At 38.6% G+C, this 57,671-nt stretch carries 41 protein-coding genes and 2 tRNA genes (1 of these 43 running past the window's edge); 4 read left to right on the top strand and 39 right to left on the bottom strand.

Annotated elements, in window-relative coordinates; all coding sequences use genetic code 11:
• Positions 1–455: 455 nt before the first annotated feature.
• The 6 genes from cooS to IJ535_RS07480 form a co-directional block, all read right to left on the bottom strand.
• Complete coding sequence (gene cooS, locus IJ535_RS07455; RefSeq protein WP_294300803.1) at positions 456–2,537, bottom strand: anaerobic carbon-monoxide dehydrogenase catalytic subunit; 2,082 nt, start codon at positions 2,535–2,537, stop codon at positions 456–458.
• A gap of 18 nt (positions 2,538–2,555) precedes the next feature.
• Complete coding sequence (locus IJ535_RS07460) at positions 2,556–3,329, bottom strand: ABC transporter ATP-binding protein (protein WP_294300806.1); 774 nt, start codon at positions 3,327–3,329, stop codon at positions 2,556–2,558.
• A 1-nt stretch (position 3,330) separates the two neighbouring features.
• Entirely contained in the window at positions 3,331–4,089 is a 759-nt protein-coding gene (locus tag IJ535_RS07465; RefSeq protein ID WP_294295798.1) for an ABC transporter permease, read from the bottom strand.
• Between the two features lie 12 nt (positions 4,090–4,101).
• The gene (locus IJ535_RS07470; RefSeq protein WP_294300809.1) at positions 4,102–5,034 is read right to left on the bottom strand and encodes an ABC transporter substrate-binding protein; all 933 of its coding nucleotides are present in this window, start codon (positions 5,032–5,034) and stop codon (positions 4,102–4,104) included.
• A 137-nt stretch (positions 5,035–5,171) separates the two neighbouring features.
• On the bottom strand, positions 5,172–6,308 hold the full coding sequence (locus IJ535_RS07475) for a YibE/F family protein (protein ID WP_294300812.1): 1,137 nt from the start codon (positions 6,306–6,308) through the stop codon (positions 5,172–5,174).
• A 3-nt stretch (positions 6,309–6,311) separates the two neighbouring features.
• Positions 6,312–13,106 carry a CehA/McbA family metallohydrolase gene (locus tag IJ535_RS07480; protein WP_294300815.1) on the bottom strand — a complete coding sequence of 2,265 codons (6,795 nt, stop codon included), beginning with the start codon at positions 13,104–13,106 and terminating at the stop codon, positions 6,312–6,314.
• Positions 13,107–13,399: 293 nt separating this feature from the next.
• On the opposite strand from IJ535_RS07480, the gene IJ535_RS07485 reads away from it, so the two are divergent.
• The gene (locus IJ535_RS07485; protein ID WP_294300818.1) at positions 13,400–14,032 is read left to right on the top strand and encodes an endonuclease III domain-containing protein; all 633 of its coding nucleotides are present in this window, start codon (positions 13,400–13,402) and stop codon (positions 14,030–14,032) included.
• On the opposite strand, the gene pulA (IJ535_RS07490) is transcribed toward IJ535_RS07485, so the two are convergent.
• The 15 genes from pulA (IJ535_RS07490) to IJ535_RS07560 form a co-directional block, all read right to left on the bottom strand.
• Positions 14,004–16,712 (bottom strand): type I pullulanase, encoded by a 2,709-nt coding sequence (pulA, locus tag IJ535_RS07490; RefSeq protein ID WP_294300820.1) that lies wholly within the window; start codon positions 16,710–16,712, stop codon positions 14,004–14,006. The genes IJ535_RS07485 and pulA (IJ535_RS07490) overlap by 29 nt on opposite strands.
• Positions 16,713–16,791: 79 nt before the next feature.
• Positions 16,792–17,958: an ABC transporter substrate-binding protein gene (locus IJ535_RS07495; RefSeq protein WP_294300821.1), complete on the bottom strand. Its 1,167-nt coding sequence runs from the start codon at positions 17,956–17,958 to the stop codon at positions 16,792–16,794.
• Positions 17,948–19,681: a sensor histidine kinase gene (locus IJ535_RS07500; RefSeq protein ID WP_294300824.1), complete on the bottom strand. Its 1,734-nt coding sequence runs from the start codon at positions 19,679–19,681 to the stop codon at positions 17,948–17,950. Before IJ535_RS07500 ends, IJ535_RS07495 begins: the two co-directional genes overlap by 11 nt.
• 2 nt (positions 19,682–19,683) lie before the next feature.
• Entirely contained in the window at positions 19,684–21,261 is a 1,578-nt protein-coding gene (locus IJ535_RS07505; RefSeq protein WP_294300826.1) for a response regulator transcription factor, read from the bottom strand.
• A 7-nt stretch (positions 21,262–21,268) separates the two neighbouring features.
• Positions 21,269–23,125, bottom strand: coding sequence for a type I pullulanase (pulA, locus tag IJ535_RS07510; RefSeq protein WP_294300828.1), 1,857 nt, complete (start codon positions 23,123–23,125; stop codon positions 21,269–21,271).
• Positions 23,126–23,127: 2 nt separating this feature from the next.
• On the bottom strand, positions 23,128–23,970 hold the full coding sequence (locus IJ535_RS07515) for a sugar ABC transporter permease (protein ID WP_294300830.1): 843 nt from the start codon (positions 23,968–23,970) through the stop codon (positions 23,128–23,130).
• Positions 23,970–25,301: a carbohydrate ABC transporter permease gene (locus tag IJ535_RS07520; RefSeq protein WP_294300835.1), complete on the bottom strand. Its 1,332-nt coding sequence runs from the start codon at positions 25,299–25,301 to the stop codon at positions 23,970–23,972. The genes IJ535_RS07515 and IJ535_RS07520 overlap by 1 nt, the downstream gene beginning before the upstream one ends.
• A 72-nt stretch (positions 25,302–25,373) precedes the next feature.
• Positions 25,374–26,642, bottom strand: a complete 1,269-nt coding sequence (locus IJ535_RS07525) for an extracellular solute-binding protein (protein ID WP_294300839.1) — start codon at positions 26,640–26,642, stop codon at positions 25,374–25,376.
• Positions 26,643–26,742: 100 nt separating this feature from the next.
• Positions 26,743–30,546 (bottom strand): lipocalin-like domain-containing protein, encoded by a 3,804-nt coding sequence (locus tag IJ535_RS07530; RefSeq protein WP_294300844.1) that lies wholly within the window; start codon positions 30,544–30,546, stop codon positions 26,743–26,745.
• Between the two features lie 266 nt (positions 30,547–30,812).
• Positions 30,813–32,102, bottom strand: coding sequence for an ABC transporter permease (locus IJ535_RS07535; protein ID WP_294300845.1), 1,290 nt, complete (start codon positions 32,100–32,102; stop codon positions 30,813–30,815).
• A complete protein-coding gene (locus IJ535_RS07540; protein WP_330619537.1) occupies positions 32,103–32,828 on the bottom strand; it encodes an ABC transporter ATP-binding protein in 726 nt (241 codons plus the stop codon).
• A 14-nt stretch (positions 32,829–32,842) separates the two neighbouring features.
• Positions 32,843–34,240, bottom strand: coding sequence for an efflux RND transporter periplasmic adaptor subunit (locus tag IJ535_RS07545; protein ID WP_294300849.1), 1,398 nt, complete (start codon positions 34,238–34,240; stop codon positions 32,843–32,845).
• A 121-nt stretch (positions 34,241–34,361) separates the two neighbouring features.
• On the bottom strand, positions 34,362–35,123 hold the full coding sequence (locus IJ535_RS07550; RefSeq protein WP_294300853.1) for a hypothetical protein: 762 nt from the start codon (positions 35,121–35,123) through the stop codon (positions 34,362–34,364).
• Entirely contained in the window at positions 35,123–35,833 is a 711-nt protein-coding gene (locus IJ535_RS07555) for an ABC transporter ATP-binding protein (protein ID WP_294300856.1), read from the bottom strand. Before IJ535_RS07555 ends, IJ535_RS07550 begins: the two co-directional genes overlap by 1 nt.
• A 2-nt stretch (positions 35,834–35,835) precedes the next feature.
• Entirely contained in the window at positions 35,836–36,189 is a 354-nt protein-coding gene (locus IJ535_RS07560; RefSeq protein WP_294300859.1) for a GntR family transcriptional regulator, read from the bottom strand.
• A gap of 362 nt (positions 36,190–36,551) precedes the next feature.
• Here IJ535_RS07560 and IJ535_RS07565 point away from each other — a divergent pair, with 362 nt between their 5' ends.
• Complete coding sequence (locus IJ535_RS07565; protein WP_294300860.1) at positions 36,552–37,499, top strand: P1 family peptidase; 948 nt, start codon at positions 36,552–36,554, stop codon at positions 37,497–37,499.
• 129 nt (positions 37,500–37,628) lie between these two features.
• On the opposite strand, the gene IJ535_RS07570 is transcribed toward IJ535_RS07565, so the two are convergent.
• Positions 37,629–37,847: a helix-turn-helix domain-containing protein gene (locus IJ535_RS07570; protein ID WP_330619538.1), complete on the bottom strand. Its 219-nt coding sequence runs from the start codon at positions 37,845–37,847 to the stop codon at positions 37,629–37,631.
• 92 nt (positions 37,848–37,939) lie between these two features.
• Here IJ535_RS07570 and IJ535_RS07575 point away from each other — a divergent pair, with 92 nt between their 5' ends.
• Positions 37,940–38,542, top strand: coding sequence for an OB-fold protein (locus IJ535_RS07575; protein WP_294300863.1), 603 nt, complete (start codon positions 37,940–37,942; stop codon positions 38,540–38,542).
• Positions 38,543–38,674: 132 nt separating this feature from the next.
• Here IJ535_RS07575 and IJ535_RS07580 read toward each other — a convergent pair whose 3' ends face one another.
• The 16 genes from IJ535_RS07580 to IJ535_RS07655 all read right to left on the bottom strand — a co-directional run bounded on the left by IJ535_RS07580 (position 38,675) and on the right by IJ535_RS07655 (position 56,203).
• Positions 38,675–39,286: a class I SAM-dependent methyltransferase gene (locus IJ535_RS07580; RefSeq protein WP_294300865.1), complete on the bottom strand. Its 612-nt coding sequence runs from the start codon at positions 39,284–39,286 to the stop codon at positions 38,675–38,677.
• Between the two features lie 120 nt (positions 39,287–39,406).
• Positions 39,407–40,225, bottom strand: coding sequence for a hypothetical protein (locus IJ535_RS07585; RefSeq protein ID WP_294300867.1), 819 nt, complete (start codon positions 40,223–40,225; stop codon positions 39,407–39,409).
• Positions 40,226–41,021: 796 nt separating this feature from the next.
• Positions 41,022–41,101, bottom strand: a tRNA-Leu gene (locus tag IJ535_RS07590).
• A 133-nt stretch (positions 41,102–41,234) separates the two neighbouring features.
• Positions 41,235–41,651 (bottom strand): ATP synthase F1 subunit epsilon, encoded by a 417-nt coding sequence (gene atpC / locus IJ535_RS07595; RefSeq protein ID WP_294300870.1) that lies wholly within the window; start codon positions 41,649–41,651, stop codon positions 41,235–41,237.
• A 3-nt stretch (positions 41,652–41,654) separates the two neighbouring features.
• Entirely contained in the window at positions 41,655–43,055 is a 1,401-nt protein-coding gene (gene atpD, locus IJ535_RS07600) for a F0F1 ATP synthase subunit beta (protein ID WP_294300874.1), read from the bottom strand.
• A gap of 44 nt (positions 43,056–43,099) precedes the next feature.
• Entirely contained in the window at positions 43,100–44,125 is a 1,026-nt protein-coding gene (gene atpG, locus IJ535_RS07605) for an ATP synthase F1 subunit gamma (RefSeq protein ID WP_294300876.1), read from the bottom strand.
• Between the two features lie 3 nt (positions 44,126–44,128).
• Entirely contained in the window at positions 44,129–46,144 is a 2,016-nt protein-coding gene (gene atpA, locus IJ535_RS07610) for a F0F1 ATP synthase subunit alpha (RefSeq protein ID WP_294300878.1), read from the bottom strand.
• A 2-nt stretch (positions 46,145–46,146) separates the two neighbouring features.
• Positions 46,147–46,629 carry an ATP synthase F0 subunit B gene (locus IJ535_RS07615; RefSeq protein ID WP_294295147.1) on the bottom strand — a complete coding sequence of 161 codons (483 nt, stop codon included), beginning with the start codon at positions 46,627–46,629 and terminating at the stop codon, positions 46,147–46,149.
• Between the two features lie 169 nt (positions 46,630–46,798).
• On the bottom strand, positions 46,799–47,023 hold the full coding sequence (gene atpE / locus IJ535_RS07620; protein WP_028248524.1) for an ATP synthase F0 subunit C: 225 nt from the start codon (positions 47,021–47,023) through the stop codon (positions 46,799–46,801).
• 17 nt (positions 47,024–47,040) lie between these two features.
• Entirely contained in the window at positions 47,041–47,769 is a 729-nt protein-coding gene (locus tag IJ535_RS07625) for a F0F1 ATP synthase subunit A (protein ID WP_294300886.1), read from the bottom strand.
• A 164-nt stretch (positions 47,770–47,933) separates the two neighbouring features.
• Complete coding sequence (locus IJ535_RS07630) at positions 47,934–50,003, bottom strand: methyl-accepting chemotaxis protein (protein WP_294300889.1); 2,070 nt, start codon at positions 50,001–50,003, stop codon at positions 47,934–47,936.
• A 226-nt stretch (positions 50,004–50,229) separates the two neighbouring features.
• Positions 50,230–51,522: an amidohydrolase family protein gene (locus tag IJ535_RS07635; RefSeq protein WP_294300891.1), complete on the bottom strand. Its 1,293-nt coding sequence runs from the start codon at positions 51,520–51,522 to the stop codon at positions 50,230–50,232.
• Between the two features lie 123 nt (positions 51,523–51,645).
• On the bottom strand, positions 51,646–51,912 hold the full coding sequence (locus tag IJ535_RS07640) for a kinase to dihydroxyacetone kinase (RefSeq protein ID WP_294292950.1): 267 nt from the start codon (positions 51,910–51,912) through the stop codon (positions 51,646–51,648).
• A 120-nt stretch (positions 51,913–52,032) separates the two neighbouring features.
• Positions 52,033–53,757, bottom strand: a complete 1,725-nt coding sequence (locus tag IJ535_RS07645; protein ID WP_294300894.1) for a methyl-accepting chemotaxis protein — start codon at positions 53,755–53,757, stop codon at positions 52,033–52,035.
• A 186-nt stretch (positions 53,758–53,943) separates the two neighbouring features.
• Positions 53,944–55,062, bottom strand: coding sequence for a glucose-1-phosphate adenylyltransferase subunit GlgD (gene glgD, locus IJ535_RS07650; RefSeq protein WP_294290318.1), 1,119 nt, complete (start codon positions 55,060–55,062; stop codon positions 53,944–53,946).
• A gap of 1 nt (position 55,063) precedes the next feature.
• Positions 55,064–56,203 carry a glucose-1-phosphate adenylyltransferase gene (locus IJ535_RS07655; RefSeq protein ID WP_294290321.1) on the bottom strand — a complete coding sequence of 380 codons (1,140 nt, stop codon included), beginning with the start codon at positions 56,201–56,203 and terminating at the stop codon, positions 55,064–55,066.
• Positions 56,204–56,399: 196 nt separating this feature from the next.
• On the opposite strand from IJ535_RS07655, the gene IJ535_RS07660 reads away from it, so the two are divergent.
• Positions 56,400–56,471: transfer RNA gene (locus IJ535_RS07660), tRNA-Glu, on the top strand.
• 389 nt (positions 56,472–56,860) lie between these two features.
• On the opposite strand, the gene aspS is transcribed toward IJ535_RS07660, so the two are convergent.
• Positions 56,861–57,671: the 3' portion of an aspartate--tRNA ligase gene (aspS, locus tag IJ535_RS07665; protein ID WP_294300897.1), read on the bottom strand. 959 nt of this gene lie beyond the right edge of the window; 811 of the gene's 1,770 nt are visible here — the last part of the coding sequence; its start codon lies beyond the right edge, outside the window; the stop codon is at positions 56,861–56,863.

The raw sequence follows: 57,671 nt of genomic DNA on the forward strand, positions 1-57,671 counted from the left end.
AATGAGCCTAGTAGAATCTTAAAGCAGTTTTTGAATGTTTTCATATGGGCTGCCACGGACGGCAGCCCAAGGCTGATAGCGAAATGGACTGAGCTTGAAGCCGGTAGGAAAACATCCAAAAACTGCTTTTAATTCTACTTGGCGAATGTAATATGAATGCAATTAATACTAATATTGCCGCCACTGCTATTAAGTAACATAACAAGTGTCTGCGAGATACATACAGTCCCTTCGAATAGTCAAAGCCGTGAAAGGACACGTGACCTATGCTCGTTTGTGGCATTAAGAAAATCAGCAATTCTTCTCCAATGCTGCAATAGGCCAAGGCTACGGATTTATGCTTCCAGCGGGCACCTTCGATTAATTCAAGAACAAGTCCCTAGAGTTCACTACGCTATCTCTTTGCCAAATCCATATTCTGTAAAAAAATGCCCATGAATAGTAACATACTTATTCTACTCCCAGCCCAGGTTCTTTCGCTTTTCCTTCATGTCGGCTACGATTTGCTTGGCAAGTGCAACAGGGTCTGTGTTCACATTCATGGTAGAACCTAGGATTTCCTTGGTGCCATACTTTAGGAATTCGATGACATTTTTAGAGCCGTATATAGGCGCCTCCACACAGTGATAAGAGCTGATTCCATTTAGTCTAAAGCCAAGGGCTGCATCTATTCCCTTTTCATTGCCCCACTCTGGTGAGCTAAATGCAAAAGGTAGCTCATAGAGATTCTTACCAAGCTCTCCTGCTATACCTGCAAAGATTCCTGTGGACCTGGTGTTATCAATACACTCTCCCACATGCCAAACTGGTGGCAGGTCAGGCTCTAAGAACTGACGCAAGCTTTCTCCCGCCTTTTCCTTGCCAGAAATAGCACAATATCCAAGCTTCATCAGTGGGAAGGATGCACAGCCATTAGTGATAATAAGCACATTGTTCTTAAGAAGCTCGTCTGCCACATCCACAATGCACTTCTCATAAAGAACCTTAGGGTTGTTGCAGCCTACCATATTTACTACGCCAAGAATCTGTCCTGATTTAATAGCCTCTGCCAGTGGCTTCATGCTGCCAAATCTTCTGTGGATGTATTCTACAGAAAATCCTACCTCAGCTTCCACCTCGTATGGTGGGATGTATACAGGAATTCCCTTTCTATCCTCAAAGCTTTCAATAGCACGCCTTACAATCTTTTCTGCCAATGCCTTAGTTTCAGATATGTTGCTGTGATGATGGTCATACTCATATCTTTCAGCCCCAGGCAATCTCGCGGATTCACTGGTGGTTACCACTGTAGTCTTAAAGCATTTAGCCACATCCATAATGGCAGGGAAAACATCCTGCACATCTGCCACCCACAAATCAAGTGCTCCTGTACCAAGAACAAGTTCTGCGGAAACTGCATTCGAAAGAGGGATGACGCCGCTTTGTCTGTACATTGCAGAAAGTCCTGAACAGCAGATACCGTAAAAACGAATTCCCTTTGCCCCCTTAGATTTGGCTAGCTCCACTAAATCCTCTCTTTTTCCTGCCTCTACAATCTGGCTTACAAGAAGTGGAAGATGGCCGTGTACTGCAATATTTACATAACCCTTTTTTAGGGCTCCAATATTTACCTTAGATGTAACTCTATCACCTACTCCAAACAATGAATCTGTTGCGATTGATGCGCCTACTACACCTGAAAATGTAAATGCCAGACCACAACGCAAGAACTGCTGCATGATGCTCTTCCAATCCCCATCTGTAGCGCAGCCTGATTTGTGATATGCCTCAAACACTTCGTGGTAGGCGCTGATTGGCAGGATATCAAGGTCTTCCCACACCTTTTGTCTTTCAGGAAGGGCGCAGGCTGAGATGGTCTTGTATTCATCAGGAACTGTACGGGACAAATCCTCCAAGAGAGCATCTGCCAAATCCTTAGCCACATGCTTAAGCTGTCGATTCTTGGTTCTGATTCCAAAGGCCGCTGCTGTACTTCTTATTTTCTGCTCACCTAGAATTGGTATATCCAGCTCTCCCTCTGCTGCCTTCTTAAGTGCAAGCATTACCTCTCTTGCATGCATACCATGCTGAGCCGCACCAGCTGCTGCTGAGCGAAGCAAGTTTCTTGCTACAATCAAATCTGCATCTGCACCGCACACTCCCTTTGGAGCCTTAGGTGTAATGCGACATGGTCCCATATTACAAATCTTACAACAAGTGCCACAAAGACCAAAATTGCACTGAGGCTTTTGTGCATCAAACCTATCAAACGTGGTATCAATCCCAAGCTGCTCCATTCTAAGAAGCATTTCCCTTACTGCTGGATCTGGCGTGTTATCTATTACATCCTGCTTTGATGGGAATGTCTTTCGGTATTCTGCAACCGCATTCATGTAGTCCTTTGTGAAATCTCCATCGTCCTCATCCCCATGATGACTAGCCTCCAGAGTCACCGTAGGAATTCCGTGCTCATCAAAGCCTATAAGATTTCTGTGGGAATGAATGTGCTCTATGCCTTTCTTGCCAGTATGTGTTTCATGCTCATGTGTATGACTCATTATCTGCTCCTTTTACTATTAGATGTTGTACTCAATTGCATCTTCGTTTTTCATATTTAACAAATCAAAAATCTTATCTCTTACTAATAAGAAATCTCCGCTGGTTCTATCTCTAAAATGATGTAGTGGCACCTTTATAACTCCCTTTACCTTGCCAGGATTAGGTGTCATAACAACAATTCTATCAGCCAGATAAACTGCCTCTTCAATATCATGGGTGACAAAGATGATTGTCTTCTTTTCCCTTTTACAGATATCTAAAATGTCATCCTGAAGCTTCATTCTTGTGATTGCATCCAAAGCTCCAAGGGGCTCATCCATAAATAGGATATCAGGCTCCACTGCAAGCGCCCTTGCGATTGCAACTCTTTGCTTCATTCCACCAGAAAGCTGTCTAGGGTAGCTTTTGGCGAAATTCTCAAGCTTCACCATCTCAAGGTATGTCCTTACAATCTTAGCCCTCTCATCCTTACTTATCTTTTTGTTTTCAAGACCAAGTGCAACATTTTTCTCCACTGTGCGCCATGGAAGAAGTCCATAGTTTTGAAAAATAGTAACATTCTTTGTGCTAGGACCAGTTACCTCTTTTCCATCTATGGTAATACTTCCCTCGTTGACCAAATCAAAGCCTGCAATAGCATTTAATAGTGTACTTTTGCCACAGCCAGATGGACCAAGCAAGCAGATGAATTCTCCCTTTTCTATATCCAGATTAACATCTGTTAAAGCTCTAAATTCCTGACCGTTTTCAACAAATGTTTTCCCTGCATTTTCTATATGAATATAAGACATTTTATTCACCTCCCCATGCTCTTAATACCTTCTTTTCCACAATGCCAAGGAGAAAATCAAGAAGCAATCCGATGATACCTATTACAAATATTGTAGCAAGAAGCAAATCTGCCCGCACGTTGTTTCTCGCATCAATAATCTGATAGCCAAGGCCCGACTGGGCACCAACCATCTCACCTGCCACAAGAAATATCCATGCACTTCCCAAAGCTAAATGAATGGCATTTGCAATCTGTGGAAATGCCGCCGGAAGAATCACCTTCCACAAAAGGGCAGGCTGTCTTATTCCAAAATTCTCAGATACCCTAAAATAGATATCATCTATCTTCATAATTGCCGAAACCGTTGACAGCAGTACTGGGAAAAAAGCAGCGATAAATATAATCACAATAGCCGGCAAATCTCCTATTCCAAACAACAGCACCACAAAAGGCATCCAGGCTGTTGGAGATATTGGCCTAAGTAGCTGGAGGGCTGGGTTAACATAATTGAACACCTTTGGAAGGCTACCTAGAATTAGCCCTAAGATAACTGCAACAATTACAGATAGGCCATAGCCTATAGCAAATCTTCCCATGCTGGTAATGAATGATTCTAATAGCTGCCCTGATGTAAGAAGCTCAATCAATGCATTAAATGCCATTAGAGGTGATGGGAACAGAGCCTCGCTGTAATCACTAAATATAAATGCCACCTGCCAAAGTGCTATTAAGATAGCAATAGAAACAATTACATATTTTATAGAATTTAGTTTTTTCATAATCTTCATCCCTTAAAAATCGTTCTTAACAAATTCGTTGTAGCTTGGTGGATTATCTAATAAGCCGTAATCCACTACCTTTTCAGATAGCTGCTCGTACATAGCCTCTGTTATCTCCAGGTCATCAAAGGAAATCCATTTTAAGGAAATATCAAGGACATCATCCTTCTGATTTAGATATTCCTTTGCCACCTTCTTTGCCTCTTCTAAGGTAAGTGCGCTGCCTGCCTTTTTGTAGCCTTCCACATAAGCCTTTGCCACCTTTGGACGGCTTTCTATAAAGCTATCTGTAAGCACCAGACCACAGCATACGCTATCTTCCCAAAGCTCATTTGATTCGTACAGAACCTTACCTGCTCCAATAGATACTCCCATTGCCCCAAATGGCTCTGCCACGCAATATCCATCTATTGTTCCTGCTGCAAGAGCTGAAGGCATTTCTGTAGGCGCCAGCTCCACCACATTTATGTCATCTATAGTCAGACCATTCTTAGTAAGAGCATCGTTTACAAGGATGTTATGGGATGACTGTCTATGAGGGATGGCAATTGTTCTTCCCTTTAAATCTGCCCCGTCCTTAACATCATTTGAAACAACAATCACATTGCCATCTCTATGTCCTAATGCTACTGCCTTTATACCAATACCTTCTGCCTTAGACTTCATAGCAAGCTCAATGAGAACTGAAGCGCCATCCACCTGACCTGAATTAAGAGCATCCAAAAGCTCTGGCCATGAGCCATACTTTACAAGCTCCACCTGAATGTTTTCATTTTTCTCAAGCTCCTTTGCTTCCTTAAGCACTGCCAAAGAATGTGTAATTGGCAGATAAGCAATTTTTACTGTTTCTACAGATTCACTGGCTTTGCTTTTGCCGGCTCCGCCACATGCCACCAAAGAAAGTGCAAGGCATCCTAATAAGATAATCGATATAAGTTTTTTCATAGCATTTCTCCTTCATTTTTAGTATGAAGATACTATAAATATTATTACCCAGTAGGTCAATAGGTTTTAGGGCTAATAAAAAACTATAGCGAGTTATCAATATTTTTTATAACCCGCTATAGTTAAAATTGAAAACACTATTTTTCCATGGAATAAAGCTTAGCTGCAATAGCCGAAACACAAGGCACTGTGCCAATGATTCCAATAGAGCCTGCGATAGCTCTAATCATTTCGATTGCAACAAAATCTGTATTTACTAATTGGATGAAGGAAACCCCATAGGAATAAATAAGCACCATCATGTTAAGTGAGCCACCAACATAAGCTAGCACCAAGGTGTTTGCCATGGTTCCCATTGCATCCCTTCCGATATTCATACCTGCTGCAAAAAGCTCTTTAAAACCTAGCTTAGCATTTGCCTCATGGACCTCTCCTATTGCAGATGATATGGACATTGCAATATCCATTACAGCACCAATAGCCGCTATAAGGATGCTACTTATAAAAAGTCCTCTAAGCTGAACTGGATAGCTGGATTTAACTAAAAGCAAGGCCTCCGCCTCATCCATCTGAAATGTGGTAACACCACCTATATGTGCTACCATAGCTCCAAGAAGGGCTGCTATAAGAACTCCTGCAAGGCTGCCTAAAGCTGCTGCAACAGTTTTCTTTTGAATGCCGCCTATCAACAAATAGCATATTGCCGAAGTAATAAACACTATAGCGATAGTAAGTGGTATAGGTGCCACTCCCTTAAGAGTAAGAGGAAGCAGCACAAACACAATAACAAGCACTGTATATACAAGCCCAAGGAATGCCTTAAGCCCCTGCTTACCACCAAGAGCAATAAGAACTATCGCAAATACGATAACAAGCCCGATGATAAGTGGAACCCTGTCATAGTTGTAGATACTAACAGAATATTCATGCTCCCCTGTAGTATCGATTCTCACACTTACCCTATCTCCCTTTGACACATCCACATTATAAAGAGCGCTGTAATAGTTAGTCACCTTGCAGACATCGCCCTTGTAGCGACCTGTCAAAAGCTCCAGCTCAAGTGTGGTATCTCCTTTTTTTACATTTTCAATTTCTTCATCAACTGCCGTATTATCCTCTAAAACAGAGAGGACTCTAGCGGTTTCATATTCCACGCCAGAGTCCTCTGTAATAGTGTATGTAGGCCTGTCGGCATTAGCGTAAGCGATTACGCCAATGCTCAAACCTACAAATAATACGACTGATACAATTTTAATAATCAGTTCGTTTTTCATTTCTTACTTTCCAAGTAACTTTGCTAGTAGTCCAAACTTTCCTGCAAGTGTTACTCCAACTCCTGCAATAATTATAACAGATGCTGCAGCAACTGGCACTACTGGAAATTCCTTTTCTTCAGGAGCTGCTTCTGGAACCTGCTCATCAGCAATAGTCTCAGATGGCTGTGGATCCTGTGAAACTGTCTCTTCTTCAGTAGTCTCTTCTGTTACATCCTCAGTTGTATCATCTGCCATTTCTTCGTTGTCATTGCCAAGGATTGCATCTCTTACAGCTCTAAATCTGTTGACTACATTTCTTACTGCACGACCAACTGGTGTATCAGCAATAGGAGCGATAATAGCATCTACAGCCTTATCAACAGCTGTATTGATATTTCTGATTACTGCTGCGATTGGATTGCTGCTTGAACCACTATTTCCACTGTTGCCACCGTTACCACCTGGTGTTACCGAAGGTGCTGAACCAACAAGCTTAATATCATCACAGTTTCTTACTCTAAATACTGGCACTGAAACATCTGAATCTCCCTCAGGATGCTTGTAAAGAACACCTACTGCAGAAACTGTAGCGCCAACCTTTACAAAATCAGCAAGCTCATTCTTGCCTGTTGTAGCTGATTTGATGTAACCATCGATGAAGATAGCTGCTTCAACGCCTGTGTCATCCATGAGCCAGAACTCTTCGATAGCACCGTCTGCACCAATAGCTACTCTTGTAACCTTACCTTCTGTTTCAAGCAATGAACCACCAAGTGCTTCGTAGTCCATAGCAGTCTTTGTATCTACCTTCTTAGGAGCATAGATATATGGCTCATCCTTAAGAATCTTGTATGAGATAACCTTAAGCTCCTTATCGCCCTGATACTGTGATACATATCCTACGATACGCATCTTTGTACCGATTGCAAGACCTGGTGTTGCGTAAGGGAAGATATCAATACCGGCTGTCTCATCCTGAAGATAGATTGTATCGAAGAATGTAGTATTTTCGTTGTCTGTACCAGATGTTACATATCCTTCTACAGCAAATACTTCATTCATGGCACCTTTTCTTGCCTCAGCAATTGTTGAAACTGGAAGCTCAACCTGTGAACCATCTAAAATATTGTTTACAATTGTGTGGTTTACATAAGGAAGAGAATCGTTGTTATCCATCTCTGCCTTTACTTCGAAGTCTGAAAGGAATACACCACCGGCAACAATAATCTGTCCGCCTGCCTTAGTCTTCTGACGAGCAAGGAATGTTACATTACCTTCGTTGTCATTCTTCTTACCCTTAACTCCGTTTTCAAGAACACCTTCAACGGCCTTACCGTTTTCATCCTTGCAGTCTACAGAGTATGTTGTATCGTAACCCTTTACAAGCCACTCTGCTGCATCAACAAAATCGTTAGCCTTTGCATTTGAAATATCAACTGAACATCCTGAATACTGGCTGTATTTCTGTCCTTCCTTGAAGCCTGCAAGAAGCTCAGAATCAAGATTTACATTTGTAGGATACATTCTGTAAACCTGACCGCCGTTGTTCTTATCATCGCAAACTTCATCAGAACCCATGCGAATTGTAGCACCAATAGCTGAAAGAAGCTTGTTCTGCTCTGTTGCTGTCTGGCAATCTGTTGAATCAGAGTAATCTGCCAAACCACAAACTGCTACGGAACCACCATTTGCCACGTAATCCTTTACAAGTGCGATAAACTCATCGCTGTAGTGACTAACCTTGTAGTCACCTGCATTTGCTGTTCCAGATTTCTTAGCTGGAGCAGCAACTACAAGAAGCTTGCAGTTCTTTAATGTGTCAGCTGTTATTTCATCCTTAACAACTGTAGCGCGAATATTCTTTGCTGCGCAAAGCTTAATAAATGCATTTACATTTCCACCATAGTAGCCTGTTACATAATCATTGTAATGAGTACCATCAATAACAATATCTGCAATCATAGATGGAAGTGCATAGTTTACAGTGAGCTTATCTGTGTATACCTTTGGCACACCATTAAGCGTTGCTCTAACTGTAATCTCATAGGTTACCTGACCAGCTTCATTATATACATAATCTGTCTTAAATGTAGCTGTGCCCTTAGCTTCTACTGAAGGAACTCCTGCTTCTTCTCCAGTAAGTGCAGCCACTTCTGTTTCCTTGCCATCAACATCCTTAAGTACAACATCAACGAAATCAATCTTAAGGTCAGATGATTCATTGTTGTACAAGTCAACATTAACATCAAGGCTTTCTCCCTTAACAGGAAGTACTGTGTTTGTGTATGTCTTGTTAATACCACAAGCTTCTACCTCACCTACCCATACAGGAGCTGTAACAGCAATATCACCGTCATCCTCTGTAATCTTTAGATAGTAATATGAATAGCTTGAAGGTACATTGAATGTAACAGTAGTATCATTTGTTGATACATTCTCCATAGCGATTGACTGGCCACCATTTACGATAACTTCAACTCGGCCAATCTTTGAATCTGTAGGATCCTTGATGTCTGCCTTGATTTCTACTGTGTCATCTACAGCATCCTTCTCAAGGATTGTACCCATGATATAGCTGTTAAGTGTGTAGTAAATTGAAAGATCGTTATCCTCTGTTGCATAGATACGATAGTTTCTCATTGCATCATAGATAGCGTTCTCATCGTTAACATCAGCAAGCATTACTGTACGAGCTGTGTTAGCATCGCCCCACTTACCCTTGTGGTTATCCTGGTTGTTTGTAGGAGCTACGTGCCATCCCTTATCAAGTGCACGTGTGTAGTACTCATAAGATGGGAAGTAACCTGAAGAACCGATTGTTCCTTCACCGTTACCAACCTCAATCATAGTAATAAGGTTATCGTTCTCTTCTGAATAGTATGCAAAATCACTGAAATCACCGAAGGTTGTACCTGGGTGGTTGAACTGGCTGATAGAATCAGGAACAGTTCTAAGTGCTGCATAGTAGTTCTGAAGAGCTGTTGAGTATGTTGAAAACTCTGTCTGTGTACGGCTCTGGAAACCTGGTGTGTTGTATGTGTTCATATGACCAAGTCCATTTGACCATGTCATTTCATAACCGTAAGCACATGTGAATTTGTCTGTTGAATACTGCTTTACAAGATTGTGAGCGTATGTCCACTCATCTGTAGCAGCCTTATCAACGTTCTCAGTAATCTTTGATTCCTTTTCGTTATCAATTGAGTTACTGTGGTCTGTGATTACAATGTAATCTAAGTTATCTACATTTGTTGCATGCTTAAGAGCATCCTCTAAAGAACCTGCTCCATCTGAAATATTTGTATGAGCATGAATCTGTCCAAAGTAGATGTTGTATTTGTCATTAAGTCTCTTTGTAAACTTAACTGTTGCTACTGCGCTATCCTTGTAGCCTTCCTTTGTAGCCTTAACCTGAATCTGGCATGGAAGAGATTTAAGCTCAAATGAACCTGTGTATGTAATCCAGTCATCATGCTCATTAACTGTCTCCTCTTTAGTTTCAGACTCAGCATTCTCCTGGCTTGTCTTTTCTTCTGCTGCAATCTCTTCATCAGTCATGTATCTGTAAAGGATTGTTGCATCTTCTGTCTTAGACTTAAGTGTTACCTTTTGGTTCTCAATAACAGCACCACCGTTTGGTGTAGCCTTAACTGCTGCAACCTGAGCCTGAGTGTACATGTAGCTTACTGTAATACTCTTTTCTAAGCCTTCTTTAACAGCATAGGCCTGAACTGTAGCTGGAAGCTCATTAAGTGTAACCTTTTCATCAGGATTATACTTAGCAAATTCTGAACCGTTTACTGAATAGTAAACATCAGCGCCTTCTGTAAGAGATGTAAGTGCAATCTTCTCTCCTACTGCAACTTCCCCGCTTGTAGGATTTGCAACAACAAATCTTGTTCTTGTATTATCAACAACAGGGTTACCCTTTACAACAACGCCATCCATACGGATAACGCCACCCTTTGAAGGAGCCTTATCACCCTTAGCTGAAAGCTCTCCTGGAACTAATCTGATATATACCTTCTCAGCATTAGCTGCTGCATTTGGAATATCAAATGTGAAGTTTACATAATATGTAGGAGCCAAAGATGTCTTTGCAATACCATCTGTGATATCGCCAGAACCATTTACCTCAAATGGCTCCATAATAGCCTTGCCATCATCCCCTGTCTTACCAGAGTTCTTGTAAGCTGTGTACTTGTAAGAATATGTACCAGTCTTAAAGTTCTTAAAGTTCTCTCCATCTGTAGAGTACTGTAACTGGAAAGATCCTGCTGCTGTGTTTGAAGCTCTCATTCTAAACTCAAGGCCTAAGTTACCATAGCCTAAAGTAGAAAGCTCAAACTGCATGTAATCACTTGCTGCATTTGCTACACCAGTAGAACCCATGTAATAGCTTGTAGAACCAGTTGTTGTACTTGTAGCAGATGTCCATGGCTTTGATGCAGCACCGTCTACAACTGCTGTGTACTTTGCTGTCTTATCAAGCATATCGTTTGTAGCGTATTTATCACCATAGATTGTTGTAGCACACTCTTCGTACTCATTGTAATGAGCATTACCTGCCCACTGACCAACTGTAAGTCTTTCATCTTCGTACTCAAGCTTTACGGTCTTCTCGCCTTCTGCAAGAGCATAGAAGTTAAATGCATAAATAGCATCTTCCTTAAATCCGTATGCAGAAAATCCGCTGTAGTACTCTAATGCCTGCTGGCTTGAGCCAACCTTTGCAAAAGCATTCTTAAGATAATACTTACCTGAGTTATTATCATCAGCTGCAACCTCTGTCCAAAGGCCATTGTCTGTTAATGTATCTTTGAATGTAAGGTTTGCGTATGTCTTTGTCTTACCATTTGATTCCTTTTCTACTAAATCAATAGTAAGGTACTTATCATCTGCTGTCTTGAATGAATAGTTTCCATTGTCATCAAGAGCTACTTTAAGTACGACAGCACCTGTTCCCTTTGTCTCAAGTGTGCCATCCTCAGAAATAGTAGCATCAGCTTCCTTAAGCTTGCCGTTATTCTCTTCGGCTGTCATTACCTTTGATGAACCTGGAAAGTAAACTACTACCTCATCGCCATCATAAAGCTCTCTTGTAAGAAGCTTGCCTACTGTGTTTGTTGTTGGCTCCTCAGCCTTAGCTGTAACCTCAGGAACTGTGTAAGCTGAAAACTTGTAAGCATCAATCTTGCTCTTTCCAGCTGTGTAGCTGTAAGTTGTAAATAAATTATCTCTGCTATAGAATTCCATGTACTGAGGAGAATTCTTATAAGCAGCCTTTGCGTTCTTAATAAGGTAAGTTCCATCTTCCTGTGCTTCAAAAGACCATGCGCTGCAATCAGTCTTTTCTGTAACAAATGAAAGATTGTTACCTGTAGAACCTGTTGTAAGATAATGCTTCGTATATACGTTATCGATTGGAAGCATTGTAGTGATGTAGTACTCGCCCTCTACCTCAGCCTTCTCTAATGAAAGCTTTGCAATAGGAGCCTCAGCCTCTTCATAAGTAAGAAGCTTATCATCATTAAGCTTTGCAGCAACTGGCTCAAGCTTAGAGCTCTTTGCTGTTGTTGACATAATGCTTGCATCATTGAATGCAAGAACGAATTCCTGCTCTTCATCAAGCTTTGTTATGTCTGTAATCTTGCTACCCTTCTTTAGTGTGTAGCTGAATGAAACTATCTCACTCTTCTCGTCACCGTTTGTAGCATAAGCATAGATTGTAGTGTCCTTTGTGATAACAATTGCTTCCTTATATGGAGAATAGTTATCCTCGCTACCATTTACATTGTAGTAAATCTTTGCATCTTCGCTTGCAGTTTCAAGTGTTACTGCAGTACCAAAATCAACTGCCTCACCGCTTTCGATAGAAGCTGTTGGTGCTGCCACCTTAGCATCACCTGCGCTCTTTTCTGTAAGCTTGTAGAAACCAACGCTTTGATTTTTGATGTTGTTTGTAGTTGGGGATGTGTAAGCTCTAAAATCCTTCTTGTTATAAACTCCTAAATAACGAGCTACCCCCTTAGAATCCTTAGCTGAAAGATATCCGCAGTCAGCAAGCTCCCATCTAGCACCAACTTCATCACCTGGCATACTACTAACTCTAATACCATTGTTAGAAGCTGTAGTGTAAAGATAATTAGAACCAGAAGCAAATGTGTAATATGTCTTAGTTACAGTCTCTTCCTTCTTTTCATCTTCCTTCTCATCTTGCACTTCCTCTTCTATAGAAGTTTTCTCTTCTGTAGCTTCAGATAAAGATAAGTCTGCTTCACCCTCAGCGCTTACCTTATTAACCTCTTCCTTAGAAGAATCGGTGGCTTCCTCACCAACTGTTTCTGCTGTTGCAGATTCCTCTTCCTTACTAGAAGAATTATCCTCAGCCACGGTCTTTACTTCTGTATTTACATCAGTAAGACTCTTTTCTTCCAAAGATTCTTCCTTTGCTTCAGAGTTGTTCTCACTATCTGCAACAACAGTCTCCTCCACAGTTTTAGTTGAAACAGTCCAAGCGTAGTCGCTGTCCTTACCATCTAAAACAGTAAGTTCATTTCCATTAACTGTTGCAGGCACTGCACCAGGGCCTGTCTTAGTGGCAGCTGCGCTTGGCATAACATAGGTTTCGCCATCAGATGTTGTAATTGCGATGGCAATAGAGTCACTAGAAGTGATCTCGCCTAGGCTTACCTTAGTCCATACATGATTTGTTTCTTCTGCACGAGATACAAAGGACATATCAGAATATGCAGTCGTTGCAATCATCAAAAAAGCCAGAACTAAAGAAAGCCCTCTTCGAGCCAATTTTTTCATTCCTATACTCTCCTCCTTTATTAATATCTGACAAAACGCGTCAAAAAAAGCGACCCACACCAATCATCCGCTATTAACCTCAATGATTCGGTATGTAAATCGCCTTTCCTAAATCGTTATGTCGTGTAATGCTAGAGTATCATTTATTAAATCCCTTTTCAATAAAAAATTCACACTCTAATCACATTTTCATCACATTGTACAAAAATTTTAAATCTTCTGTGCTTTTTACTAATTGGTACTATTATTCAAAAGTTATCCCCTTGGTATGTTTTCTGTGTTATTATTATCCCATGAGAAAAAAAGAATTAGCACTTATAGTGATTGAAAGATTAAAAAAAGAATATCCTTACAGTGATTGCACCTTGGATTATGATGATGCCTGGAAGCTGCTGGTATCTGTCAGGCTTGCTGCCCAGTGCACAGATGCCAGAGTTAATGAAATCGTTCCACATCTCTATGAAAAATTTCCTACCATCAGCGCTATTGCCGATGCCGATGTAAGTGATGTGGAAGCAATCGTGCGCCCATGTGGCCTTGGCAAATCCAAAGCCAAAGACATCGTTGCCTGTATGAAGATGCTTAGGGATGTTTATGATTGCAAGGTTCCTGATACTATGGAAGAATTATTGGCACTTCCTGGTGTAGGCCGCAAATCTGCCAACCTGATTTTAGGTGACGTTTTTGGCAAGCCTGCCATCGTGACAGACACCCATGCCATCCGCCTTTCTAATAGAATTGGACTTGTAGATAACATAAAAGAGCCAACCAAGGTAGAGATGGCTCTTAGAAAAATTATCCCTTCTGAAGAGGGCAACAACCTTTGCCACAGGCTGGTGGATCACGGACGTGCTATCTGCACCGCCCGCACCGCACCTTACTGTGACAGATGTTGTCTTAATGATGTTTGTAAGAAAAATATATAATTGTTGAACCAAATACCAGAACGCCAATGACAATAATCCCAATAATAATACTTCTTGCATTAGTTGCCTCTTTCACGTCAGGTTCTGAAAGTGCTGTTTTATCATCAATGATTGTTGTTTGCGTTTTTATTTCCTTTTTTGATTTATCATCTACTACTTTTTCTTGTTGTTCCTCTTCGGTAGAACTTGCATCTTCAACTGGGTGGGTAGTTACTTTGGAACCTACATCACTTATTGACTTTGCAGCTTCTGCAGTCTTAGGAACATCAATAGCTGGAATAGTTAATGATTCTGTTGTATTTGTAATTTGTTTCTTATCACCTGTTACTACATTAATTTTTCCACTTGCATTTGTATCATTGCCTATACTTGAATCTGTGTCAGATTGTAATACCAATCTATATGAAGAAACAGGGTCTAATTTTAATTTTCCAGAAACTATATTATTACCATAAATCTTCCATCTACCTGCTGGAAGATTTATTTCTTCTACATTCTTATTAGGATTATATACAATAAGTACTGGCTCTTCTGTTGGTATCGTATATGCGATAACATTTCTTGGAACATCTTCAATGAACGAAATATTTGTTAAAGCATTCCTATCCCTTAAATAATCTTTTCTAAATTTAATTAGTTCCTTATAATATTCAACATTTTTCTTAATCTTATCATCATGTAAGTTATTCCATTTTATGCTATTTACATAGTCTGATACGTTATAACTATTAGTAATTATTTTGCCATTTTCATCTACTTTTGTGCGTAGCATTTCCTCACCAGCTTGCATGAACACAGCACCTGGTGCGGAATAGATGATTGCTGCCGCAAGATTATTTTCACTAATCTTAACTTTCTCATCCCCATCATTAACGAAGCCTATTTTATCCCATAGGGTTGCATCATCATGGCAGCTTACATAATTAATAATCTGATTTGGATTAGTTGTCCACCCAGCATCTCCTACCAGGCTTTCTTTAACTTCCTCTACATTTCCCTTCCCTGTAATATAACCTAGGCTAGTATCATTGCTTCCACCTTTTACTCTGTTTCTGATTGAGTCATCAAAATATCCAACCTGTGGTGTCACATTACTGTTTCTTTGAGTTGAAAATAAAGTACCTTCTTTTGTAGAAATGGTAGGCATGATCCATCCTTCACCATAGATTAATATAGATGGATTTATAGCATGCACTTCTGCTACTATTTCATTCATTGTATCCACATCTATCAATCCAGCAAGATCAAATCTAAAGCCGTCTATGTGGTATTCCTTTACCCAATATAATACGGAGTCAACAATATACTTTTTAACCATTGATCTTTCTGTAGCTGTATCATTTCCACAATAAGAACCATTAGAGTACATACCATCCTCATCTACTCTGGTAAAGTATTGTGGAACAATATTGTTAAAGCAAAAATCATTTGCTGAGAAAACATGATTGTATACAACATCAAGCACCACTCCCATATCTTCTTCATGAATAGCCTTAATCATTTCCTTTGTTTCTTTTACTCTAACATGTCCATCGTATGGATTACTTGAGTATGAACCTTCTGGAGCAAAAAAGTTTTTTGTACCATAACCCCAATTGTATTCAGAAATAGTTTTTTCGTCTAAATATGAATAATCCTGAATTGGCATCAATTGAACATAGTTCACCCCTAAATTCTTTATGTAATCTATACCTGTTATATCTCCATATTCATTTGTTGTATTTTTTTCTGTAAATGCAAGATATTTGCCCCGATTTTCCTCAGAAACGCCTGAGCTTGAATCTGAGGAAAAATCTCTTACACTTATCTCATAAATTATTGACGAGGCCAAATCTGCTATTTCATTAGTATTACAATCCGATTCCCAACCCTTAGGATTTGTGGAATCCAGGTCAATAACCATAGCTCTATCACCATTAATTCCTACGGCCTTAGCATATGGGTCACAAGCCTCGTACACATTGTCTTCTACCTTTACCTTGTATGTGTAATATATACCTTCAAGGTCACCGTCTACCTTAAGACTCCATACGCCCTTCTCTTCCAATTGCAATTCAAGCTCATCTCTAATATCAGAATCCGCGACATCTCCTGAGTCATACAAACAAAGCTTAACCCATTCAGCTGTAGGTGCCCATACCTTGAATATTGTAGAATCTTTAGTATAATTAGCTCCTAAATCATCCTGTAAATAAGTGTACTCGCTTTCAAACGAATCAGATGAGTATTTCTCTGATAAAGATTCCTTATCTTCAAATTTACTTCCAAATACTACATCATCACCATACTCAATCTTTACTTCAGATTCATCATGCTCAATGAAAACATCAATAGTACCGCTAATGATTTCCTTAAGATTTATAAATCTGTCTTCAGCTACATCCTTTTCCCATTCCTGTGTTCTTACTATGAATCCAACTCTTCTAGTATCTGGATATGCTGTCAGTTCAAAATAAACCTCTTCATCCCCCTCTGTAAATTGATTATCTACACCATTTCTGGAATCCTCCCAAGTCCAAAGACTCCATTTCTCATATTCACCATCTGGTCTGTGGTAGTGAAATCTAATTACAGTGTCCTCTTCATTAGCTTGTACTGGCAGCAAAAATGCAGAAAATGATAACAAAATTAGCATCATTGCCAACGCCAGATTCCATGTTTTGAAAAATTTCTTTTTCATTATTATTCTTCTCCTTTTTGTTTTTTATTATTTTAGGAAAAGAACAAAATCTACTATATAAAAAATACTACTTCAACTATCAATTATTTGTCATTGATAACATATCAATAAAATCTTCTACCGAAATATCATTTTTTATTAGAGAAGGCATTAAACTATCAAAGTCCTCTTTAATAATCTTATTCTGCCACTGCAATTGGTAGTTTGGAAATTCACCAGTATGTGAATCATATTCTGCTTGAAATTGTTTTGCTATTGAACTATGTGATTTTGGTTCTTCAGCAGTATTATCCCGTCTATATTCCATAAATAGCTGTGCCCCCTGCAGCACAGCTTCGTCCCCATTATTTACTATAGCCCATGCTGACATTCTATTATCAACCAGCATTACTCCTTGACAAAATGTGGAAAAGCCAGTGTTAAACATAGCCCCCTCTATCTGAGGAACCATCCAGTATCCACCTGGTATCATTGCTGCCTCGCCCGCTATGAACCTGGCTAAAGACTGATCATGACTAATATTTAATGCGTCACTATAGGTATAATCATAAAGTCTGTCCACACATGCCAACATATCCTTGAATGGGTCATTATCAAAGCTTTCAGGTAATATCTCCTTTAAGAATTCTGCTCCCTCTTCATTTCTTGTCATGTACGCTGTGGCAATAAGCACAGCTGACCAATAATCACCGCCACCATGTAGAGCTAACGGAGTATATCCTTCAGCTTTAATAATCTCACAATCCTGAAAGAACTCATCCCAAGTACTTGGATATGATGAAATACCACATTTTCTAAAAATATCATTGTTATAGTACATACCAGCAGATGAATACAAACCATCACTTAATGGATATAAACCATAATACCTATCGTTTTCCTCCATCAACGATAAAAAATCCGAACCAAAAGCTGCATCTGTGATAATGGTAGGCAATTCATCAATTGCATTTAATTCTTTAAGCCTAGTTCTATATCCTTCTTCTGTCTCGCTAATAAGTGTAACATCTAATTGATACTGTCCGGCATATTCCTTATTGAAGCCATCTATCAAATCAGAGTACGTGCTATCTCCACTATCTGGCTCACTTCGAAGTAATATAGGAATAGTTACAACATCAGATTCTCTTGTAGCTGTATTTTTTACTCTATCAATTTCAGTATCACCACATGCTACATTGTTTAAACCCAGTATTATAGTGACAGTTATGCATATTAGCTTTTTAATTACATTCTTAACATTCATCCATATAATCCCCGTCCATTACTAACTCAATGAAACACCTTGTACCATTCTCATAGCTATACACCATATCTACCTTTTGGCACATAATTTTTAAACGTCTTGCTACATTAAGAACACCATATCCACCTTCTTTTGAAACAGGCTTCGTGATATCGGCATTTTGGATACTCTCATTAAGAGTTCTAAGCTTTATAGCATCCATTCCACTTCCATTGTCTGAAACCAAGAATATAATAGAATTACCTTGCCCCTGCTTAACTTCTATGCTAATTTTGCCTCCCTCTTCCATATTAGCGAATCCATGCTTAATGGAATTTTCCACTATTGGCTGCAAAATCAGCTTAGGAACTTTATGTTTACAAAGATTATCCTGACATGTTATTTCATAATCAAACATATTGTTATTTCTAAATTGCTGGATATCCAAATATGATTTAACATGAGTCAGTTCTTCCTCTATTTCTATCACATTATTTCCGTTGGATAGTGTAATTCTAAGAAGCTTTGATAACGAATCTACCATTATCATAATCTTTTCCTGCTTATTAATTCTTGCAAGCATGTATATATTTTCCAAAGTGTTGTATAAAAAATGAGGATGAATCTGATACATCAATGACTCCATTTCAAGTCTACGTGCTTCTTTTTCTTTTGTTTGCACCTGCGTCATCAAATATTTTATTCTATGAAGCATTGTATTATAGGATTTCCCTATTTCATCCAACTCTGTATTTGTGTCTATATGCATTTCTTTAGACAATGATGTCTCTGAAAAATCTTGCATTTCTTTGGAAATCATCTGTACTGGTTCTGAAAAACGTTTTGCAGCACTAAAACTAAACCCTATGGCAAAAATAATTGCCATCCCCATAAAAATAAACATCCAACCTAATGCATTTTCAACAGATTTATATACCTCTTTATCGCTGATATAAGATACCAAATACATGTCCCCATCTACATGATATCTACTGAATACATAACCCTCATCTATCTTTACCATGCCCTCATTCAATATAGACTCCTCGATTTTAGATAAAGTCTCATTGTTTATCTCTTGTTGGCATTTTTTAGCGTATATTTTTCTATCAGGACCTATTAAATAAAAGCTAAACCTATTATCTGTGCAGGCATTCAAGACCTCATCAACCAGGTTAGATTTTATTTCGATAAGAATTCTGTCTGATTCAAATAGAGTATCTATACTTCTAACATTTCTTATAGCAAACAGCTCTACACTATCATCCTTTTTAGTGCTATAGACATTAGCTAAGGGTTGCCAAAATATATGAAGCTTGGCATAATCCAAACTCAAAAGTCTGTCAAACTCTTCATTTTTCAAATTAACGCTATCACCAGAATAAGAGTACACTTGACCACTATTTTTTATATAATATGTACTGCTTTGAACATCATCTGTGTACATTAAAAGATTGTGAAGAAGGTTTTCCTTCTCCTTAACATTCAGCTCATCTTTAAAAATACATTTTTGAACAAATGAATCGATTATGATGGAATCTGTATCCTCTTTAATATCCTGAAAAAGGCTGTCCATTGAATCAGACATTTTGCTAACATTATTCATACCAATGTCTATTATAGCTTCTCGTTCCTCATTAACGAAACTAAGCATTACAAGCAAAAATGAGAATGACAGTCCAAAGATGAGAACTAATGCCAATAATAATATTTTATTTCTTATTCCATATACTTTTTTATTCATACTTATAATTTAGAATCAATTCTGTAATCACTAGGTATTTTTCCAGTTGCTTCTCTAAATATCTTTGTAAAATAGGACGAATTAGCAATTCCAACCCTTCTTCCTATTTCAGAAATGCTTAAATCCGTTGTAACTAATAGTCTTTTTGCAACATCTAACTTTTGGTTCAAAACATATTGCTTAAAGGAACAATTTGTAACCGCTTTAAATATTCTTCCAAAATATACTGGATTAAGATGAACCTGCTCAGCAACTAATCCTATTGTTAAGTCTTCTTCAAGATGTGCTTCTATATATTTACATGCACTGTTCACATATTCATTAGTTCTATGCTTTTCATCCCCTATCGCCATTTGTTTTCTTTTTGAAATAGCATATACTCCCAAGTCATAATACATTCTTACCAACTTGTGAGTAGGATGATTAAACAAAGCTTCATACATTCCCCTAAAACGCTTATATAAATCCTTATCCATTCCATAGCTTTCTCTAAGGAACATTTCTGTATTCAACACCAAATGATGGACGAAAGTACAATCAATTGATTCTTCTGCCACAAACGAATCTAAAAATACTATAAGCTTTGACTTGAATTCTTCCTCATCATTCTTCCTTAGTGCCTGTATTATTCCTGCCTCAACATCATATGGATACCCGGATAAATTATCCTCCATCTCACAATCTTCCATATCAGCGTCCACTTCACAGGCGAAATCATATAACTTCTTAGCAGCTGTAACAGAAGCAATAATCCCTTCTATACCATAATAACCATCAGTAACAGCTGAAATAATATCAAACCCTAAATCTATCTTGGCATTGCTAATGATAAGCTTACATTTGTATGGTTTGTTATTGTTCCCCAAATCTACAATAAAAATTCCACTACCATCAATATTCTTTTTTGTCCAAAGCTTATATTCTTTGGATAATCCGTTTTCAAGATAAGAAAACAGCGTAAATCGTTTTCTATCAAAATCCTCATACTCGCTTATCTTATAAATCACATCCACATCGGCAATTATCGTAGCATAATAATGCTCCTGGGCTCCATCTGAAAGAAAATCTTTACAACCAGTAATAAACTGTTCTTTTGTTAGACTTCCCTCAATCAGTCTACTAATCATATATGTTGGAAAGCTACTTTGATTTTCCTTAAAAATATTTTCCCAAGCCTCAACTGCAACATCCTTTTCCTTATCCTTTGTTACAATTCTATAGACCTTTTCCATGGTCAGTAGCATATCATCATTTATAGGTTTAACAATATAAGCCAAAGCCCCCTTATCACAGGCAGCTTTGGCGTACTCAAAATCTTTATAGGCACTCAACACCACAAATCGTATTTCTGGATTGGTTAAGGCTGCTTTTTCCATCAGCTCTATTCCGTCCATATTTTTCATGCAGATGTCCGTAAGCACAACATCCACTTTTTCGTTTTCAATAATAGATAATGCTTCCTTACCAGACATTGCTGTCCCCACAACCGAAAACCCTACTGATTCCCAATCAAAAGTCTTACTTAGACCTTCGAGAATAATCGGTTCATCATCTACTATTACAAGATTTAATAAATTCATAGTTTCTTTATTTATTCTTTAATACCAAAAATGTTATCGGTGGAATAACTACACAATTCTTATAATCATTCCTAATCCTATTATCGGAAGAAATAAGTTTTTCATACTCTCCTTCAGGAAGATTATAGCTTACTTCTCTATCCTCAGGATTAATAAGAATTAATATCCTTTCATTCTCACAGCTTCCTATTACCATTATGCTTTCATCATCAATGCCCTCTTTGAAACTCTCAAAAACAATATTAGCATAGGTTCTTTTAAATGATATAAGTGACTTATAGTAGTCTATCATATCCTGCTTCTCAGGATCTTTTAATACATTCCAATCTATACTATTTACAAAATCACTAGATTTATAGGAATTAGAAATAAGGTTACCTGCCTCATCTACTTTGGTTCTTCCAAACTCTTCTCCATTAAGTAATAACGTAGTACCTTTTGATACAAAACAAATACCAGCTGCAAGCATACACTGCTTATACAAAATATCATCAGGTAAATGTGAATCTGCCACCTTAAATTTATCAAACAATGTATAATCATCATGACAGCTAACATAATTAATCAGTTGAGTGGAATTTGAAGTGTAATACCTGTTTCCCAACAGACAACTTTTTAGCAGGCTCTTCATCCCACTTGCTCCGTTGCAATATCCCTTTTCTTTTGGATGGAAATTGTCGCCCCTTAAAAGGTTTCTGATAACATCATCAAAATATGCAAACTCCGGTGTCTTAGCTGCATTCATCTGAGTGGCAAGCCTTTTCTTTTCAGTCATTACTGTAGGAAGCTCCCAGCCTTCTCCGTGAAATATAACATCTGGTCTAATGGCATGTACTTTGGCAACTAATTCATTGATAGTATCCACATCAATAAGACCAACCAAATCAAATCTAAAGCCATCTATGTGGTACTCCTTAGTCCAATATAGAATATTATCAACTATAAATTTGCTGACCATATATCGTTCTGAGGCTGTATCATTGCCACAAAACGAGCCGTTGCTATATGTTCCCTCATTGCTTATTCTAGAAAAATACCCAGGTACAATTTTGTTAAAACAAAAATCCTTAGCATCAAATACATGGTTTAAAACAACATCCATTACAACACTAAGTCCCTTATTATGGCAAGCCATAATCATTTCCTTTAACTCTATTATTCTTGCCTTAGGGTTATATGGGTCTGTTGAATATGAGCCCTCCACCGAAAAATAATTTTTGGGATCATAACCCCAGTTAAAGCTCGGATTTTTTTCATCAACACTACCGAAATCATATATTGGAAGAAACTGAATATGTGTTACTCCCAAATCTGCAATGTAATTAAGTCCTACCTTACTACCCTCATTAGCAGTCTCAGTTACACCCTTGAACAATCCTTTGTGCTTCACATTAGAAGAATCAGATATAGTCAAATCTCGTACATGAGCTTCATAGATAACTCGCTCATTTGCTTGAAGAGATGCATTTGGATTTTTATCACTGTTCCACCCCTTAGGATTTGTTGTTTCTAAATCCACAATAGCTGCCCTATCTCCATTTATGCCAACAGCAATTGCATATGGATCACAGGCCTCTGTCAAATCATTATTCCTTTTTATTAGATATGTATAGTAGCAATTTAAAAAACATTTCCCTGCATTCGCAACAAATACACCTTTTCCTTCATTTGTCATTGGGATTTTAGTCTTACTTACTCTATCAAGAATATCTCCTGATTCATAAATGACAACCCAAACACTATCTGCCTCTGGTGCCCACAAACGAAATTCAATACCTTCCTTTGTCACCTTAAGACCTAATGGACCATCATAATTGAAATTGTTATTAAATTCTTCTGATATTTTTCCTTTGTATAAATTCATTTCTACCCCTTCGATGCGCCACTAGTTATTCCTTCTACATAATATCTCTGTAGCGCCATAAACAATATTGATATTGGAATTGAAACCAGTACACAACCAGCAGCAAACTGAGTGTAATACTCGGATATAAATTCTCTTTCCAGCATCTTAGCTAATCCAATAGCAACTGTATATTTATCATAATTATCTCCCATTATTACTGAGGCAAAGATATAATCAACCCACGGCCCCATAAACGATGTAAGAATTGTGGTCACGGCTATAGGTTTAGATAATGGCAAAATAATCTTAGTAAATATTTGAAGCCTTGTAGCTCCCTCAAGGCTAGCTGCCTCCTCCATAGACTTAGATATTGTATCAAAAAATCCTTTTGCCACAAAGAATCCTGCTCCTGATGCTCCTGAGTATACCATAACTAAGGCCAATAATGATTGTGTTATTCCAAGGCCTTTTAAAATATAGTATACGGCTATCATCGACATAAATCCTGGAAACATCCCAAGAATCATGGCCATATTCATAAAAGGTTTTCTCATTCTGAATCTTAGTCTACTCATGCAAAATGATACTGACAACACAAAAATAGTAGATATTAGGCAGCTGAATATTGCAACTAGCAATGTGTTACCAAACCATTTTGCAAAATGAAACTGCTCTGTTTCAAATAACAGCCTTCTATAATTATCTAAAGTATAAGCCTTTGGAAAAAAGTAGGATGTGTAAGATCCTTTTTCCTTTCTAAATGATGCAATTATAACCCAGAAAATAGGAAATAGCCAAACAACAGAAAGTAACACTAAGCCTATATGGGATACAACTGATTTTATTCTTGCTTTAGCTCTCATTATTGGAATCCCTCCTCATTTTTGTAAGCAGAAGTCCTATGATAGGTTAATAATGAAACTACTGCTGAAATAATAAATACCAAAATACCAATTGTAGAAGCATAACAATAATCTTTACTTCCTACCGTAAGCTTATATAACCAAGTTACCAGCAAATCAGTCTTTCCTGCCTGGTAATAATCAATTGTACTTGGACCTCCTGCAGTTAAAAGATAGATAACGTTAAAGTTATTAACATTGCCTATAAACTGAGTAATCAGATAGGGAGTCATAACAAAAATTATGTATGGCAATGTAATCTTTCTAAAAATAGTAAGTGTATTGGCGCCATCTATTTTAGCTGCCTCATATAACTCGCCTGGAATATTCATAAGAATTCCTGTAACAATCATCATGGTATAAGGCGCACCAATCCACAAATTCACTAATATAACAGTGACCCTGGCCCAAGTGGCATTTGTCCAAAATGGCAATGGATTATCAATTAGTCCTATTTCTTTTAATAGCACATTAATTGCACCCTCAGACTGAAGCATCGTTCTGATGATCAATAATGAAACAAATTGTGGTACAGCCACACTGGTGGCTAAAACTGAACGCCATAATTTTTTTATCTTTACATAAGGAGAATTAATCCACATTGCAAGTACTAACCCGAATAAGAAGCATGTAATTGTAGCAACTATAGCCCACACTACAGTCCATCCTAAAATAGGCCAGAAGCTTTTTCCTAAAGGAGAATTTTTGCTTAAAATTACAAAAAAATTATCAAGTCCTACCCAGTCAAATAATTTTCCTGGTGGTTGATGATCGTGATTATAATTTGTAAAAGCTACTAATATCATGTATAAAAGCGGCAAAACAGAAAACGCCAAAATTCCTATGATTGGTAAAGCAAGAAGTGTAATATGCACCTTTGAATCTAAAAAAAGGCCTATATCCTCCTTAATAGTTAACGGTCTTTTTCCCTTCTCTATAGCTTCCTGTGCCAAATATGCTGATTCCACACTTAGTCTTGCAACAATTATCAAGCTAACAATAATCATCAAACACAAGGTGCCAAACAATAGAAGGAGCATAGAATTATCTCCGTCCACCAGGATTTCTATGCCCTTTCTTTCATCCATCACCCAGCCCTGCTCTTGGGTTCCCAATGTAAAAAGACCCTTTAATGCATCGAGTCCATAAAAAACAAAATAAAGCACATAGGTAATTTCCACACAAAGAAATATTAACCCCTTTACTATTTGACCTCTCATAATATTACCAAAACCAAATATCAACAAAGATAGTTTGGTAATGCTATCGCCTTTTTTTAATGTTTTAAACATTACTACATTCCTTTCTAAAAAATAGACTCCCTAAAGTAACTTCAGAGAGTCTAAAGTAAGCTTTCTATCTAATTATTCTCCAAGTTTTGCAAGAATGCTTTCCACTAATATATCAAGTGATTGCTGCATATTTTCATGTGTAATATTTCCAGCAATGCAATCCTGACCAAAAGCTTCCATAGGTGACCAGAAATTAGAAATCTGTGGATTTGATGTCTGAACTGTTGATGCAAGTTCAACCTGCTCTGCCAAAGCACTTACAGCAGGATTTGAAGCTAACAATTCTTTATCTTCTACTAATGTATTGCAGACTGGTGTAGACGAACGTTGCTCAAAACGTAACTTCTGAACCTTTTCAGATGTAATATAATTTGCTAGTGCCATTGCCTCTAATGGATACTTTGTCTGAGCATTTACACCATAAATATTAAAATTAACAATTGGACTAGGCTGAATTTCCTTATCCTCTGTTATATTTACAGTTGGAAAAGTAGTAACTCCAAAATCATCACCTAAAGATTCCTTGATTGCTACTGCATTCCAGGTTCCTGTTATGGCAGCTCCAAGTGTTCTATCTGCAAATCCTGATAACAATAAAGTATCATCATAATTTCCTACTTTTTTATTATGTGTTAAATCGAGGATGTAATTTCCTACTTCTAAACCATTTTCATTATTAAATGAACATTCTGTAGCATCCTGACCATCGGTTCCAAACAATGTACAGCCGTTTCCAAAAAAGAAGCTGGCCATGTACCAACCATTATCCAAATCCATTGCAAAATTTATATCACTGCCTAAATCCTTTTCAAGCATTGTATCCAGGTTTTTAACCTCATCTTCTGTATATTTTGATTTATCGTAATACATGATGTAAGAATTCGATGTGGAAGGGTAACCATAAAGATTACCATCAAGTACCGCTGCATCAACTGCTGTTTTTGTTGTTCTTTGCTCTATTTCTTCTCTGTCAGATGTAATCTTATAAAGAGTTCCCGCTGTAACAAGACCATATAGTTGGTCTGATGCAAATTCAAATACATCAGCTGCTGCTTCAGTATCTTTTAAGACCTCGTCCTTGGCATCTGCTGAGCTTACAACCGCAAGCTCTATATCCCAGCCAGCTGCCTCTGGAAAATCCTTCTTGAAGTCATCGATTGCTTCCTGCAAATATGCCTGATCATCCTGGGATCCCCATAGCTTTAGCTTGGCATCACTAGCATATAAGCTTTCATCATCTGTTAATTCTTTGCTACTTCCTACATTCTCAGTTGTGCCGCAACCTACTAGCCCCAATACAATAGAACCGCTTAATACTAAACTTAATAATCTTTTTTTCATAAAAAAACCTATCCCTTTCTTTTAAGATAGGGATAGGTTATCAAAAATAAAAATATCCAAATATAAATTTTTAAATCTTGTATATCAAAAAATAAACTTACTATGCTCTTTTTCTAAAGATTACAATTCCTGCTCCAGCTGCTGCAATTACTAGTATAATCACAACTACAGCTACTGGATTAACTCCCTTAGATTCAACTGCAGCTTCATCTACAGCCTCTGGAGTTTCTTCATCTGCAATTGTTGTTTCAGTTGTTGTATCATCAGCATCTTCCGATGTATCTGAAACTACTTCCTCTGTTGTTTCATCTTCTACCTCAGCATCTTCTTCTGTAGCTTCTTCCTCTACTGATTCAGCCTTAGCTGTTTTTGTAGAAGATTTTGTGCTCTTCTTAGTAGAGGCATCAGTTGTCTTTGTTACATTTCCAGCTGCTGGAACTGTTGCATCAGCAATTGTTGTTGTGCTTGCTACAGGTGTTGTAACAGTAGTGCTTGACTGGGAGCTTGAGCTACTTGTAGAAGCTGAGCTGCTTGATGAACCAGCGCTACTTGAAGAACCTGAGCTGCTTGATGAACCTGAGCCACCTGATGTACTTGGAGTGCTTGGAGTACTTGGTGTGCTTGGCTCAGATGGTGTCTCTGGCTCTTTTTCTGTATCTTCCTGCTTTAGCTCATCAGCTGAAGGTCTTGTTGCTGTAAACAATGCTGTTGCAATCTTATCAACACTGTCGCCATCATTTACTCTAACTACAATGCCTTCATTGAATATGTCATGTTCTGCTGCACTTACTTGAAGTGGTGCAAATGCTGACTTAATAGCATTAAGGAATGATGTAACAACATTCTCTTCTTCTACTGGCTCAGTAGCATCATCTTCATTCTGAACATCACTATCTGTACTTGTCTTGCTATTAGACTCATTAATATCTTCATTTACTATCTCTTCCTTTGATTCCTCAGTTTGCTTATCACTATTTTCTAAAGAATCTTCAGCAGTCTCATCATTAACAGCCTCATCATTAGAAGCTTCTTCATCTAACTCTTCTTTATCTGCTTCCTCTGACTTCTCTTCACTGTAAAGCATGTCATTTGGAACATTTACTGAATACCAGCCGTTACCAATGTGAGCCATCTTCTTACCAGGATATGCTCCAAGTAAATCCTGCTGCTTTTCATCTATCGCATATACGAATGTATCCTTAGGGAATTCTTTATTATCAAGCTTTACATAAACCTTTGTCTGGCCTTCAACCTCTGACTCTTCCTCGTCGATAGCCTTGTTAATTTCCTCAGGAGTTTCAGGAGTATCTGGCTCATCCTTCTCTTCCTTTAATGTGCTTTCGTAAATGTTCTTTATCTCGCTACCTGTAAGGGCTGTATCGTATATACGAACATCATCAAACATTGCATTTCTAACATCTTCATCTGTCCAAATATCTCCGGCGCCTACCATTACATGGTTAGCATTTTGGATTGCTGCACCTTGTCCCGAGAAGCAATTTGAAATATCTTTTTTATCGTATACTATCTCATTTCCATTCAGATATACCTTAATTCCATTTGGAGCTACTGTGTAGGTTACAAGCTGCCATTTGTTTGTAAGGTCACTGTAAGATAAGCCTGGAACTGCATCTGAATAATCATTTGCATTAATTCTTCCAATTAGGTTTGCTCCAATTCTAGTCATTGGATATGTTCCTGTAGATGCTCCATCTGCCAGCCAATCTGCTTCAAACAATGCACTGTGCTCCCATGTAGATGAATCAATATTTACCCACATACTTACAGTGTATCCAGCTTTATCCACATTGGAAAATACATCGCTTGGTAGTGATAAATAGTTTACCTGCTTGTTGCCAGCTTCATTTTCAAGCTTAAGCACCTGACCTCTTTCTTCATCAGTAACCACCTTAGCATCACCCTTAAGTGTTGCAGCGCTATCTTTTGTAGATGCTGATGTAGCACTAACAGCATCTCCATCAACACTATCAAAATCGTAGCCTACGATTACCTTTGGAGCATCATATACAAGCACCTTAAATGTAGCATCAGTGCTGTAACTATTAACTGTAACTTTGCCTGTAAGAGTAACCTCTGTATCTGATGAAGGGGTGCCTACCTTACCATCAGCTGAAAGTACAGCCTGATTATCTGATAACCATTCAATCTTGGCCTTGCCAAGCTCAGTAGGAAGCTGAATATTCTCACGTGTAGATTCAGGAATAATATCCTTAAGCTGCTCAATCACCTTGCCTACAGCTATTTCATCTGTTTCCTCGTATTTGCTTCCCCAGATTGCCAGGTTGTTATTTCCATTTGCAGTAAATGTCATGGTCTTCTCACCATTGTCATTTGTCTGCTCAAAGAACACACCCTTGTAGGTTGCGTTATCTGCGTTGATTGTTACGTAAGTATAATCACGGTCTGTAGCATCTGCCATTGTCCATGTACCTGTTACATCTCCTGTAACTGTGCCGTCTGCATTAAGGGCAACTGACTGAGTAGAAATCATGCTACCGTCCTTTTCCCCATTGCCATGATTTACATATTCGTATGTACCAACCACATCATCCATTGTGTACTTTTGAATCTGCTCATTTCTGTTTTCGTAAACAGCTGTTACAAGCCAGTCATCCTCATTTAAGAACTGCTGATGTACTCTTACCTCATGTCCCTCTCCTCTTGAAGAATCAAGGAATCTCTGGTGATAGATGAGATAATATTTTCCATCATCTGTAATGAGTGCTGAGTTGTGACCTGCTGCACGATAACCAGGCTGGCCATAGAACTGATAGTTACCAATAAGCTTTGTACCATACTGATAGCAGTTCTTACCACTGCCAGCTGCATTCTTTCCTGATGCATCCTCGTATGGTCCCATTGGATTCTTAGAACGGAATAATCTCATGTTATATCCGCCTGTTGTTGTAAGACCACCGTATGTTTCATACATGTAATAGTAGCCAGTATTCTTATCGTACTCGATGTAAGGGCCTTCGCCTGACTGATGATTTCCACCAGCGATGTGTACACCAAAGTATCTATCAACAGTATTTCCACTTGTTGCATCTACCCCATCCTTACCTGGATAGATTGCCTCACCTGTTGCCTGATCAATTTCTAGAATGAAAAGACCACCTGACCAAGAGCCATATACCATGTAAAGGTGTTCCCCTGTTGCATCATAAAAAAGGGTTGGGTCAATGGCGTTTGGCGCGTAGTTGTTATTCCAGCTACCATCTGAGTTGAAACACTTCCATGTGCTTACATCCCCATCAATCTTCCCCTCAGCAATAAGCTTGTTAAATGGAAGATAGTCATTTGTGTATGTAGTATCTCTTGTACTGTTTCCGTCATAATTTACCTTGCCAGTATTGGTAAATCCTGAGTATACTACTGTTCCACCGTAGCTATAGCCACCGTCAGCTCTGTCGCTAACCATATAGCCAATGCATGAACGACGCCATGTAGATGATGCACTATAATAGAGCATGTATGCACCCTTGTGACCGTCAGCCCACTCATAATTTGGATTGTAGATTACATCTGGTGCCCAAACCGCATAGCCACCCTTGCAATCTCCGTCATCATAGCCTGCCCACTTAAATGACTCGGCCAGATTCTCCTTTACGTTTCCATAGATTGGATTGTTTTCTACGCTTTGATAATCTGTAGAAACCTGTGTCCAGTTTACTAAATCTGATGATTTAGCAGTTGCAATGTGTGATCCAAATACGTAGTACTCATCATTGTACTCAAAAATAGATGGATCATGTACCATAACCCTGCTAATGCTTTCTGCCGCATTTGCATTCAGCGAACCAAGGCTTGAATTTGGAATCGCTGGCAGGACCATTGCTGTTGCCATAGAAAGTGCTATGGCTTTCTTCATTCTTCTCTTCATCTGTTCCCCCTGCTTTCCTTTCTCTATACTTTAGATTATTCTAAACTATTTTAGTTCGAATAGTCTTTACTACAAATATATACCCCATAGCTATTTCCCATTCAATAGATTTTGTCATTTTTTCGTCCAAAAATCATATTTTTGTAAAATAGTTTAGCATTTACTATTCTATTTTTGTCAATTTTTCACAAGGGTGTACTGATGATATTTCGTGGTCATGCACAAAAAAGACATGACCATCTGGCCATGCCTTTATAAGTATTATTCTATTCGTATCTAAGTGCATCAATAGGATTAAGCTTAGCTGCCTTATTAGCTGGGTAATATCCAAAGAAAATACCAATCGCCATAGAAAATCCTACCGCAATTACGATACTTGAAAGAGAAACCGATGCCTCATATCCCATTAGCTTAACAGCTACTGTTCCAAGTACAATACCAAAGATAATACCAATGATACCACCAATCAAACAGATAACCACTGATTCGGTAATGAACTGTAATCTGATTGAGCCATTGGTTGCGCCTAGGGCTTTTCTAGTTCCTATCTCCTTAGTTCGTTCTGTAATAGAAACAAGCATGATGTTCATAACACCGATACCACCTACCACAAGAGATATTCCTGCAATAACTGAAAGCGCAAGCTGAATCGCACCAATCATGGTATTCATCTGATCCATCATAGATGTCATAGATACAACCATAACTTCGTATGCGTCATTTCGCGAATAATAATTAATATTAAAGAAATCTCTTACCTTTGTAGCAAACTCATCATTGTTTGTATTGACAGATGTTACCAAAGTGAAGTAATAATCACCCTTATTCTGATTATGATTTGCCACTCTGGCTGTCTCATAAGGAATAATCAATTCTGTTGTAGGATTATCTGAAACACCAAATGTGAACTGTTCCTGAACATATTCGTACACGCCTACCACATAATAGCTATAATAGGTACCAGCTACATTTACCTCTATCTGCTTACCTAAAACAGCATCATTATCTCCATTGTAAAGACGCTCTACCAATTTATCAGTAACAAGGCAAACCTTCTTAGCATTATCAAAATCACGATTTAAAAATGCTCTTCCGGCAATAACTGTTCTATCTTTAAACTCAAAGTTATCTTTGTTATAACCAATTATTTGCACATTAGCGCTTTTGCTACCTTCGGTAACCTTTCCCTTCTCACCAACATTCTCATACTTAAGAACATATTTAATATCATCTGGGAATTCTGCCCTAAAAGCATCAAGCATTTCCTTGGTTATCAAATCCTGGTCTGTCATATCACGTACATAACCTGAACCATAATTAGCCCCGGAATCAGATGATTTATTCTCCTGAGATTTTTGCATAACACCCATCTCTAAGTTGTTGGCACCAAGGTCTTGCATAGTGCTATTAACTATGGAGGTAATAGAATTTCCTACTGTCATTATGGCAATAACTGAGGCGATACCGATGATGATTCCAAGCATTGTCAGAAGGGAACGCATGATATTAGCCTTTAGTCCTGCTAAAGCAACAAGGATGTTTTCTGTAAATAGCATTTACTCCACCTCCTTTGCTGCCCTATTCCAGCGACCGGCAGATTCACCTATGATGTTGCCATCTTTAAGTGTAATGATTCGCTCTGTCTCCTGTGAAAGCTCTGGTGAGTGAGTGATAAGAACGATTGTCTTGCCCTGCTCCTCATGAAGCTTGTGGAAAATATCCATAATCATTCTACCAGTTGCAGAATCAAGAGCACCTGTAGGTTCGTCAGCTAATATAATTGCAGGGTCATTTGCCATAGCTCTTGCAATAGCAACACGCTGCTTCTGACCACCTGAAAGCTCATCAGGATTATGATGCATTCTATCTGTCATATCTACTTCTGCAAGAAGCATCTTTGCTCGCTCTGTTCGCTCAGCGCGTCCCATTCCTGCGTACATCATAGGAAGCTCCACATTTTTAAGAGCGTTTGTACGAGCAATTAGATTGTAAGTCTGAAACACGAATCCAATCTTCTTATTTCTTAAAGCTGAAAGCTCATGATCCTTCGCTTTTTCAATATCTATTCCATCAAGAGTGTACTCTCCTGCGGTAGGTCTGTCCAAGGCTCCAATGATATTCATCAGTGTGGATTTACCTGAACCAGACTGACCTACTATTGAAACAAATTCGCCCTTCTTTACTGTAAAGTTTAGGCCATGTAAAACCTCAAACTCATTTGGTGTTCCAATAAAGAAGCTTTTATGAATATTGCGAAGGTCAAGCATAATATTATCTTCCAATTTATTATCCTCCGCTATTCTTCTGTTGAAATCTCCATGTAATCCATAATATTTGTACTTGGAGCATCCTTAACGATTGCCTCTACTGTCATGCCTTCCTTAAGGCCTTCGCCCTTGATTTCTACATAGTAATCACTTTCAAGACCTGTAGTTACATAAACATTTTTCTTAGTGCCGTCTTTCTTTACTACTGCAACGAAATCCTTACCCTTATCATCTTGCTGAATGCAATCGTATGGAACTGATAATACATTAGCAACAGAATCTAATATGACACTTGCCTTAGCTGTCATACCTACTCGTAATCTATCATCTTTATCATTAAGCTTGATTTTGATTTTATAGTTTGCTACACCTGATGTCCCCTGAGCAGCCTGAGGATTCTGACCAGAAATTGAACCTTCAGAAGCTATAGAAACAAATGTTACTTCACCGCCAAACTCCTCGTCTCCTGTTGCTTCAAACTTAATATTTGCTGGTAGTCCCTGGGCAATATTTGCAATATCATATTCATTAACAGTAGCATCTACAACAAATCCGCTAGTATCAGCTATGGTAAATACGGTATTACCCTGTGTATAGTTATTACCAACATCTACATTCATAGTAATAATGTATCCGGAAATTGGTGCAGATACATGTGTCTTTTCCATGCTCTCATATACATCATCCTTAGCATCTACCTGAGTATATGTCTGAGCATAATTCTGCTTAAGCTGAGCAAGCTCTATCTGATTCTGATATGTTTGAATCTGAAGATTAAGTGTTTCAATTTCGTCCTGTGTTTTTTCGTAGATTTCAATAGTTACAGGCTCTGCTCTACCAGCTGCAATAGCTGATTGCTCATCCCATCTCTTTTTCACATCATCAGTACGATACTTTTCGTATTGCTGAAATGCATCCTTAATATCTTCATATATATATTTATTATCATCTAAATATTTCTGCTTTTTAGCTAACTGAGTCTGAGCATCTTTAATCTTCTGCTGCAAATCAGCTATATCTATTTCAGACTGTCTGTTTTCAATATTATGCTGGGCATTTAATTCTGCAATCTTTCTGTTGTAATCATCACCGTCAAATTCAACTACAACATCACCTGCGTTAACATAGTCACCCTCTTCAAAATTAATTTTTGAAACCTTAATGCCTGTTACACCTGTTCCACCTATTGTGGATGTAACAGTAGCCTTATTGTTGGCCTTAAGTGTACCTGTTACTGCAACAGACTGCTGCAAATCCATCTTCTTAATCTCTGATGTAACAGGCTCATTTGCTGCCTCTTCAATAGCCTTCTTGGCAACCTGTGCATTATGCCAAATAAATCCAACAATGACTGCTATAATCGCAAGAACAATAACTAACTTTAGATGCTTCTTAAAGAAGCCTCCAATACCTTTTAGAACCTTCACTTTTCATCCTCCTTGGCGCCCACAAAAGCGCATTTATTCATATTCACACTTGGTAATTAGTGTAAATTTATGTCTTATCAATGTAAATAGATATCACAATTATTTTATATAATTTTTAGATTTACACTGAGAGCTTACGATCCATAATGCTTGCTGTAACAATATAAAGTACCACTGTAAGTACGATATAATAAACAATTGAGCATATTGTTTTTTCTAATGAATAGCCTGTAGCAGTACCAAAAATCATATTAGTGGAACAATAAAATATCTTTTCGATTATGTAAGTGACTACAAGAAAAACAATAAAGCTGATAAAGCCATTAAACTTTCTACCATTTAAAAAGCTTGCACTTAAAACAACTGCAAAAAATCCCACCATAATAGTGAATACCCAAGATACAATTTGTTCAGCACTTGATATGGCAACATTGAAAAAATCAAGCTGGTAATCTTCACCAAATTCTCCCAAAATAGCATTTATGATATTAAACATATCCTTTACTCCTTTGCTTTTAGCAACCCACAATGTAATATCTCCTATACCAATTAACAGGAACATAGCACTAAAAAGTAAGATAGAACCAAAGTTTTCAATAATCTTTGCTCCAAGGATTTTAAATGTGCTATTTGGTGTCATAAAAAGCATATAGCTTTGTTTAGTATTCAAATCTTTATGTAAAATGAAAATACTAAGAACACCAATAATAAAGATGGAACAAATTGTAATAAATGTTAAAAATACCGCACTTGAAAGTGCCACATCATCATTTCCAGAAATAGCACCCACTAAAAACATCACTTCAAAAATTGCAGTGATAGCAAGAATTATCGCCTTTACCATCCAGCTTTTTCTAAATTCGTATTTAATCAATTTTCCCATTACTGAACACCTCCAACTTCAATTCCTGCAAACACCTGTCTATATTTGTCAGCTAATGAAATACCATCAACAGTTCTTAATTCCTCAACATCAACTATTCCTGCAAAATGTGCTTCCTTAATAAAAATAGCCTTGTCAACTACAGCTTCCAGTTCCTCTACCAAATGACTAGAGATTAATAAAATCTTGTTTTCCCCTGCTGCCTGAAGAATCATGTTCATTACAGAATCCCTTGCAAGTAAATCAATTCCATTTAGAGGCTCATCTAACATATATACACTAACATCTCTTGCCATTGTAGCTGCCACCTTAAGCTTTGCCATCATACCAGATGAAAGTGACTTAACCTTTAGCTTCTTTTCAAGGGTCATCTGCCCAATCATGTAATCATATCTTTCCATAGAAAAATCTTTGAAAAAATCCTGATAATAATTTCCAACATCACCTACAGTCATCCAATCATAAAAATATGGTTCTGTAGACATATAGGCAATATCATTTCTTGTTTCGATACCAATTGGCTCACCGTTGTATCTAATCTCTCCGAAGGTAGGCTTAATCAGACCTGCTGCCATCTTCATCCATGTTGTCTTTCCACTTCCGTTAGGTCCTAAAAGTGCATATATGTGACCTGGTTCCAGCTGCATGTTAATGCCATCTACAGCAACCTTTCCCACAAACTTCTTAGTCACTTCAATACTTTCTAGCATAGCTATTCCTCCTTTTGCTTTAGAAGCTCTATTGCTTCATCAATTGAAATACCAAGCTCACCTATTGATTTTACAAATATATCAATTGCTTCCTCAGCCATCTCTTTTTTTAGACCAGTTATTATCTGCTCATCCTCGGTAACAAATGTACCCATACCACGCTTGGTGTAACATACACCCTCTCGCTCCAGCTCCTGATAAACACGAGCAGCTGTATTAGGGTTAATGGTGTATTCCACTGCCAAATCACGGCTGGATGGTAGCTTTTGCCCACAGGTAATCCGCCCATTAATAATATCTGTCTTGATCATATTAATTACTTGTAAATAAATAGGCACCTTTGAATCATATTGCATATTCACACTCCTCCTATTCTGTCTGCACTACTGTACTATATGAATAGTACACTATGTCAATATTACTGTCAACACTTTTTCTAAATGAAAAATTTTTTAAGTCATGAGAATCGATAGACAAAATCAAAATCCCACACATTTCTTTTAAAAGAAGTATTATAATGGAACTTGGATTCTAAGTTTCCTTCTGAAACTAGAATCTTATATCATAGGTTTTTGTTTTTCATCAGAAAAACAAGAACCGGACATAGACCAATATTTTCTGAAAGAAAATATTGCTTGGCGAAGCCAAGTTCTTGTGGGCTTTTTCCTTAAGTAGCCCACAAGAAGTCATCAACAATTAAGGTATTGGAGGAAATGAAATGAAAAAGCTTTTTAAAGAAATTCCCATTACAGATATTGGAAATATAAAAATCGGCCAGGTTGAAAATGCAGATGCTGGCACTGGTGTTACTGTTATTATCGCACCTGACAGTGCTCCATGCGGCTTAGATATAAGAGGTGGCGGACCTGCCAGCAGAGAATCCGGCCTTATGGACCCACTTGCAGCTGCAGAGGTAATACATGCAGTTGTTTTAGGTGGTGGTTCTGCTTTTGGTCTTGATGCAGCTGGAGGTGTCATGAAGTACTTAGCCGAGAATGGCATAGGTTTTCCTGTAGGTGATGTGGTTGTACCTCTTGTTTGCCAATCAGATATTTTTGATTTAGGCTATGGCAAAAACAATGTGTATCCTGATAAGGATATGGGCTATAAAGCAGCTTCACTTGCTTTTGAGGGTGCCGCTGGTAATTTTAAACCCGGCAACTTCGGTGCAGGCTGCGGCGCTACTGTAGGAAAGCTTCTTGGTCCAGACCGCTGCACCAAATCTGGAATTGCTAGCTATGCAGTAGCTTTGGGTGATTTAAAGGTTGGAGCAATTGTTTGCACTAACGCCGTTGGTGATGTTTACGATTATCTAGACAGCAAACGCATCGCTGGTGTATTAAATGCTGATGGTTCTGCACTTAATGATATTTCTTGCGAAGAGCTTATGTATGACATGGTCGCTAACCCACCTGCTGATTTTGCTGCAAACACAACTATCGGTATCGTATTTACGAATGCCAAATTCAATAAAACTCAGCTTTGCAAGCTAGCCGGCATGACTCACGATGCCTATGCCCGCTGTATCCGTCCTGTACACACATCTATGGACGGTGACAGCATCTATGCCATATCACTTGGCTTGGTAGACGCCTCTCTTGATGTAGTTGGAACTCTTGCTAATCAGGTAATGTGCGAAGCTATTAAGAGAAGCGTTAATGTATAGACATTTTTTCATTATAATAACAAAGAACCGGAGATTTCCTATCTGGAATTCTCCGGTATTTTTATTGGTATATAATCTCTTATACTTTTAAATTAAAAAGAGGCTAACCAGTTCGTTAACCTCTTATTATTAATCTTCTTTATATTCAATTATATCTGTAACACCACAATCTAGAATAAAACACAAAGTATCAAGCGTTGTAGTCGTTATAGGCTTACCATGCTTCATCCTGTTAATTGTATTTGCTGATATACCATTTTTATATATCAGTTCATATTCAGTTATCCCCTTTGACAATAACGTCGCATAGAATGGTTCATATGATATCATCTTATTTTCCTCATTCATACTTTACCATTATCAATAGATTGACTATGCTCAATATATTGACTATAATATTAATTATCAGAATATTCTCAATTCTATAGGAGGGGTTTAAAATGAGTGAAACAAAAATTTGTAAGTATTGTAAAACTGAAATTCCAAAAGATGCCAAAATCTGCCCTAATTGTCGAAAGAAACAAAAAGGTCCTGTTGGCATTATTATCGCTGTTGTTGTAGTGCTGCTTATAATTGGAGTTGCAGCTGGTGGTGGAAATGATAACTCAGCAACTTTAGGCAATGGCTCATCTACTTCGCAAACTTCAAAGAATGAAGCTACTACACAAGAATCCTCAAGTGATACAGATACTGTTGAAACAGCCTCTGAACCAGAGATTGAATATCTACCAGTTACTAAAGAAGAACTAAGTAATGCATTACATGATAATGCCCTAAAAGCATCAGAAACATACAAAGGGCAGTATTTAGAAGTTTCTGGCTATCTTGATGTTATTGATAGTAGTGGAAAATACATTTCACTTAACTCAGGTGAAGAGGATTATTCATTTGTTAATGTTCAATGTTACATAAAGTCTGATGATCAAAAGACAACTATTATGGATTTAAGTAAAGGTAGTTCTTTAACTATTAAAGGAAAATGTAAAGATGTAGGTGAGTTGATGGGCTATTCTATCGATATAGATGAAATAATTGTTAATTAATTGAAATAGGAAACATAAAAAAGAGAGCAACCTCTTAACTATGTTGCTCTCTTTTAATGTATAGGATAGATAATTCCAGCTACAGAAGTAAACCTCAATCTTAATTAAGTGGCGTAGGTTGTATTTATAAATCTAAATTGTTATAACCCCTGAACAATAAGTCTTCTTTTCATATACAAGATTTGGGAAATCTTTTTTTAATTCGTCGATGACGAAATATATTTCATCGTCATCCCAGTCATCACCAGCCTCTGCCTTACATTTTTCTAACTCAGCTCTAGTTTCAAAAGCTACATCTCCTATTAGAATTTTGCCACCTTCATTCAAATGACTTAATAATTCATGAAAGAAGGCAACTTTTTGTTCATCATCTAGATGGTGAATTGAATATGTTCCAATTATATAATCAAACTTGCAGTTGTTTAGTTCCTTCACTAAACCTTTAGAAAAATCACCTTGATATAAATTTGCATTTGGCATTTTTTTCTTTGCCAGTTCAATCATTCTTTGAGAAAAATCTTGGCCATATACGTTGCAGCCATACTCATAAAGCTTTGTTGTAAGAGTACCTGTTCCAAATCCAATATCTAAAACACAAGGATTCTTTTGGGAAACTATTTCTTGAAAAATATCACCAAGAACCGCCTTATATCCTGCAAAAGGATATGAATTAGCTTCTTCTGATAAACCTACAGCCTTATCGTATCCATCTGCCCATAAATCAAAACCTTTGTTATCTAACATTTTGTCGCTCCCTTTCAGTTTAACTACGCTGTCATTTAACGCTTTAATATTACTATAGTATATAGCTAAATAACAAGTTGCTATTGAATTATATACAATATTTTTTCTTAAGCTGGTAAATTATAAATACCTTTTTATCATAAAATTCAATTCTTTAACATCTAATCCATCTCCACCAGTCTCGAATGTAAACAACAGCTTCTGCCCATACTCATATCCTAGTTCACGATACTTAGCAATCTTTCTTATTGCTGCTGTGGCATACTCTGGCTTGTCCATCATTCCAAAATGCTCGTAATAAAAAGTCTCTCTAGTAGCCACGTTTAGCAGAGCAAAATCCGGATGCAACCCCTTTCTATTTAACTCACAGCTCGGCTCATACACATACGGCACCTTCTCCTTCGCCAGCTTATCCGCAATTATCTTCTCTGACTTAGACCTAACATGCTCCCCATTATCCGTATAATACGGCGTCTCCACTGGATACCTCTCCTTAAACGCATTCCCCTCCTCCCCCGCGAAGGCCCCCTTCCAGTTTATGATGAAAACATCATCATCTACATAATCGCTTTCTATCAATGCTTTTCTCTCTGGCGAAAGCTTTGTATATAAATCACTTTTTCTATTCTTGCTATAACAGCCTAATACCGCATCTATTTTCCCAAGACGAGAAACAACATCCATATATAGCTTCCTGTCATATTCAGCCTGCGCAAGCTTCTTAGCAATATCTATATCACTTTTCCTAATAAAATCTTTTTCTATTTCATCCTTGCCTGCCAGCTTATGGCATCTGTAATATTGAACATATTTCCCTTTATTCTTCTTAATTTCCAAGTAATACCCATCATCCCCAACAATAACTTGCTCTAATCTCTTTTTCTCAATGATAAGCTGCTTTCTCTCTTCACTTAAAACATCAATAATAACTTTACTCATAATACTCCTTTTCTCTTTAGTTCCATTTCTTTACCACTGAATTTCGGCTTTCACGTTTTCCAGTGGTAATCTCCTTTGACTTTTACCACTGGATTTCAGCTTTCCATTTTCCAGTGGTAATCTTCTCTGACTTTTACCACTGGATTTCAGCTTTCACGTTTTCCAGTGGTAATCTCTTCCGACTTTTACCACTGAATTCCGGCTTTTCACGTTTTCCAGTGGTAATCTTCCCTGACTTTTACCACTGGATTTCAGCTTTCCCATTTTCCAGTGGTAATCTTCTCTGACTTTTACCACTGGATTTCAGCTTTCCCATTTTTCCAGTGGTAATCTTCTCTGACTTTTACCACTGGATTCCGGCTTTTCCGTTTTCCAGTGGTAATCACCTCTGACTTTTACCACTGAATTTCAGCCTTTCCATTTTCCAGTGGTAATCTCTTCATAATCTCCAGTCTACCACCTCCCCAAATAGCCAGGGCTAGTGGTAAAGGCCCTACGCAGGTTCAAGTCCTGTCACCAGCCTAGAACCCCAGGATCAAAAAAATGTCCGCTCCTTTCCCTATAAATATTCCTCTGTCACCCTGCCCTCGCTAAAAAAGGGTAACAAAATAAACCTTATCAGCTTAGTTGCACTCTAAGTGATACGGTACGTCCAACTTACCATGAAAAATGCCATCGAAATGATAGCTATTAGAATGTTTAGCCTAACTAGAAAAGTGTAGGCAAATTATAAAAAGATTTCCCCGTTCTCTTATAACAATAAACAAAAAACTCACATACCTGTGTATGTGAGTAATGCGGGTGACAGGACTTGAACCTGCACGGTCGCCCACTAGAACCTAAATCTAGCGCGTCTGCCAATTCCGCCACACCCGCATAAATCAAGGCAATGATTATAAAAATCTACCGCCTCGAGTCGGCTCATCGACATGCATTAATATATCATACTCCCCACCCAAAAGCAACAAAAAACTGCCAAAAATTTGGCAGCTTTTTGGAATTAAAATATTTAATTATTATGATGGCTTGCGCCTTTAAGTCGAGCCATGGCCCGGGCCATATTTGCAATAGAAATCTGGTGTTCAATATAGCTTTGCTTTTGTTGTAATTCATCCTGGGCGCGCTCTAGGGCTTCCTTTGCACGGAAGGTATCAATATCCTCTGGCTTCTCGCAAGAGTATGCCAATACCTTAACGCTTCCATCTGGATACACGCTAAGCAAACCGTCTGAAATGATTGCTCGTTGCCAAGTTCCATCCTCTAGCTTAAAACGAATCTCGCCAATGTCTACAACACCTGTCATCTTTTCATGATGATTCATGATGGCAACTTCTCCATCATCGGCAGGATATATTAGCATCTCGCTTGGTCCATCATAAAACACGCCATCACAAACTATTATTTTAAGATTAAATAATGATGCCATAAGCTACTCCTTTGCAAGCTCTGCAGCCTTTGCCTTAACATCCTCTATTGTTCCAACATTGAAGAAGGCTGCCTCTGGGTACTCAGCCATTTCGCCATCGAGAATTGCCTTAAAGCCCTTAACTGTCTCCTCAACTGGTACAAATTGTCCCTTTACGCCTGTAAAATTCTCAGCTACTGAGAATGGCTGTGAAAGGAAACGCTGCACCTTTCTTGCACGGTATACAGTGATTTTATCCTCATCAGAAAGCTCTTCCATACCAAGGATTGCAATGATGTCCTGTAATTCCTTGTACTTCTGAAGAATCTCCTGAACACCGCGGGCTATTGCGTAGTGTTCCTCACCAACCACATCTGGCTCAAGGATACGTGATGTAGATTCAAGTGGATCAACGGCTGGATAAATACCCTGCTCTACAATCTTTCTTGAAAGTACTGTTGTAGCATCCAAATGTGAGAAGGTTGTAGCTGGAGCTGGGTCTGTTAAGTCATCAGCAGGTACGTATACAGCCTGAACTGATGTGATTGAACCACTCTTTGTAGATGCAATACGCTCCTGTAGCTCACCTAAATCGTTAGCAAGTGTTGGCTGATAACCAACGGCTGATGGCATACGTCCAAGCAAGGCTGAAACCTCTGAACCAGCCTGTACAAAACGGAAGATGTTATCAATGAAAAGAAGTACATCCTGATGCTTAACATCACGGAAGTATTCTGCCATTGTAAGTCCTGTTTCAGCTACTCGCATACGTGCTCCTGGTGGTTCGTTCATCTGACCAAACACTAGGGCTGTTTTATCAAGAACTCCTGAATCTCCCATTTCTGTCCATAGGTCATTACCCTCACGGGAACGCTCTCCTACACCTGTAAAGATTGAATAGCCACCACTTTCTGTAGCTATATTGTGGATAAGCTCCTGGATAAGAACTGTTTTACCAACACCAGCACCGCCGAATAGACCAACCTTTCCACCCTTAGCATAAGGAGCAAGTAAGTCGATAACCTTGATACCTGTTTCCAGCATTTCTACTACTGGGCTCTGGTCTTCAAATGTAGGTGGCTCACGATGAATACACCAATGCTCACCTTCATCAAGCTTCTCGCCATTATCAAGAGTGTCACCCAGTACATTGAAAAGTCTGCCAAGAGTCTGTTCACCTACAGGAACTGATATGCCAGCACCTGTTGCAACAACCTCCATGTCACGGCAAAGACCTTCAGATGGTGCAAGCATGATACATCTAACAACATTGAAGCCGATGTGCTGGCTAACTTCCATCACTCGCTTCTCGTCGCCAACCATTACGTATAATGCATCTCTGATAGCAGGTAAATCATTGCTTCTAAATTCAACATCCACAACAGGTCCTGAGACCTGTACGATTTTTCCTTTTAATTGTGACATATAATTTCACCTCTCATTTCCAAACAAAAACTGCTTAGAAATAATTATTTATTCTGTAACTTCTTCTTTTCTTTTTTCTTCTTAAGTGCCTTAGCTCCGCCGATTACCTCGGTGATTTCCTGTGTAATCTGAGCCTGACGCACTCTGTTGTATTCTATAGATAAATCATGAAGCAAAGCCTTGGCATTATCTGTCGCAGATTGCATTGCCATCATTCTGGCATTTTCCTCACTGGCTGAACACTCTACAAGTGCGCCATAGCAAAAGGCAGTAAAATGATTATGCACAAGCTTTTCAAGTACTTCCTTAAGAGATGGATAAAATGGAATGAAATCATCTCCATGAGATATTGCCTCCATTTCATAATTGTTGATTGAATGAACGTGTTTAACGCCAGCCTTCATTTCCTGGGCTGCCTTTGATACACCTTCTTCATCAGCGGCTATCTCCTGGGCCTGCTCCTTAATAAACTTGTGGGTTTTCAGAGGAAGCAAACGCTCTACACAAATCTCTTCTGTAATAGAATTAAGCATCTTTGTATAGATTACATCTATCCTGTCTAGTTCACCCTTGTTGTACAAATCAATCATATACTCTGCCATTACTCTGGCACGATGCATTGTAGGATTGTTTGATGAAAACCTAAACTTTTCGTCAACATTATATCCACCGTTCTTAAAAAATGCCCGACCAACTTCACCTACAACAAACAGTGTACATTCATCACCCTCAGCCATACCTTTGATTCTATCTACGGTAGTTTTGATGGCATTGTGGTTGTATGCTCCTGCCATACCTTTGTCACCGGTGAATACGATGATTCCATGCTTCTTTGTAGTCTCATGGTCATCTTCTATACGGTTATCAAAATAGATATGTCTGATGTCTGGAAAATGTGCTAAGCATTCAGCTAATCCAATCTGAGTGCCTTGAAAGAAAGGTTCAGTCTCTTCTAGCTTCTTTTTAGCTTTTCTAAGCTTCATAGATGACATCATGTACATGGCTCTAGTAATCTTCATGGTATCCTGAATACTATTTATTCTATTTTGGATTTCCTTTGTACTAGCCATAAGTTACTCCTGATTCTTCTTAAATTCAGTGGCAGCATCGATAATCGCAGACTTAGTATCCTCTGACAAATCCTTTGTAGATTCAAGAGTGCTTATGATTTCTGGATGCTCTGTCTCAAAGAACTCTAACATATCTGCCCTGAATTTCTTAATATCCGAAAGAGCTACATCACTGAAAATATGAGCATTTGCAGATACTAAAATAATTACCTGCTCTGCCATAGTAAATGGTCTGCCTAAAGGCTGCTTTAAAAGCTCCATAAGAGCACGTCCATGGGCAAGCTGCTTCTGAGTTGCTTCATCAAGGTCTGATGAGAACTGTGTAAACACTTCCATTTCACGGTACTGTGCAAGGTCAATACGAACTGAACCTGCGGCCTTTTTCATAGCCTTGGTCTGAGCAGCACCACCTACACGGGATACTGAAAGACCTACGTTTACCGCTGGACGCTGACCGGCGTTGAAAAGCTCTGACTCAAGGAATATTTGACCATCTGTGATGGAAATAACATTTGTAGGAATGTAAGCTGACAAATCACCAGCCTGTGTCTCGATGATTGGAAGGGCTGTAATAGAGCCACCTCCTGCCTCATCTGTAATTCGTGCACTTCTTTCAAGCAACCTTGAATGGAGATAGAATACATCTCCAGGATATGCCTCACGTCCAGGTGAACGCTCCAAAAGAAGTGAAATGGCACGATAAGCAACTGCATGCTTTGACAAATCATCATAAACAATAAGAACATCCTTGCCGGAATACATAAAGTACTCTGCAAGAGCAGTTCCTGCATAAGGTGCGATATACTGCAAAGATGCTGAATCTGATGCAGTAGCGTTTACGATGATTGTATAATCCATGGCACCGTGTGCTTTTAATGTGCTAACAAGCTTTGCAACAGTAGATGCCTTCTGACCAATTGCAACGTAAACACATATAACATCCTTACCCTTTTGGTTGATGATTGTATCTGTGGCGATAGATGTCTTACCTGTTTGTCTGTCTCCAATGATAAGCTCACGCTGACCACGTCCGATAGGGAACATTGAATCAATTGAAAGCAAACCTGTTTCCATAGGAACGCTTACTGATTTTCTATCAACAATGCTAGGGGCTGGACACTCGATTGGTCTGTAACCATCCTCTTCAATCTCACCAGCTCCATCAAGTGGTGTACCAAGGGCATCAACAATACGTCCAAGGAAGCCGTTACCTACTGGAATACCAGCCATCTTACCTGTACGAACTACACGTGAGCCCTCTTTGATAAGTGTGTCGCGGCCAAACAGGATAACACCGATTTCATCACGGCGCACATCCTGAACCATACCCTTGACACCACAATCAAAGATAACAATCTCACCGTAGAATGCGTGGTCAATACCATCGATATTGGCAATACCATCGCCAACCCATGTTACGATACCAACCTCGTTATCCTTAATCTCCAGCTCGAACTCATCCACGCTAGACTTTAGGATTGAAAGAATGCTTTCATCAACAGATGAAACACCAACTGCTGCATCAATCTTTGTGGCTAACTGCTTGATACGTCCCTGCTCACTCCAGTCATACTCCTTTGTTCCAACTGAAAGGACAAATCCGCTCTTAAGTGATGGGTCACTTACAAGCTCCACCTGAATATCAGCATTACCTGTTTCCTTTGCAAGGAAGCGCTTGATGCCATTAAGCTGCTCATCAGTAGGTGCAGTCACATATCTAAGCTTAGCCTTTTCTACTACCTCTGACTTAGCTGCAAGGCTTTCTTCAAAGGCCTCTTTAATATCATTAAATAAATCAAAATCACCGTTTGAGCATAGAAGCTTTAAGAAGTTTCTAATCTCATGTGGGAAGATGCTATCAACTACAATGCACTTCTTTGAAAGCTCCACTGTAGGATTGTTCAGCTCCTCTCCAACTGCAGGCACAGCTTCAAGAATAGAAGCGGCAGACTGCAAGAAAACTTCTGCATTAGCTATGCTATGCAAGCCACGGGCGTATTCTAAAGTTTTTTCTGTCACTTTTACTCACCTGCTTTACCAATAAACTCATCAAACAAGTTGCTATCAACCTCTGCACCTGTCTGACCTCCAACAACCTTTGTTGTTGCATCAACAATAATATTTGCAATTTCCTTCTTAGCGCTGGCAATAATCTGTTCCTTCTCACGATTAGCCTCGGTAGCTGCTGCAGTCTTGATTTCTGATGCATTAGCTCTGGCCTCAGCAACGATATGCTGATATTGCTCGTCTGCGCTCTTTCTTGCTTCGGAAAGTATCTGCTTCTTTTCCTGTTCTACCTGAGCAATCCTCTCATCACATTGAAGTGATTTAGCCTCAGCCTCATCTTCCTTTGCCTGCGCCGCCTTGAAGGCCTCATTAGCCTCCTCCTGACGCTTTGCAATTATGGCCGCAATAGGTTTGAAGAAGAAAATTCTGAATGCTATGAACAGAACAAGAAGATTTACTACTGTCCAAAGAATATTCCAAAATGAAACTGTAATCATTTTTTAATCCTCTTTCAAATTTTATACATTCAATAAAACAGAACACCTCATTCGCAAAATCGCAATTTCATTGCTTTCCTTTTGCTCATTGATGTGTACTCACCAAATAAATCTTATTTTAATGTTTAATGCAAGCATTACATTAAACTAAGATTTACTTGGCTCTGTTTTATTGCAACATCACAATAATCATAAGTGCGATAACAAAACCGTAAATAGCTGTTGCCTCTGCAAGGGCACAACCTAAGATTAAGTTCTTCTGAATCTTACCTTCTGCCTCTGGCTGACGAGCGATACCCTCGCATGCCTTACCTGTTGCGATACCAATACCGATACCTGCGCCAAGACCTGTTACTACTGCAATACCTGCACCAATTGCTATAAGTGTGTTCATTTTTAATCCTCCTAAATTTACTCTACTGCTTCTTTAATATACAGTGATGTTAAGAATACGAATACGTATGCCTGAAGCAATCCATCGAATAAGTCGAAGTACAAACTAAATACTGCCGGGATTACTGGTGGACATACAATCTTTAAAAGTTCCATAATTACGAATGCACCAAGTACATTACCAAAAAGTCGCATACATAATGATAGCGGCCTTGTAAACACATCCAATATATTGAATGGTGTAACAATGGCGACTGGCTCTGTGAATTTATGAAGCCATTTCTTTACGCCATTTTGATAAATGCCTGCAAACTCTACTAAAACAATACTCATAAGAGCAAGAGCTGCTGTAACATTTAAATCCTTCGTAGGTGACTTGAATCCGAACAAACCAATAATGTTGGACAATCCTATGTATAGAAGAACCGTTGTAAGATATCCTGTATAAATCTTGCCTTCTTCTCCTAGCATACCACCCACGATTCCTGTAAGCTTTTCGTAAACTAGTTCAGCGAACGCTTGTCTTTTACTAATGTTCTGCGTTTTTAAGTCTCTGGTCAAAAAGATGGCAAGCAGAATTAGCACTGCCATAACAATCCAAGTGACCACTACCGATTCCATAACAGGAATCTCTAAGCTTCCCAGATGGATGGTGAAGACCGTCTCGCAATTTAGCTCTTCAATAAGCCTTTCTGCTAATGACGAACCCACATAAACACCTCCTATTCTTTCTTTGATAGCCCTCATTTTAAACTTTTCTCACAAAAATATAAGATACAAATTAGTCAATCTGTATATCTTTTTAGACTTGACATTAGCTTTGTCTAACCCGCATTAACAATCCATATAATACTGTAAAAGCCCATAGAAATAGAGGCTGGCAAATCATTACCAGCCCCTATTTTTCTCATTTATTCAGCCTCTGAATCATCTTCTCCATTATCTTTAAAGAATAGCATCTCTTCATTAAGCTTAAGAGCAATCTCTTTCAAATCGTCTGCTGAATTTGCTAGACTTGAAACTGTAGCTGATAGCTCTTGTACGGAAGCACCTGTTGTCTCTGAACTAGCTGCATTCTCTTCTGAAATTGCTGAAAGTGATGACATTGCATCTGATACAACATCATTTGATGTAACACAGGTAGATGCACCACCTGCTATATCTCTGATACCAACAACAGTGCCATCAATATCTTCAAGCATACCGTTTACAGATTCAAGAGTGCCACCAATAGCCTCCTGCTGCTCCAGGTTGCCCTGCTTAACCAGATTTGCTGCCGCAACAGCAGCCTCTGCCTGCTTCAAAAGCTCATCCATTTCAACTCGGATGGCCTGTGCCATGCTATCAGAATCATCAGCAAGCTTTCTGATTTCCTCCGCAACTACTGCGAAGCCCTTACCAGCCTCACCAGCACGGGCTGCCTCGATTGAAGCGTTAAGTGAAAGCAGGTTGGTCTGAGAAGCGATACCAGAAATACCTTCTACTCTATCGTTGATATTAGCAACGGCACTCTGTGTAGCGGAAATTGTTCTTGCAATCTCTTCAATCTTTTCTGTCATATCGCTACTAGAATCCTTAAGATTGATAAGTGACTGGCTCGAAGTCTGTGAAGCCTCCTTCATCTTACCAGCAAGGCTTTCTACATTATCTGTTGAATGCTGAACTCCGCCTACAGCATCTGTAATCTTTCCAACATTTTCTGCTGCTTCTTGAATTTCCTCTGCCTGCTGAACTGCACCAGTTGCAATTTCTTGTACTGCATTTGCAACAGTATCTGTTGTTGCGGCAATCTGATTAGCCATATCGGCCAAATCTTCGGATGATGTAGTAACTGTTGCAGCAGAATGCTTTATAGCAGCAACAATAGCCCCTAATTTATCAATAACTGAATTTGTACTTCTTACAATCTCGCCAAATTCATCCTTGCGTTTTGTATAACCATCAATCTTCTTAAATCTACCATCTGCAAGAAGTGTAACAGTGTTTGTAACAGCAACGATTGGGTTTGTAAAGCTTGTTGCAACAAATATAGCAATAATTACACCAATTATCAAAAGAATCGTACCAATAATCACAGTAACTAAAGCAGATTTTACGGCATGTGCCATAATCTCAGAATCCTTTTGTGAAACTGCTACATAATAGCCACTTAATGGTTCTTTAGTCCATGACATATATGTTAGATTTCCATCAAATTTTGATGTAATTAGTCCCTTAGTATCTGATGATGTCATAAACTCATAACCACTAAGATCATATTCATCTTCTGGAGTGATTTCGAACTGTGCATGAGCAACCATCATTCCCTTTCTATCGGCAATGAAACCATCACTAATATTTGAAGCAAGGAATTCATGTAATACATTCAAATCAAAGCTTCGTTGAATTGTTCCTATTACCTGAGTGTGGGCTTCATTATAGATAGGAACACAAATAATAGTGATTCTGTTTCCTACTGACTTACTGACAACTACGTCAGAAATAGCTGGCTTTCCAGTAGAAACTGCTTCCTGAAAATATTCTCTATCGGCAATGTTTGCTAGCTCTTTTCTATCTGCTCTAATGAGCTGTTCTCCAGATGCCTTAGACAAAATGATACTAGAATTACCATCGTTCATATATTCGTTCAGCATATCCATCTGTGCCATCATAGCGCTATCTGGAACTGCCTGCCCTTCCGTTCCATAGGTCTCTAAATATGCAATGGCACTAGGGGATGTAGCGATAGCTTCTAGCATTGAAGTATTCTTTTCGACCATCTCAGAAAATTCCGCCTCAACAACACTTGCTCTAGCACTTAACAAATCCAATGCGTCTTCCTTAGCTTTTCCTGTAGAACTGTTATAGCTAACAATAATTGCGATTAACAATGGCACCGCTACCAATGCCGCCATTAGAGCAATCAGTTTTGTTTTAATACTGTCTTTAACAGCTATGGTACCAGATGTTTTTCTTGATTTTGTCTGCGCTTTCTTACCCATATATATATGCCTCCTTTGCATACAAAAACAACCCATAGCGTAATTCTACAAAATATTTCCGTTATAATTGTGTGACAAGTGTTAAAAGTCTGTGTACAAATCAACATTTTTTACTATTCTCCCCAATAAGATTTCTACATAAAGAAGCTTTTCCTAAAAAAAGAGTAGCCCCGAAGGACAATGTCATTAAGTTAAGATGACATTGTCCCGAAGGACTACTCTTTAACTATTCTGAACGTGAATATATTTTACTTCCTCGAACATATTTATCCGTAATAATTGCGTCTGCATCGTTATAGACCATACGCTCCACACGCTCTCTAACTGACATGTCACGCATTGAATACATCTTGCTGTCATCGATTACAACTGCATCAAAATCGTATCCATCCTTAAATGTACCAACCTTACCAAAGTATTTACCACCACCCATTGTTGCAAGATAGAACATCTCCTCAAATGACAAAGGTTTAACATCAGTATCAACAAGTCTATAGTACATCTTGGATGCCTGCAGTGAAATCAACATAGTCTTAAGCATATTCATAGATGAGCCTGCAGCTACATCTGTACCAAGACCGATGTTGATACCTGCATCTAAGAACTTACGTATTGGAGCAATGCCTGATGCAAGATTCATATTAGAATCCGCGCAGTGGGCAATAAATGCACCATGCTTTTTAAGAATACTCATTTCTCCCTCATCAGAATATACGCAATGAGCCATGATAGTTGGAAGCTCAACTGTGCCCATAGTATCAAAAATCTCGTATGCATTAGCATAGCTTGTTGACGAAGGCACAAGTTCCTTTACCCAGGCAATTTCAGACTGATTTTCTGATAAGTGGGATTGGATTCTAAGCCCCTTCTCAGCTGAAAGCTTACCTAAGCCCTTCATCAGCTCATCTGAGCATGATGGAATGAATCTTGGTGTAAGGATTGGCATAGTATTGGTGTATTTACCTTGGATTTGCTCAAGCCATTCTAATGTAGCCTGAAGTGAGGCATCGGCACTTTCCTCTTCAAGTCCCACTCCACCATTTCTATCCATATTGACCTTACCTACGTAAGTAATTACCCCAGTCTTATCAAGCTGATCCATAAGCTCTATGGTAGCCTCGTTATGAAGTGTTGCAAAAACAACTGCACGAGTAGTAAAGCAACGACGTAAATCCTCAGCAAAATATCCATAAGCCTTACGGGCATAAGATAAATCTGAATACTTAGCCTCTTCCGGAAATGTATATTTACTGAGCCACTCTAAAAGCTCTTCGTCCATACCAATTCCACGGAAAGTGTACTGTGGTGCATGAACGTGTAAATCTGTCATTCCTGGAATGATAAGCTGATTCTTGCAATCCACTAGTGGTAGATTTTCGTAACGCTTTGGAAACTCGCTAAAAGCTCCCTTGCAAATACCATCTACACACACAACATAGCCATCTCTATATGTGACTATACTTTTACTTCCCTCCGAAAAGGCAATGCCTCCGCGAAGCACAAAACTATCTTTATTCATAAAACTCCTAATTGTAAAAATAACTGCTAGCTACGGGAAAGCAAGGCCCATGCAAATTGCCTTCGGCAATGGGCCTGCTGTGGCAAACAGGTTCCTCCCACTAAAGTGGGCCCCTCCTATCTGCTAGCCCTGAAGACCTCTTGCTTGTCTGTCCATATCTTCAACTACGATATCATAGATTTCGCCAAGAGTGCGGCAGTACTCTAAAACCTTCCATGGCTCGTTTGTGTGATAATGAATCTTGATAAGCTCCTCATCGCCTACTGCAAGAAGGCTATCGCCAACAAAATTCTCTGTGATGTAATCGTTGATTTCATCTTCATCAAGGTTCTCACCTTCGATAAGAAGCTGTGTGTCATATCTAAATTCTATTGTCTGTTCTGGTAACATATTTTCCTCCTAATAATCCATTTGCTTTTTAAATGCAAAATAGATTTTATCATATCTTCCTAAAAAAAACATCCTCTCTTGCCAACCATGCAAAAGAGGATGTGAAAAAGTTTATCATTATTATTGTGTCATTTGATCTGGTGTAAGCTGGAATTCCTTAATGATTCCCTTTAACTTATCCGACAAATCTAAGGATTCAATAGCTATTTCGTTAGCGTCGCTTGCAAGCTGAACAATATCAGTTTCCTTGGCAGCCATATCAGTAATACCAGCTGCAGAGTCACCCATCGCACTATTTATATCACCAATAGAATTTTCAATAAGCTCAATAGATTCTGTAAGCTCTGATACGTTAGATGAAATATCCTTCATGGATTCCTCAAAATACTTAGCATCATCATGATACTGATTGAAGCCCTCTTCAAATGCATGATAATCCTTAAGTACCACATTATTCATCAAATCAAGCATCTGTGAAATGCAATCTGCCATGTTCTGGACTGCAGTATTAACATCACCAATAATAGATGAAATATCACCTACAGCAACACCGGTCTGATCTGCAAGGGTTCCAATCTCACCAGCAACAACCGCAAAGCCTTTACCCATTTCACCAGCTCTTGCAGCCTCAATAGAAGCATTTAATGCAAGAAGGTTTGTCTGACTTGCAATAGAGTTAATTGTGTCTGTAAGCTCGTTAATTCTATTAACAGCCTTTGACTCCTCCACTGCGGAATCTGCACGGGCTGAAATCTCCTTAATAGCATTCTGAGTCTTATCACCAGATGTTTTAGCCTGCACCGCAATCTCCTGTGCCTTGCTTTGAATATCGCTGGCAGTCTTCATACCATCAGATGCATTCTGATTTACATTTCTAGCCTTTTCAGTAACTGTATTCATGCTATTGGTAATTGAATCTGTAGTAGCAGTTGTTTCTTCCATAAATGCTGCAAGCTCTTCACTTGTAGCAGAATTAGAAGATGTATTTTGAGAGACATGAGCCATAGTATCCTTAAGGTGGGTTGCTTTGCCATTAAGGTCATCAGATGAGCTATCAAGACGGCCTAAAACCTCTATAAGATTATGTCTCATTCTACGAACTGAACGGGCAATAATACCAAATTCATCTCTTCTTTGGTACAGCTTAAGTGTGGTAGGACGATGGTCGCGCTGTAGATTAAATTCTGTAACTCGCTGCACAATATCCTCGATAACAGCAACAGGCTTAACTACATAGCCTACAACCATATAAGCCAAAAGTGCGATTATTATAAGAACAACAACATATATACCACTAGATGTCTTAACAAAGCTTGCTGTAATCTCAGCTGTAACCTCATCCTGATTCATTACAGCTGCCATAATTCTCTTATCCTTAGTGATATAATATGCAGCAAATTTTTCTACTCCATCAATTGTATACTGTGAATATCCGCTAGTTACATTTTCACCTTTTTGGAGCTTGGCAGATATTTCCTTAACAGCCGTACTCATTGTTTCCTTTCCAACACGTGAGGAATCGGTGCCATGGAAAAGAACTGTTCCAAATTCATCTGTTAAAAGTAAATAGCTGGACTCAAGTCCACCAATTTTTACACCACTAAAAATACTATTGTAATCAGCCTCTGGGGATTCATCCAGTAGCTTACCGTAGGCCGTTGCTTGCTCCTCCATTACATTTAACATGGTAGCTTCCTGATCTGCTACAAATATCTCAAGAGCAATTATTTCTCCAGCAGCAGCAATAATAATCATGCTCACAAGTACCAATAATGCTACTGTAGATTTAATCGACTTAAATCCAGTCATTTTATTGGTATCAATCACTTTTTCGTTTTTTCCCATACTCAAGCTCCTCTCGTTACAAAGTCACACGCTCATAACTATCTAAATTTTACGATAACTGTAATATTTTTCAACACAATACACAGAATTTTTAAAATATCTACCAACTTAACCCGTTATTGTCTAATTATTTGCATAAAAAACAGGAACAACCATAACGGTTGTTCCCAAGTCTTCATATTTCCCTTATAATTTGTCATTACGCTTAATATAAGCAGGCGTCACAGAGTCTGAAACAATCTTCTTAATCTTCTTCACCTCTACCCACTTATCTATTACAGCATTTTCGATATAAACGCCATCTGCAATATCTACATAGGAAAGAATGATGGAATTCTTTACCACAGCTCCCTTTCCAATATGAACATTACGTCCAATGATGGAATTCTCAACTGTTCCTTCTATAAGACCTGCATTACAAACCATAGAATGCTTTACATTAGCCCCATGGAAATACTGGGTAGGACAAGCATCTGTAGTTCTTGTGTAAAATGGCCAATCTGTCTTAAAGAAATCCATTGCAGTCTCGTAATCTAAAAGCTCTGTGTTAGCCTTAAAGTAATCATCCAGACTAGTAATTGCTGCAAAATATCCCTTATGCTGATAGCCTCTTACATCTAGCACTTCACATGCAAGTGCAATCATATCTGCAAGTGAATATGCCGATGATTCTCTCTTTGCCCGCTTTATTAATTCAACAAAAAGTTCTTTTTTCATAACATAGGTATCCATGCTAATCAGTTTTTCCTTAGCGGTGCCCATGTTTCTTTCTATATGCTGTACTCCCTTTTGCTTATTTAAAGTAATTACATTACAGCCTCTAAAATAATCCTTGGCTGAATCTACCTTATGATAAAGAAGTGTAATGTCTCCACCTGATTCTACATGGTCATCTAACAGCTTCTGATAATCCTGCTTATAAACCATATAGCTTGGCGCAACCACCACATAATCCTGTGGCATTCTTTCTATCTGCTCCAGATTCTCAAGGTATGCATTAATATCTGTATTGTAGATAGAGCTGGCACCATTATTCTGAGTAAACAAAAGCTGCAAATTACCACGCTTTGAATTGATATTATAGTGCCTGCCATCTCCAATATGCTCCACTATAGAACGAGGTCGCGAATTTAGATACACATGGATTCTATCAAGTCCACTATTACTCATATTTGATATAGGAAAATCGATAACTCGAAATCTTCCTAGGAAAGAGAATGCTCCGATTGGTCTATAATCATGCAATCCCTCTACTCTAATATAGTTTGCAGCTGAGTTAATCACACCAAATGCTTTATTTGCCATATTAATCCTCCCCCTTTACATTTTTTGCCACGAGAAGGATTTCCTCGCTCTTTTTATTTCCAACTATACAATTCTTACCAATACGAACATTCTCCGCCACAAGAGCCCTTGTAACTACAGCTCCCTCCTCAACAATTACCCCAGGCATCAGCACCGAATCAATTACCTTGGCACCAGGAGCAATCTTTACATTGGTAAAGATAACAGATTTTGTAACCGAGCCACCAATATGCGCCCCCTGATTGATATAGGCATTATCTATCTTTGCAGTCTCAGCAATATACTGAGGGATAATACCATTATCCTCCGTATACACCTTCCATGATGTATCATCCAAATTAAGCTCATTATCACTATCAAGAAGATCCATATTAGCTTCCCAGAGAGAATCAATGGTTCCAACATCCTTCCAATAGCCTGAGAACTCATAAGCGAAAAGACGCTTTCCTCCATCAATCATCTTAGGAATAATATCGTTACCAAAATCATGAGTAGAATCAGGATTTTTCATATCCTCCACAAGTAGCTTTCTCATAGTCTTCCATGTGAAAATATAAATACCCATTGAAGCCAGATTGCTCTTAGGCTTAGCAGGTTTTTCTTCAAATTCTACGATACGGCGCTCGTCATCAGTATTCATAATTCCAAAGCGGCTAGCTTCCTTCATTGGTACGCTTCTAACTGCAATAGTTGCATCAGCATTTTGCTCCTTATGGAAGGTAAGCATCTTATCATAATTCATTTTGTAGATATGATCTCCAGATAACACAAGCAGATATTCCGGATCATACGCATCAATAAAATCAATATTCTGAGAAATCGCATCAGCTGTACCGCGATAAACATCCAGCCCAGAATCAGCCTTTTCTCTAGGTGTCAGTACAAATACGCCACTATCCTTAGTATCAAGTCCCCATCTTCCACCTGCAGCAACATAACTATTCAATAGCACTGATTCATACTGTGTCAGCACACCCACAATATCAATACCACTATTAGCACAATTACTAAGCGGAAAATCAATGATACGGTATTTACCACCATAGGATACCGCAGGCTTAGCAACCTTGTTAGTAAGTTCGTGCAAGCGACTACCTCGGCCGCCAGCCAAAATCATAGCCAGCATGTTGTTTTGAGCCATATTATTACCCCCTTTTTCTTCTTCCTTTACCCTCATCTTACGTATATTTTTATTCTAATAGTTTTGCACAAAAATCTCAACAAATTCCAGAATTTATTGTTAAAAATAACATGTCATTTTTCTGTTGACTTTCTGGCAAAATTCCTGTATTATTATCTTCGTTGCTGAGGCAAACACCTAAGAAAACAACAAATATGGTTCCTTGGTCAAGCGGTTAAGACGTCGCCCTCTCACGGCGAAAACAGCGGTTCGATTCCGCTAGGAACTGCTCAAAGCACTGCAAATCGCAGTGCTTTTTTTGTACCCAGATATCTCACAGACACTTGGTGTTTTTCATAATAGCAGGGGTGCCAATATTAGTATTAATTGCATTCATATTACATTCGCTAAGTAGAATCTAAAAGCAGTTTTTGTATGTTTACGTACCGGCTTCAAGCTCAGTCCTTTTCGCTATCAGCCTTGGGCTGCCGTCCGTGGCAGCCCATACGTAAACATTCAAAACCTGCTTTAATATTCTACTAAGCTCATTACAAAATCATGCAATTAATACTAATATTGCCACCCCTGCTATTACTTTAGGTTGAGTGTGTCTGTGAGATACCTGGGTACAAAAAAAGCCAGTGAGAACTCACTGACTTTTTAGCAATTGCCACCGAACTATTTATTATCCTCTTCAGGCATTACGATGGCGATGTGTACTTCGTCAAGCTGCTTCTGCTCAACTGTTGCAGGAGCGTCCATCATAATATCCTGGGCGTTCTTATTCATAGGGAATGGAATAATCTCACGGATTGATTCCTCACCAGCAATAAGCATAACCATTCTATCAACACCTGGTGCAATACCGCCGTGTGGTGGTGCACCGTATGTAAATGCATTGTACATAGCAGGGAACTTAGCCTTAACATCATCCTCACCAAGACCTACAAGCTTAAATGCTTCAATCATGATTTCTGGGTCGTGGTTACGGATAGCACCTGATGAAAGCTCAACACCGTTACATACTAAATCGTACTGGTATGCAAGGATATCAAGTGGCTTCTGGTTCTTAAGTGCGTCCATACCGCCCTGTGGCATAGAGAATGGGTTGTGGCAGAACTCAAGCTCGCCTGACTCTTCTCCAATTTCGTACATAGGGAAATCTACTATCCAGCAGAATTCGTATGTATCCTTCTTCATGTGACCTTCTGCTGCTGCACCAAGAAGCTTTCTGAATACACCGGCAGTCTTTTGTGCTGTAAGAAGTGGACCTGCTGCAAGACCAACAAAATCACCTGGCTTAAGTGAAAGCTTATCAATAACAGCCTGCTTTCTCTCCTGAAGGAACTTAGCGATACCGCCAACGATTTCTCCATTTTCATCGAGCTTGAACCAGTATGTCTTCTGTGCTGTAGCTACTTCAACCTCAGCTATCATAGCATCAATCTGCTTACGTGTAGCTGAAAGATTATCAACAACGATAGCCTTA

It is taken from the genome of Pseudobutyrivibrio sp. (genome assembly GCF_017471675.1).
GTDB lineage: Bacteria > Bacillota > Clostridia > Lachnospirales > Lachnospiraceae > Pseudobutyrivibrio.

What these genes read in the sequence shown, in the direction of transcription:
- IJ535_RS07555 (WP_294300856.1), bottom strand. Translation starts at nt 35,833, where the DNA reads ATGCTAGAAAGTATTGAAGTGACTAAGAAGTTTGTGGGAAAGGTTGCT.
- IJ535_RS07640 (WP_294292950.1), bottom strand. Translation starts at nt 51,912, where the DNA reads ATGTTACCAGAACAGACAATAGAATTTAGATATGACACACAGCTTCTT.
- IJ535_RS07535 (WP_294300845.1), bottom strand. Translation starts at nt 32,102, where the DNA reads ATGCTATTTACAGAAAACATCCTTGTTGCTTTAGCAGGACTAAAGGCT.
- IJ535_RS07520 (WP_294300835.1), bottom strand. Translation starts at nt 25,301, where the DNA reads ATGTTTAAAACATTAAAAAAAGGCGATAGCATTACCAAACTATCTTTG.
- IJ535_RS07500 (WP_294300824.1), bottom strand. Translation starts at nt 19,681, where the DNA reads ATGAATAAAAAAGTATATGGAATAAGAAATAAAATATTATTATTGGCA.
- IJ535_RS07550 (WP_294300853.1), bottom strand. Translation starts at nt 35,123, where the DNA reads ATGGGAAAATTGATTAAATACGAATTTAGAAAAAGCTGGATGGTAAAG.
- IJ535_RS07560 (WP_294300859.1), bottom strand. Translation starts at nt 36,189, where the DNA reads ATGCAATATGATTCAAAGGTGCCTATTTATTTACAAGTAATTAATATG.
- IJ535_RS07575 (WP_294300863.1), top strand. Translation starts at nt 37,940, where the DNA reads ATGAGTGAAACAAAAATTTGTAAGTATTGTAAAACTGAAATTCCAAAA.
- IJ535_RS07585 (WP_294300867.1), bottom strand. Translation starts at nt 40,225, where the DNA reads ATGAGTAAAGTTATTATTGATGTTTTAAGTGAAGAGAGAAAGCAGCTT.
- IJ535_RS07475 (WP_294300812.1), bottom strand. Translation starts at nt 6,308, where the DNA reads ATGAAAAACGAACTGATTATTAAAATTGTATCAGTCGTATTATTTGTA.
- IJ535_RS07525 (WP_294300839.1), bottom strand. Translation starts at nt 26,642, where the DNA reads ATGAAAAAAAGATTATTAAGTTTAGTATTAAGCGGTTCTATTGTATTG.
- atpE (WP_028248524.1), bottom strand. Translation starts at nt 47,023, where the DNA reads ATGAACACACTTATAGCAATTGGTGCAGGTATTGCAGTAGTAACAGGT.
- pulA (WP_294300820.1), bottom strand. Translation starts at nt 16,712, where the DNA reads ATGAAAAAGAAATTTTTCAAAACATGGAATCTGGCGTTGGCAATGATG.
- IJ535_RS07465 (WP_294295798.1), bottom strand. Translation starts at nt 4,089, where the DNA reads ATGAAAAAACTAAATTCTATAAAATATGTAATTGTTTCTATTGCTATC.
- IJ535_RS07655 (WP_294290321.1), bottom strand. Translation starts at nt 56,203, where the DNA reads ATGGCTCAAAACAACATGCTGGCTATGATTTTGGCTGGCGGCCGAGGT.
- IJ535_RS07645 (WP_294300894.1), bottom strand. Translation starts at nt 53,757, where the DNA reads ATGGGAAAAAACGAAAAAGTGATTGATACCAATAAAATGACTGGATTT.
- IJ535_RS07565 (WP_294300860.1), top strand. Translation starts at nt 36,552, where the DNA reads ATGAAAAAGCTTTTTAAAGAAATTCCCATTACAGATATTGGAAATATA.
- IJ535_RS07630 (WP_294300889.1), bottom strand. Translation starts at nt 50,003, where the DNA reads ATGGGTAAGAAAGCGCAGACAAAATCAAGAAAAACATCTGGTACCATA.
- atpD (WP_294300874.1), bottom strand. Translation starts at nt 43,055, where the DNA reads ATGTCACAATTAAAAGGAAAAATCGTACAGGTCTCAGGACCTGTTGTG.
- atpC (WP_294300870.1), bottom strand. Translation starts at nt 41,651, where the DNA reads ATGGCATCATTATTTAATCTTAAAATAATAGTTTGTGATGGCGTGTTT.
- IJ535_RS07530 (WP_294300844.1), bottom strand. Translation starts at nt 30,546, where the DNA reads ATGAAGAGAAGAATGAAGAAAGCCATAGCACTTTCTATGGCAACAGCA.
- IJ535_RS07515 (WP_294300830.1), bottom strand. Translation starts at nt 23,970, where the DNA reads ATGAGAGCTAAAGCAAGAATAAAATCAGTTGTATCCCATATAGGCTTA.
- pulA (WP_294300828.1), bottom strand. Translation starts at nt 23,125, where the DNA reads ATGAATTTATACAAAGGAAAAATATCAGAAGAATTTAATAACAATTTC.
- atpG (WP_294300876.1), bottom strand. Translation starts at nt 44,125, where the DNA reads ATGGCTAGTACAAAGGAAATCCAAAATAGAATAAATAGTATTCAGGAT.
- cooS (WP_294300803.1), bottom strand. Translation starts at nt 2,537, where the DNA reads ATGAGTCATACACATGAGCATGAAACACATACTGGCAAGAAAGGCATA.
- glgD (WP_294290318.1), bottom strand. Translation starts at nt 55,062, where the DNA reads ATGGCAAATAAAGCATTTGGTGTGATTAACTCAGCTGCAAACTATATT.
- IJ535_RS07495 (WP_294300821.1), bottom strand. Translation starts at nt 17,958, where the DNA reads ATGAATGTTAAGAATGTAATTAAAAAGCTAATATGCATAACTGTCACT.
- IJ535_RS07505 (WP_294300826.1), bottom strand. Translation starts at nt 21,261, where the DNA reads ATGAATTTATTAAATCTTGTAATAGTAGATGATGAACCGATTATTCTC.
- IJ535_RS07485 (WP_294300818.1), top strand. Translation starts at nt 13,400, where the DNA reads ATGAGAAAAAAAGAATTAGCACTTATAGTGATTGAAAGATTAAAAAAA.
- IJ535_RS07480 (WP_294300815.1), bottom strand. Translation starts at nt 13,106, where the DNA reads ATGAAAAAATTGGCTCGAAGAGGGCTTTCTTTAGTTCTGGCTTTTTTG.
- IJ535_RS07615 (WP_294295147.1), bottom strand. Translation starts at nt 46,629, where the DNA reads ATGATTACAGTTTCATTTTGGAATATTCTTTGGACAGTAGTAAATCTT.
- IJ535_RS07570 (WP_330619538.1), bottom strand. Translation starts at nt 37,847, where the DNA reads ATGAATGAGGAAAATAAGATGATATCATATGAACCATTCTATGCGACG.
- IJ535_RS07470 (WP_294300809.1), bottom strand. Translation starts at nt 5,034, where the DNA reads ATGAAAAAACTTATATCGATTATCTTATTAGGATGCCTTGCACTTTCT.
- IJ535_RS07625 (WP_294300886.1), bottom strand. Translation starts at nt 47,769, where the DNA reads ATGAGGGCTATCAAAGAAAGAATAGGAGGTGTTTATGTGGGTTCGTCA.
- IJ535_RS07460 (WP_294300806.1), bottom strand. Translation starts at nt 3,329, where the DNA reads ATGTCTTATATTCATATAGAAAATGCAGGGAAAACATTTGTTGAAAAC.
- IJ535_RS07635 (WP_294300891.1), bottom strand. Translation starts at nt 51,522, where the DNA reads ATGAATAAAGATAGTTTTGTGCTTCGCGGAGGCATTGCCTTTTCGGAG.
- IJ535_RS07580 (WP_294300865.1), bottom strand. Translation starts at nt 39,286, where the DNA reads ATGTTAGATAACAAAGGTTTTGATTTATGGGCAGATGGATACGATAAG.